General features: G+C 63.0%; 47 protein-coding genes and 2 tRNA genes (2 of these 49 running past the window's edge). 31 read left to right on the forward strand and 18 right to left on the reverse strand.

Annotated features, from left to right (window positions below; genetic code table 11):
* From MPZ60_RS01815 to recD, 7 genes are all read left to right on the forward strand, one after another.
* Positions 1–2,103, forward strand: the 3' portion of a protein-coding gene (locus MPZ60_RS01815; RefSeq protein ID WP_012836793.1) for an ATP-binding protein. Its footprint begins 219 nt before the window's first position; only the last 2,103 of its 2,322 coding nucleotides appear in the window; its start codon lies off the left edge, out of view; it ends in the stop codon at positions 2,101–2,103.
* Between the two features lie 39 nt (positions 2,104–2,142).
* Complete coding sequence (locus MPZ60_RS01820; protein ID WP_034359627.1) at positions 2,143–2,808, forward strand: response regulator; 666 nt, start codon at positions 2,143–2,145, stop codon at positions 2,806–2,808.
* An 84-nt stretch (positions 2,809–2,892) separates the two neighbouring features.
* Positions 2,893–2,968, forward strand: a tRNA-Phe gene (locus MPZ60_RS01825).
* Between the two features lie 176 nt (positions 2,969–3,144).
* Positions 3,145–3,220, forward strand: a tRNA-Phe gene (locus tag MPZ60_RS01830).
* Positions 3,221–3,460: 240 nt separating this feature from the next.
* Positions 3,461–7,048 carry an exodeoxyribonuclease V subunit gamma gene (gene recC / locus MPZ60_RS01835; protein WP_034352950.1) on the forward strand — a complete coding sequence of 1,196 codons (3,588 nt, stop codon included), beginning with the start codon at positions 3,461–3,463 and terminating at the stop codon, positions 7,046–7,048.
* Entirely contained in the window at positions 7,045–10,854 is a 3,810-nt protein-coding gene (gene recB / locus MPZ60_RS01840) for an exodeoxyribonuclease V subunit beta (protein ID WP_034352954.1), read from the forward strand. Before recC ends, recB begins: the two co-directional genes overlap by 4 nt.
* A complete protein-coding gene (gene recD / locus MPZ60_RS01845) occupies positions 10,851–12,941 on the forward strand; it encodes an exodeoxyribonuclease V subunit alpha (RefSeq protein WP_034352957.1) in 2,091 nt (696 codons plus the stop codon). Before recB ends, recD begins: the two co-directional genes overlap by 4 nt.
* Before the next feature lie 220 nt (positions 12,942–13,161).
* Here the strand turns inward: recD and MPZ60_RS01850 are convergent, their stop codons facing one another.
* Entirely contained in the window at positions 13,162–13,575 is a 414-nt protein-coding gene (locus MPZ60_RS01850) for a VOC family protein (protein ID WP_034352961.1), read from the reverse strand.
* A 44-nt stretch (positions 13,576–13,619) separates the two neighbouring features.
* Positions 13,620–14,279, reverse strand: a complete 660-nt coding sequence (locus MPZ60_RS01855) for a glutathione S-transferase (RefSeq protein WP_034352964.1) — start codon at positions 14,277–14,279, stop codon at positions 13,620–13,622.
* 115 nt (positions 14,280–14,394) lie between these two features.
* On the opposite strand from MPZ60_RS01855, the gene MPZ60_RS01860 reads away from it, so the two are divergent.
* From MPZ60_RS01860 to MPZ60_RS01875, 4 genes are all read left to right on the forward strand, one after another.
* Positions 14,395–14,796, forward strand: a complete 402-nt coding sequence (locus MPZ60_RS01860) for a hypothetical protein (RefSeq protein ID WP_034352967.1) — start codon at positions 14,395–14,397, stop codon at positions 14,794–14,796.
* Positions 14,797–14,935: 139 nt separating this feature from the next.
* Positions 14,936–15,451, forward strand: coding sequence for a copper chaperone PCu(A)C (locus MPZ60_RS01865; protein WP_034352970.1), 516 nt, complete (start codon positions 14,936–14,938; stop codon positions 15,449–15,451).
* A gap of 127 nt (positions 15,452–15,578) precedes the next feature.
* Positions 15,579–16,451 carry a PhaM family polyhydroxyalkanoate granule multifunctional regulatory protein gene (locus tag MPZ60_RS01870; protein WP_034352973.1) on the forward strand — a complete coding sequence of 291 codons (873 nt, stop codon included), beginning with the start codon at positions 15,579–15,581 and terminating at the stop codon, positions 16,449–16,451.
* Between the two features lie 72 nt (positions 16,452–16,523).
* A complete protein-coding gene (locus tag MPZ60_RS01875) occupies positions 16,524–17,774 on the forward strand; it encodes an FIST N-terminal domain-containing protein (RefSeq protein ID WP_034352976.1) in 1,251 nt (416 codons plus the stop codon).
* Positions 17,775–18,015: 241 nt separating this feature from the next.
* Here MPZ60_RS01875 and MPZ60_RS01880 read toward each other — a convergent pair whose 3' ends face one another.
* The 5 genes from MPZ60_RS01880 to MPZ60_RS01900 all read right to left on the reverse strand — a co-directional run bounded on the left by MPZ60_RS01880 (position 18,016) and on the right by MPZ60_RS01900 (position 23,404).
* Positions 18,016–19,170, reverse strand: coding sequence for a peroxidase-related enzyme (locus MPZ60_RS01880; protein ID WP_080746086.1), 1,155 nt, complete (start codon positions 19,168–19,170; stop codon positions 18,016–18,018).
* 15 nt (positions 19,171–19,185) lie between these two features.
* Positions 19,186–20,649 carry an NAD(P)-binding domain-containing protein gene (locus MPZ60_RS01885; RefSeq protein WP_034352979.1) on the reverse strand — a complete coding sequence of 488 codons (1,464 nt, stop codon included), beginning with the start codon at positions 20,647–20,649 and terminating at the stop codon, positions 19,186–19,188.
* A 197-nt stretch (positions 20,650–20,846) separates the two neighbouring features.
* Positions 20,847–21,857, reverse strand: a complete 1,011-nt coding sequence (locus MPZ60_RS01890) for a tripartite tricarboxylate transporter substrate binding protein (RefSeq protein WP_034352982.1) — start codon at positions 21,855–21,857, stop codon at positions 20,847–20,849.
* A 210-nt stretch (positions 21,858–22,067) separates the two neighbouring features.
* Positions 22,068–22,472 (reverse strand): YXWGXW repeat-containing protein, encoded by a 405-nt coding sequence (locus tag MPZ60_RS01895; protein WP_034352986.1) that lies wholly within the window; start codon positions 22,470–22,472, stop codon positions 22,068–22,070.
* 200 nt (positions 22,473–22,672) lie between these two features.
* On the reverse strand, positions 22,673–23,404 hold the full coding sequence (locus tag MPZ60_RS01900; RefSeq protein ID WP_003065639.1) for a helix-turn-helix transcriptional regulator: 732 nt from the start codon (positions 23,402–23,404) through the stop codon (positions 22,673–22,675).
* Between the two features lie 110 nt (positions 23,405–23,514).
* On the opposite strand from MPZ60_RS01900, the gene MPZ60_RS01905 reads away from it, so the two are divergent.
* The gene (locus tag MPZ60_RS01905; RefSeq protein ID WP_034352990.1) at positions 23,515–24,315 is read left to right on the forward strand and encodes a hypothetical protein; all 801 of its coding nucleotides are present in this window, start codon (positions 23,515–23,517) and stop codon (positions 24,313–24,315) included.
* Positions 24,316–24,420: 105 nt separating this feature from the next.
* Complete coding sequence (locus tag MPZ60_RS01910) at positions 24,421–26,373, forward strand: MFS transporter (protein WP_034352993.1); 1,953 nt, start codon at positions 24,421–24,423, stop codon at positions 26,371–26,373.
* Between the two features lie 10 nt (positions 26,374–26,383).
* On the opposite strand, the gene MPZ60_RS01915 is transcribed toward MPZ60_RS01910, so the two are convergent.
* Positions 26,384–27,076: a DUF3047 domain-containing protein gene (locus tag MPZ60_RS01915; protein WP_187771838.1), complete on the reverse strand. Its 693-nt coding sequence runs from the start codon at positions 27,074–27,076 to the stop codon at positions 26,384–26,386.
* A 269-nt stretch (positions 27,077–27,345) separates the two neighbouring features.
* On the opposite strand from MPZ60_RS01915, the gene MPZ60_RS01920 reads away from it, so the two are divergent.
* From MPZ60_RS01920 to MPZ60_RS01930, 3 genes are all read left to right on the forward strand, one after another.
* Complete coding sequence (locus MPZ60_RS01920; RefSeq protein ID WP_045840195.1) at positions 27,346–27,852, forward strand: hypothetical protein; 507 nt, start codon at positions 27,346–27,348, stop codon at positions 27,850–27,852.
* Positions 27,853–27,873: 21 nt separating this feature from the next.
* Entirely contained in the window at positions 27,874–28,731 is an 858-nt protein-coding gene (locus tag MPZ60_RS01925; RefSeq protein ID WP_034352999.1) for a DUF2145 domain-containing protein, read from the forward strand.
* A gap of 70 nt (positions 28,732–28,801) precedes the next feature.
* Positions 28,802–29,902 (forward strand): zinc ribbon domain-containing protein, encoded by a 1,101-nt coding sequence (locus MPZ60_RS01930; protein ID WP_034353002.1) that lies wholly within the window; start codon positions 28,802–28,804, stop codon positions 29,900–29,902.
* A 29-nt stretch (positions 29,903–29,931) separates the two neighbouring features.
* Here MPZ60_RS01930 and MPZ60_RS01935 read toward each other — a convergent pair whose 3' ends face one another.
* On the reverse strand, positions 29,932–31,353 hold the full coding sequence (locus tag MPZ60_RS01935) for a GGDEF domain-containing protein (RefSeq protein ID WP_034353006.1): 1,422 nt from the start codon (positions 31,351–31,353) through the stop codon (positions 29,932–29,934).
* Positions 31,354–31,622: 269 nt separating this feature from the next.
* Entirely contained in the window at positions 31,623–32,795 is a 1,173-nt protein-coding gene (gene tgt / locus MPZ60_RS01940) for a tRNA guanosine(34) transglycosylase Tgt (RefSeq protein ID WP_034353010.1), read from the reverse strand.
* A gap of 121 nt (positions 32,796–32,916) precedes the next feature.
* On the opposite strand from tgt, the gene MPZ60_RS01945 reads away from it, so the two are divergent.
* Positions 32,917–33,390, forward strand: coding sequence for a universal stress protein (locus tag MPZ60_RS01945; RefSeq protein ID WP_012836812.1), 474 nt, complete (start codon positions 32,917–32,919; stop codon positions 33,388–33,390).
* Between the two features lie 55 nt (positions 33,391–33,445).
* On the opposite strand, the gene MPZ60_RS01950 is transcribed toward MPZ60_RS01945, so the two are convergent.
* Both MPZ60_RS01950 and MPZ60_RS01955 read right to left on the reverse strand, forming a co-directional pair.
* Positions 33,446–33,868, reverse strand: coding sequence for a hypothetical protein (locus tag MPZ60_RS01950; protein WP_046461468.1), 423 nt, complete (start codon positions 33,866–33,868; stop codon positions 33,446–33,448).
* Between the two features lie 94 nt (positions 33,869–33,962).
* Positions 33,963–34,487 (reverse strand): MarR family winged helix-turn-helix transcriptional regulator, encoded by a 525-nt coding sequence (locus tag MPZ60_RS01955; RefSeq protein WP_012836814.1) that lies wholly within the window; start codon positions 34,485–34,487, stop codon positions 33,963–33,965.
* 116 nt (positions 34,488–34,603) lie between these two features.
* Here MPZ60_RS01955 and MPZ60_RS01960 point away from each other — a divergent pair, with 116 nt between their 5' ends.
* The 8 genes from MPZ60_RS01960 (at position 34,604) to MPZ60_RS01995 (ending at position 43,328) form a co-directional block, all read left to right on the forward strand.
* Entirely contained in the window at positions 34,604–36,916 is a 2,313-nt protein-coding gene (locus MPZ60_RS01960; RefSeq protein ID WP_034353014.1) for a bifunctional salicylyl-CoA 5-hydroxylase/oxidoreductase, read from the forward strand.
* Positions 36,917–37,061: 145 nt separating this feature from the next.
* A complete protein-coding gene (locus tag MPZ60_RS01965) occupies positions 37,062–37,838 on the forward strand; it encodes an SDR family NAD(P)-dependent oxidoreductase (RefSeq protein ID WP_034353017.1) in 777 nt (258 codons plus the stop codon).
* Between the two features lie 21 nt (positions 37,839–37,859).
* Positions 37,860–38,714 (forward strand): enoyl-CoA hydratase family protein, encoded by an 855-nt coding sequence (locus tag MPZ60_RS01970; protein WP_034353019.1) that lies wholly within the window; start codon positions 37,860–37,862, stop codon positions 38,712–38,714.
* Position 38,715: 1 nt separating this feature from the next.
* Positions 38,716–39,879, forward strand: coding sequence for an acyl-CoA dehydrogenase family protein (locus MPZ60_RS01975; protein ID WP_034353022.1), 1,164 nt, complete (start codon positions 38,716–38,718; stop codon positions 39,877–39,879).
* Positions 39,880–39,932: 53 nt separating this feature from the next.
* Complete coding sequence (locus MPZ60_RS01980; protein WP_034353026.1) at positions 39,933–41,543, forward strand: benzoate-CoA ligase family protein; 1,611 nt, start codon at positions 39,933–39,935, stop codon at positions 41,541–41,543.
* Between the two features lie 77 nt (positions 41,544–41,620).
* Complete coding sequence (locus tag MPZ60_RS01985) at positions 41,621–42,082, forward strand: thioesterase family protein (RefSeq protein WP_003065610.1); 462 nt, start codon at positions 41,621–41,623, stop codon at positions 42,080–42,082.
* Positions 42,083–42,084: 2 nt separating this feature from the next.
* Positions 42,085–42,477, forward strand: a complete 393-nt coding sequence (locus MPZ60_RS01990; protein WP_012836821.1) for a RidA family protein — start codon at positions 42,085–42,087, stop codon at positions 42,475–42,477.
* 179 nt (positions 42,478–42,656) lie between these two features.
* Positions 42,657–43,328 (forward strand): GDSL-type esterase/lipase family protein, encoded by a 672-nt coding sequence (locus tag MPZ60_RS01995; protein WP_080746087.1) that lies wholly within the window; start codon positions 42,657–42,659, stop codon positions 43,326–43,328.
* A gap of 38 nt (positions 43,329–43,366) precedes the next feature.
* Here the strand turns inward: MPZ60_RS01995 and MPZ60_RS02000 are convergent, their stop codons facing one another.
* The 3 genes from MPZ60_RS02000 to MPZ60_RS02010 are packed head-to-tail and all read right to left on the reverse strand — an operon-like array spanning position 43,367 to position 47,139.
* Complete coding sequence (locus tag MPZ60_RS02000) at positions 43,367–44,569, reverse strand: phospholipase A (protein ID WP_034353033.1); 1,203 nt, start codon at positions 44,567–44,569, stop codon at positions 43,367–43,369.
* 50 nt (positions 44,570–44,619) lie between these two features.
* Complete coding sequence (locus MPZ60_RS02005) at positions 44,620–45,048, reverse strand: hypothetical protein (RefSeq protein ID WP_034353035.1); 429 nt, start codon at positions 45,046–45,048, stop codon at positions 44,620–44,622.
* A 9-nt stretch (positions 45,049–45,057) separates the two neighbouring features.
* On the reverse strand, positions 45,058–47,139 hold the full coding sequence (locus MPZ60_RS02010) for an ATP-dependent helicase (RefSeq protein ID WP_034353039.1): 2,082 nt from the start codon (positions 47,137–47,139) through the stop codon (positions 45,058–45,060).
* Between the two features lie 229 nt (positions 47,140–47,368).
* Here MPZ60_RS02010 and MPZ60_RS02015 point away from each other — a divergent pair, with 229 nt between their 5' ends.
* The 5 genes from MPZ60_RS02015 (at position 47,369) to MPZ60_RS02035 (ending at position 50,640) form a co-directional block, all read left to right on the forward strand.
* Complete coding sequence (locus MPZ60_RS02015; RefSeq protein WP_187771844.1) at positions 47,369–48,157, forward strand: hypothetical protein; 789 nt, start codon at positions 47,369–47,371, stop codon at positions 48,155–48,157.
* Entirely contained in the window at positions 48,154–48,720 is a 567-nt protein-coding gene (locus tag MPZ60_RS02020) for an ATP/GTP-binding protein (protein ID WP_034353045.1), read from the forward strand. The genes MPZ60_RS02015 and MPZ60_RS02020 overlap by 4 nt, the downstream gene beginning before the upstream one ends.
* A complete protein-coding gene (locus MPZ60_RS02025) occupies positions 48,717–49,118 on the forward strand; it encodes a roadblock/LC7 domain-containing protein (RefSeq protein ID WP_034353049.1) in 402 nt (133 codons plus the stop codon). Before MPZ60_RS02020 ends, MPZ60_RS02025 begins: the two co-directional genes overlap by 4 nt.
* Positions 49,119–49,202: 84 nt before the next feature.
* Complete coding sequence (locus MPZ60_RS02030; protein ID WP_003065585.1) at positions 49,203–49,562, forward strand: hypothetical protein; 360 nt, start codon at positions 49,203–49,205, stop codon at positions 49,560–49,562.
* Positions 49,563–49,689: 127 nt separating this feature from the next.
* On the forward strand, positions 49,690–50,640 hold the full coding sequence (locus MPZ60_RS02035; RefSeq protein ID WP_034353185.1) for an AEC family transporter: 951 nt from the start codon (positions 49,690–49,692) through the stop codon (positions 50,638–50,640).
* Positions 50,641–50,830: 190 nt separating this feature from the next.
* Here the strand turns inward: MPZ60_RS02035 and MPZ60_RS02040 are convergent, their stop codons facing one another.
* From MPZ60_RS02040 to hemE, 3 genes are all read right to left on the reverse strand, one after another.
* On the reverse strand, positions 50,831–51,952 hold the full coding sequence (locus MPZ60_RS02040; RefSeq protein ID WP_045840183.1) for an asparaginase: 1,122 nt from the start codon (positions 51,950–51,952) through the stop codon (positions 50,831–50,833).
* A 195-nt stretch (positions 51,953–52,147) separates the two neighbouring features.
* Positions 52,148–54,349, reverse strand: coding sequence for a primosomal protein N' (gene priA, locus MPZ60_RS02045; RefSeq protein ID WP_034353052.1), 2,202 nt, complete (start codon positions 54,347–54,349; stop codon positions 52,148–52,150).
* Positions 54,350–55,008: 659 nt separating this feature from the next.
* Positions 55,009–56,124 (reverse strand): uroporphyrinogen decarboxylase, encoded by a 1,116-nt coding sequence (gene hemE / locus MPZ60_RS02050; RefSeq protein WP_034353190.1) that lies wholly within the window; start codon positions 56,122–56,124, stop codon positions 55,009–55,011.
* A gap of 216 nt (positions 56,125–56,340) precedes the next feature.
* On the opposite strand from hemE, the gene MPZ60_RS02055 reads away from it, so the two are divergent.
* On the forward strand, positions 56,341–57,072 hold the 5' portion of the coding sequence (locus tag MPZ60_RS02055; protein ID WP_052057580.1) for a GNAT family N-acetyltransferase. 135 nt of this gene lie beyond the right edge of the window; 732 of the gene's 867 nt are visible here — the first part of the coding sequence; its start codon is at positions 56,341–56,343; its stop codon lies beyond the right edge, outside the window.

Genomic DNA, 57,072 nt, shown 5'->3' on the forward strand with positions numbered 1-57,072 from the left:
CTGCTGGTGCTGTTCTGGGGCGGCTTGCGCCTGGCTCTGCGGCTCAGGCGCGGGCGTTTTGGCAGCAAGCTGTTGCTCAAGCTGGCGGGCATCTTCACCTTGGTGGGCTTGCTGCCGGGCTTGTTGATCTATGTGGTGTCCTACCAGTTCGTCTCACGCTCCATCGAGAGCTGGTTCGACGTCAAGGTCGAAGGGGCGCTGTCCGCCGGCGTGAGCCTGGCCAGTGCCACGCTGGATACCGTGGCCAATGACATGGCCAACAACACGCGCACGGCAGGCCTTCAGCTGTCTCAGACTTCGGATGCAGGGGCGGCACTGATGCTGGAGCGCATCCGAGATCAGATCGGAGCCTCCGATGTGGTGCTCTGGAATGCATCAGGCAAGGCCATTGCCAGTGCCGGTCAGTCTCAGTTCAGCCTAGCACCTGAGCGGCCCAACACCCAGCTGCTGCGCAGCTTGAGGGAGCAGGGCGGTCAGCGTGCCGTGGCCAGCATCGAAGGCCTGGATGATGCCGGCGACGTGCCTGCCGATCAGGCCGCGGCCAACGCCAAGGTGCGCACACTGGCGCTGGTGCCCAGCTCGGCGGTGAATCTGTTGGAGGAGGCTCGTTATCTGCAGGCCACGATTCCCCTGCCGCAAGCCCTGGTCAGCAATGCCCTGGCCGTGCAGGAGGCCAATCGCGAGTATCAGGAGCGAGCACTTGCTCGTGGTGGATTGCAGCGCATGTATATCGGTACTCTGACGCTGGCACTCTTTCTGGCCGTGTTTGGGGCCGTGGTGCTGGCCGTGGTGCTGGGCAACCAACTGGCCAAGCCCTTGTTGTTGCTGGCCCAGGGCATGCGCGATGTGGCGCGTGGAGATCTGCGCCCCAAGCCTGCGCTGCAGAGCAAGGACGAGATTGGCGGGCTGACGCGATCCTTTGCCGTCATGACCCAGCAACTGGCCGACGCACGCTCCGACGCCAACCGCAACCTGCTGCAGCTCGATGCGGCGCGCAGCAATCTGCAGACCATTCTGGACAACCTTACTTCGGGCGTCATCGTGCTCGATCGCTCCGGGCGCATCGTCCTCAGCAACCCTGGTGCAACACGCATTCTGCGTGCGCCCATGGCGGTGTTCCAGGGCAAGCGCCTGCGCGATGTCTCTGGCTTGCAGGACTTTGCGCGCGTGGTGCAGGAGCAGTTCGAGATCTTTCTCGGCGATGCTTCGGCCGAGCAGGGGAGGGACCGCTGGCAGCAGGTCTATGAGCTGGACGCGGGCAACGGCAACGGCGATGTGGTGCACAACACCACCAGCCTGGTCATGCGCGGCGCGGAGCTGCCCGACGACCAGCGTCTGCTGGTGTTTGACGACATCTCGGAGATCGTCTCTGCCCAGCGCGCACAGGCCTGGGGTGAGGTGGCGCGCCGCGTGGCGCATGAGATCAAGAATCCGCTGACGCCGATTCAGCTGTCTGCCGAGCGTCTGGCGATGAAGCTGACCGACAAGCTGCAGCCTGCGGAGCAGGCGCTGCTGGCCAAATCCGTGAAGACCATCGTCGATCAGGTGGGGGCCATGAAGCGTCTGGTCGATGAGTTTCGCGAGTACGCACGTCTGCCGGCTGCCAATCTGCAAGCGCTGGATTTGAATGCACTGGTCGCGGAGGTGCTGCAGCTCTATGGCGAAGAGAATGCGGCGGTGCGAGTGGAGGCATCGCTCGACGAAGCCTGTCCGCTGATTCAGGGCGATAGCCAGCAATTGCGTCAGGTCATCCACAATCTTTTGCAAAATGCGCAAGATTCCACCGCGCAAAGAGCGCAGGAAACAGGGCAGACTCCAGGATCCGTCACCATCGAAACCCGCTGGATGGACACGGCCCAGCGTGTGCGCCTGAGCATCAGCGACAGTGGCACAGGTTTTGCTCCCAATATTCTTCAAAGAGCCTTCGAGCCCTATGTGACCACCAAGTCTCGCGGCACAGGTCTGGGCTTGGCAGTGGTCAAAAAAATCGCCGATGAACATGGCGCAAGAGTGGACCTGGGTAATCGAGAGGAAGACGGGGTAGTGCAAGGCGCGCGAGTGTCGCTATCATTTGTACCTAACGACCGTGCGGGGGCGGCTTGATCCCGCTTCGCACAAGGCATAGCAACAGGCTTTAGACACATGGCAAACATACTAGTGGTCGACGACGAACTGGGGATCCGGGATTTGTTGTCGGAAATCCTCAACGACGAAGGTCATAGTGTGGACGTGGCGGAGAACGCCACGCAGGCACGCGTATCCAGGGCAACCCACAACTACGATCTGGTGCTGCTGGACATCTGGATGCCGGACACCGACGGCGTCACCCTGCTCAAGGAATGGGCCACGGCCGGTCAGCTCACCATGCCCGTCATCATGATGAGCGGTCATGCGACCATCGAAACGGCCGTCGAGGCAACGCGCATCGGTGCACTGTCATTCCTCGAAAAGCCCATCACCATGCAGAAGCTGCTCAAGGCGGTGGAGCAGGGGCTGGCGCGCAGCACGGCCAGCCAGGGCCCGGAAACTACAGCGCATGCCAGCAACGGCACGGCGCCATCGGCCGTGGTCAGCATCACGGCCCAGGCGGCGGAAGACAATCTGCCCAACTCGCACCAAGGATTCGATCTCGACCGCCCCTTGCGCGAGGCGCGCGACGGCTTTGAAAAAGCCTATTTCGAATTCCACCTGGCACGCGAAGGCGGCTCCATGACGCGCGTGGCCGAGAAGACCGGCCTGGAGCGCACCCACCTGTATCGCAAGCTGCGTCAACTGGGCGTGGACCTCGGGCGCAATCGCCGCGGATAATTTCCAAAAAAATCGCAGTTTTCGATTTGGGGTCGAAAAGTGTGCCTATAATCGTGGCTTCGGTGCTCAAGGGTGCTGATAAATGGCCCGGTAGCTCAGTCGGTAGAGCAGAGGATTGAAAATCCTTGTGTCGGCGGTTCGATTCCGTCCCAGGCCACCAGATTCTAAGCCCTGGATCAGCAATGATCCAGGGCTTTTCTGCATACGGACCTGCTCTTTTCGGCTGCATTGCAGACCGGCGAATGCATTCGGGCTGGAATGCCCAGGCGGGGCAGGAAGCGGAAAAAATATGCCTATAATTGCAGCTTCAGCAAATTCAAGTTGCTGAACAGCAAAGGCCCGGTAGCTCAGTCGGTAGAGCAGAGGATTGAAAATCCTTGTGTCGGCGGTTCGATTCCGTCCCAGGCCACCAGATTCAAAGCCCCAGATCAGCAATGATCTGGGGCTTTTCTCATTGCAGTCTCGGAATGTCCGCAATGGGCTTTGGGTAATAAAAAGCAGAGCGGATTGCGCTTGTCTTTGCTTGATTTCAAGGCATTTCAGTTCCAGTTTGCTTTGTTGGTATGCGCAACCAGCTTTTCATTTGATAGCGCTTGCATGCTGCCGTTAAGCTTGCAGCTTTCATCGTGCACAGACAGGCACAGGAGCGCGTGTGACAGCAGAGCAGCAATCAAGGGCGTCGCAACCGGCAGCTAACTGGCAGCCGGGCCTGATCGCCATTCACGGCAACCAGACCGAGGCGCTGGCCGATACCGTGCTGGCCTGGCTGGCGGCGCATCCCTTGCAGGCGCTGGAGCCCGAGATCGTGCTGGTGCAAAGCAACGGCATGGCCGAGTGGTTCAAGATGCGCATGGCCGAACAGCAGGGCGTGTGCGCCGCTGCACAGGTCGAATTGCCGGCGCGCTTTGTCTGGCGCAGCTACCGGCAGATTCTGGGCAGGCATGAGGTGCCGCGTGAATCGCCGCTGGACAAGACGCCCATGATCTGGCGCCTGATGCGTCTGCTGCCGCAATGCCTGGGCGAGCCTGCGTTCGCACCGATTGCCAACTTTCTGCGCCCTGGCGAGCCGCAGCGCCTGCTGCAGCTGGCCGAAAAGCTGGCCGACCTGTTCGACCAGTACCAGATCTACCGCGCCGACTGGCTGGCCGCCTGGGAGAAGGGCGAGGATGTGCTGCGTACAGCGGGCCGCCCCGATGCGCCCGTTCCCGAAGGGCAGCTCTGGCAGCCCCAGCTGTGGCGCAAGGTACTGGACGAACTCGATGAGCAGGAGCGTGCCGCCACCCGCCCGGTCCTGCTGGCGCGGATTCTGGACGCGCTGCAAAGCGGCCAGCCGCCCGTTACGCCGCTGGCGCGCCGCGTGGTGGTGTTCGGCATGAGCCAGATGCCGCTGTCTTTGATGCAGTTTTTGAGCGGCATTGCCCAGCACAGCCAGGTGCTGATTGCCGTGCCCAACCCCTGCCGCTTTCACTGGGCCGATGCCATCGACGGGCGCGAGCTGCTGCGCCAGCAGCGCCGCCGTCATGCCGACAAGGGCGGCAAGGACCTGGCGCAGATTCCGCTGGCGGCCATGCACGCCCATGCCCATCCGCTGCTGGCGGCATGGGGGCGGCAGAGCCGCGACTATGTGCGCCAGCTCGATGCCTTCGACACCACGGGGGACACGGCCGTGCAATGGGGCTGGCCGCGTGTGGATGTGTATGACGAGGCCGACGCGAGCGAGCTGATCGACGCACCGCTGCTGACCCAGGTGCAGCAGCGCATTCGCGATCTGGTGCCCATGTCGGAGCACCCTGTGGTCGAGATCGCAGCGGCCGACCAGTCCATCGTCTTTCACAAGGCCCATGGCCTGGTGCGCGAGCTCGAAGTGCTGCACGACCAGCTGCTGCAATGGCTGGCCGAGCCTGCCGCGGCAGGCCACGCAGCGCTGGCGCCGCGCGAGGTAGTGGTCATGCTGCCGTCGATCGAAGAGGCTGCACCCGCCATCCGCGCCGTGTTCGGCCAGTACGGCCGCCACGATGCGCGCCATATTCCGTTTGATATCGCCGACGTGGGCGCGCGTGCCAGCAGTCCGCTGGTGACGGCGCTGCAATGGCTGCTCAAGCTGCCGCAGCAGCGCTGCCGTCTGAGCGAGTTGTGCGATCTGCTCGATGTCCCCGCCGTGGCGGCGCGCGTGGGTCTGGCGGCCGACGATCTGCCTCAGCTCACGCACTGGATGGCCGGGGCGGGCATTCGCTGGGGGCTCAACCATGCGCAGCGCGCACAGTTGGGCCTGGCGGCCTGCGGTGATCCCAACAGCGCCTGGTTCGGCCTGCGCCGCATGCTGCTGGGCTATGCCAGCGGGCCGGCGCTGGAGGCCGCCTTCGACGAGGCACAGGTGTTTGCCGGCATGGAGCCCTATGACGAAGTGGGCGGCCTGACGGCCGAGCTGGCCGGATCGCTGGCCAGCTTGCTGGGGCGCATGCTGCAATGGTGGCAAACCGCCGGCGAGGCGGCTGCCCCCCAGGCCTGGGCGCAGCGCTTTCGTGCACTGCTCGATGATTTCTTTGTCGCGCAGGGCGATGAAGACCAGGCCTTGTGCGCCGCACTCGACACGGCCCTGGTCGGCTGGCAGGCTGCCTGCGAGCAAGCGGGTTTTGAGGCCCTCATTCCGCTGGAAGTGGCACAGGAAGCCTGGCTGCAGGCCCTGTCCGAGCCCGCGCTCAACCAGCGCTTTCGCGCCGGCGGCGTGACTTTTTGCACGCTGATGCCGATGCGCGCCATTCCCTTCGACGTGGTGTGTCTGCTGGGCATGAACGATGGAGACTACCCGCGCCGTGCCACGCGCGTGGATTTCGATCTGATGGCTTTGCCCGGGCAGCAGCGTCCCGGCGACCGCGCGCGCCGCGACGATGACCGCCAGCTGATGCTGGATGCCTTGCTGTCGGCCCGCAGCAAGCTCTATATCAGCTGGGCCGGTCGCCATGTGCGCGACAACAGCGAGCAGCCCCCCTCGGTGCTGGTCTCGCAGTTGCGCGACTATCTGAGCCAGGGCTGGCAGGGCGAAGGCAGCGCAGGACTTTCCGCCAGGGAGCGAGGGGGTCTGCTGCTGGCCCAGCGTACCCGGCAGCATCCTTTGCAACCCTTCAGCCGCCGCTATTTTGAGCAGGCTTCGGGGCTTTCGACCTTCGCGCGCGAATGGTATGGCGCGCATGAAGAGTGGGACGCGCAGGTGCTGCCTGTTGTGGCTGCCTTCGAGCCCGATCCCGAAGTGCCGCTGACGCTGGCGCGCCTGACGGAATTTCTGCGCCATCCCGCACGCAGCTTTCTGCGCAACCGCCTGCAGGTGCGCTTTGAGCAGGACGAGGAGCTGTTGGAGGACGACGAGCTTTTCAGCGTCGATGGCCTGACCGCCTACGGCCTGATTCAGCAGCTGCAGCAAGGCGTGCGCACGCAGCTGGCGCATGATGCCGCGTTGGACGTGGGCCTGCAGGTGCAACGTCAGGTGCAGCGCCTGGGGCGTGCCGGCGTGTTGCCGCTGGCAGGGCTTGGCAGGCGCGAGGCCGAGGCCTTGCAGGCCCAGGCCACGCCGTCGTTGCTGGCCTGGCAGCAGCAGATGCGGCTATGGCCCCATGCGGCGCCGCGCGAGCGTTTGCTGCTGCACTCCGATGCGGTCACGCTGGATGACTGGATGGATGGCTTGCAGGAGCGTGAAGAGCCGTCTTCGGATGCGGGCCACAGCCGTTGCTGGTTCGCGCTGGAGCCGCGCACGCTGCTGAACAAGAAAGGCGAGCTTCAGGCCCACAAGCTGCTGCCCATTTATGTGCGCAGTCTGGCGCTTTCAAGCAGGGGCAGCGACACGCTGATGGGCGTGATCGCACGCGACACCCTGGTCTGGGTGCAGCCGCTGGAGCCGGAGGCGGCCACGCAGCGCCTGCAAGCCTTGATGCAGCTGTGGCTGGCGGGCCAGAACGAGCCCTTGCCGCTGCCTCTCAGAAGCGCCATCGCAGCCGGTCGTGACGATCCGAGCGCCGCCGCACAGGCCTACGAGGGCGGCTACATGCTGGGCGGCGAATGCGAAGACCCCAGCTGGGCGCGCTGCTACCCAGACTGGGAGGCGCTGACGGCTGATCTGCGCTTTCATACCCTGGCCAAGCAGGTCTATGGCCCGCTGCATGACTGGCTGGCCGCGCAGGTGCAGACGGAGGATCTGCCCTTGATGCAGTGCGCAGAACAGAACGAACAACCAGGAGAGCCGGCATGAGCGCGCCCGCCAACCCGATGAAGCCCGGCAGCCAGGCGCTGCAGCCCCTGCATTTCCCGCTCTGGGGTTCGCGCCTGATCGAAGCCAGCGCGGGTACAGGCAAGACCTGGACCATTGCCGCGCTCTATCTGCGGCTGGTATTGGGCCATGGCGTCGAGAACGGTTTTGCCAGGCCCTTGATGCCGCCCGACATTCTGGTGATGACCTTCACGCGGGCCGCCACGCGCGAGCTGTCGGACCGCATTCGCGCACGCCTGATCGAGGCCGTGCAATGCTTTCGCGGCGAGGCCGAACCGGCGGCGCACGACAGCTTCCTGCGCGATCTGCGCGACTCCTATGCCGAAGGCGAGCAGCGTGACACCGCTGCCTGGCGGCTGGACATGGCTGCGCAGTGCATGGACGATGCAGCCATCCACACCATAGATGCCTGGTGCCAGCGCATGCTGCGCGAGCATGCTTTCGACAGCGGCAATCTGTTTGATGAAACGCTGGAGGCCGATGAAAGCCAGCGTCAGACCGAGGCTGCCCAGGATTACTGGCGCCAGCAGTGCTACCCGCTGTCGGGCGAGATGCTGGAGACGGCACTGCAGGTCTGGCCCGATGTGCAGGCCCTGGTCAAGGATATGCAGTCGCTGCTGCGTGAAAACATAGCCGCCACGGCGGGCGCCGGTACGCTGGGAGACTGCATTGCGCAGACGCAGGCGCAGCGTGAGCAGCAACTGCGAATGCTCAGTGATGGCTGGGAGCAAAAAGCACAGCAATTGGAAGACTGGCTGGACGGCCAGTTGGCCACCAACAAAAGTGCTTGGAATGGTTTGAAGCTCAAGCCTGCCAACTACAAGAACTGGCTGAAAGCTTTGCGGGAGTGGGCTGCCGCGCCGCACGATGGGCTGGCGGCGGCGATGAAGACGGGGGCCACCCGTTTGGTTCCTGCCGGGCTGGATGAAGCGCGCAAGGGTGATGCGCCGGTGGAGCTGCCCCCCGCATCTGCCGAGCTGGAGCAGCTGCTGCAAGCCCTGGCGCAGCTGCCTTCCCTCCATGTAGCGCTGCGCCTTCATGCGGCAGTCCACGTGCAGCAGCGCCTGCTGTGGCTCAAGCGCCAGGCCGGCACTTTCGGTTTTGCCGATATGTTGCAGCGCCTGGATGCGGCTCTGGCTGGCGACAACGGCCCCGCGCTGCAAGCCGGCATCCTGGCCCAGTACCCGGTGGCGCTGATTGACGAGTTTCAGGATACCTCGCCGCTGCAATACCGGCTGTTCGACCAGATCTATCGCACGGCAGACAACAGCGCGGACAGCGCACTGCTGCTGATCGGCGACCCCAAGCAGTCCATCTACGGCTTTCGTGGTGCGGACATCTACAGCTATCTGCAGGCCAGGCAGGCGACCGAGGGCCGCCACTATGTGCTGGACACCAACTTCCGCTCCACCGAGGCGTTGGTCGATGCGGTCAACCAGTGGTTTGTGCAGGCTGAAGTGCGCGAAGGCGAGGGTGCGTTCATGTTCCGCGCCGGGCAGAGCAATCCGCTGCCGTTCGAGAGCGTCAAGGCCAATGGCCGCAAGGAGCGGCTGATGCAGGGCAGCCAGCGCATGGCAGCGTTGACCATTGCCTGGGATGGCAGCAGCGATGAGCCGCTGAGCAATGACGACATTCGCCGCCGTGGGGCGGAGTTCTGCGCCAGCCAGATCGTGCAGTGGCTGATGGACGGTGCCACGGGCTTTGCCGAGGCCGGCCAGCCGCTGCAGCGCCTGCGCCCGGCCGATGTCGCGGTGCTGGTGCGCACGGGCAAGGAGGCCACTGCCGTGCGCCGTGCGCTGGCGCGGCGCAATGTGGCGTCGGTCTACCTGTCCGATCAGGACTCGGTCTTCGCCAGCGGCGAGGCACAGGATCTGCTGCTGTGGCTGCGTGCCGTGGCAGCGCCTCTGGACGGACTGGCCGTGCGTGCCGGTCTGGCCACGCCCATGATGGGGCTGTCGTTTGACGAGCTCGCATGGCTGGCCAGCGATGACGAGGCCTTCGATGCGCGCAGCGAGCTGCTCAAGGAGCTGCACAGCCTCTGGCTGCGCCTGGGCGTGCTGGCCATGCTGCGCCAGACGCTGTACCGCTTTGAATTGCCGGCGCGCTGGCTGAAGGACATGGGCGGCGAGCGCCGTCTGACCAACTATCTGCACCTGGCCGAGCTGCTGCAAGGCGTCAGTGCCCAGCTGGAGGGCGAGCAGGCGCTGATCCGCTGGCTGGCCACCCAGATCGAGAGCCCGGGCGCGGCCGGCGATGCTCAGATCGTGCGGCTGGAATCGGATGCCGATCTGGTCAAGGTCGTCACCGTGCACAAGAGCAAGGGGCTGGAGTACCCGCTGGTCTGCCTGCCGTTTGGCGGCAGCTTCCGGCCTGTGGACGGCAAGGCAGCCTATCTTTCGCTGCCCGTGCAGATCGATGGCGCACCCGCGCGCGAGCTGGTGCTGGACTATGACGATGCACAGCTGGCGCAGGCCGACAAGGAACGTCTGCGCGAGGATCTGCGCCTGCTGTATGTGGCGCTGACCCGCCCGCGCCATGCGCTGTGGATGGGGCTGGCCCCCATGAAGCGCGGCAACAGCAAAAACTGTGCGAACGAACAGGGTGCGGCAGGCTATCTGCTGGCCGGAGATGTTTCGCAGGCCGCAGCCAGCTGGCGCGCCAGCATCCAGGCCCTGAGCGAGCGTTGCACGCAGATCGCCGTCGTGGATCTGCCGGCCGAACTGCCCGTGCCCACGCGCTATGTTGCCGCGCAGGCCTTGCCCGCCCTGGCCGCCGCGCCCGTGTACGAGGCGCAGTTCGACCGCCGCTGGGGCATTGGCAGCTTTTCGTCGCTGACCCGCGCCATGGCCGCACCCAGCCTGCCGGTCCTGCCGGTGGCCGCACAAAGTCCCGCCGAGGACGAGTGTGCGCTGCAGGCCCTGGAGGCGGGTGAAGCTGCGCTGGACCCGGGCGTCATCAACGAGGTCATGACCGCCCTGCCCAACTTGACCGGATTCGCCGCCGGTGCGCGCAGCGATGCTGCGGTGTGGCACCGCTTCATGCGCGGCCCGGTGGTGGGCAATTTCTTGCACGACCAGCTGGAATGGCTGGCCGCTGAGGACTTTGCGCTGCAGCCCGAGGATGATCCCGACAACAGTGAACCCCTGGCGGCCCGCCTGCTGCGCCGCTGCGAGCGCGCGGGCCGCAAGGAGCAGGCCGCCGATGTGCTGCAGTGGCTGCGCGCAGTGGTGCATCAGCCGTTGGCGCCGCTCGGCGTCTCGCTGGCGCAGCTGGGCGAAGGTGATGCGCTATTGCCCGAGATGGAGTTCTGGCTGCCGGCGCGGCGCCTGTCGGCACCGCGTATCGACGCGCTGTGCCGCCGGCACATCCTTGCCGGCCAGCCGCGCCCGGTGCTGCCCGAGCGCGAGCTGCACGGCATGCTGATGGGCTTTGCCGATCTGGTGTTTCACCATGGCGGTCGTTACTGGGTGCTGGACTACAAGACCAACCACCTGGGCCAGGACGGCGCGGCCTACGCCCCTCAGGCGCTGGAGCAGGCCATGCTCGAGCACCGCTATGACGTGCAGGCTGCGCTGTATCTGCTGGCTCTGCACCGCCTGCTGCAAAGTCGGCTGGGCGCGGCTTACGACCCCCGCGAACAACTGGGCGGCGCGCTCTACTTCTTCCTGCGCGGTCTTGATGGCGAGGCCGCCGGCATGCATGTGCTGAAGCCGCCGCTGGCGCTGCTGGACGGGCTTGAGGCGCTGCTTGGCGACTGCGAGAAAGAATCGAAGGAGGTGCAGCCATGAAGGGCCGCCGCAAAGCCGATCTGCAGACGCTGGACCTGTTTGCAGCTCCCGCGGATGGCGACACGATTGCACTAGGCACGACGGACTGGCTGGCCGCGCTGGAGCGACTGGCCGATGCGGGTCTGCTGCGCCGCCTGGACAGCGCCCTGGCGGCCTTTGTCGCCGCGCAGGACGCAGAGGCCGGGCCTGCGCTGCTGGTGGCCACCGCCGTGCTGGCGCAGATGGAGGGGCGCGGACACAGCTGCCTGCCCCTCCAGGCGCTGGCAGGCGATCCCAATCAGATTCTTGCCTGGCCCAAGGAGGCAGAGCGCCTGCAGCAATCGCTATGGGAGCAATTGCCCGGCCGGTTGGCTGACTGGCTGCAGGCCCTGCGTCGCAGCCCCGTGGTGCGTGTCGTGCAGCCGGGAACGGTAGCGGCAGACCGAGGTCAGCCGCTGGTGCTGTTGGACGGCGCTGCGCCCTTGCTGTATCTGCGCCGCTACTGGGACTATGAGCGCAGCGTGGCCGCCCATATGGCGCAGCGTACGGCGGCCGATGCTGTGGCGCTTGACGAGCCCAGGGTGCGCGACTGGCTGGGGCGGCTTTTCAGCTCGTCCGCAGCTGCCGCAAATGCGGTGGACTGGCAAAAGCTGGCTTGCGCGCTGGCGCTGCGGGGGCGCATGTCCGTCATCACCGGCGGGCCGGGCACGGGCAAGACCTATACCGCTGCCCGCCTGCTGGCGCTGCTGTTTGCCACGGCGCCGGATGCCGCGCAGCTGCGCGTCGCGCTGGCTGCGCCAACCGGCAAGGCGGCGGCGCGGCTCAAGCAGTCCATCGATAGCTCGCTGCTGGAGCTGAAGGAGGCCGTGGGCCGAGAGCTGGATCTGGAAGCGCTGGTCAAGCGCATGGGGGCGGCACGCACCCTGCATTCGCTGCTGGGGGCCAGGCCTGACACGCGGCGCTTTGCCCACCATGCAGGCAATCCGCTGGATGTGGATGTGCTCATTGTCGATGAGGCCTCCATGATCCACCTCGAGATGATGGCCGCGCTGCTGCAGGCCCTGCCGCCCACGGCGCGCCTGATTCTGCTGGGCGACAAGGATCAGCTCGCTTCGGTGGAGGCCGGTGCCGTGCTGGGCGATCTGTGCCGCGATGCGCAGCGGGGCAATTACGCGCCGGACACCGCGGCCTATGTCGAGCGCGTGACGGGCCAGTCTCTGCTTGCGCAGTACCTGGCGCCGGCCAGGGCCTTGCCGCTGGCCCAGCACACTGTCATGCTGCGCGAGAGCCGCCGCTTTGGCGGCCCTATCGGTCAGCTGGCACAGGCCGTGAATGCCGGCGATGCACCGGCTGCCATGGCGCTGCTGCGCACGCAAACCCAGGCTGGTCAGCATGCCGAACTCTGGGCACGTGAAGGCGGTGAGGTCGATGCCGTGGTGCGCAGCGCCGTGCAAGGCCGTGGCGGCATGGCCAGCTATGCCGCTTATGCCGAGGTGCTGGAAAGACATGGGCAGGGCAAGGGGCGCGGCTTTGCCACCGAGGCCGAGCACCGGCAATGGGTGAGGGAGGTGCTGGCCGCCTTCGACCGCTACCGCCTGCTGTGCGCCGTGCGCGATGGCAGCTGGGGAGTGGCGGGCCTGAACCGCGCGGTGGAGCAGGCCTTGCAGGCCATGGGCGTCATTCGCAAGGAGGGCGAGTGGTATATGGGCCGTCCGGTGATGGTCACACGCAACGATGCGCAGCTGGGCGTGTTCAATGGGGACATCGGCATGGTCCTGCCCAGCTTTGCCGACCCGGCGCGGCTGCGCGTGTACTTCATGCAGGGCGAACATCTGCACCATGTCAGCACGGCGCGCCTGGCCCATGTGGAGACCGCATTTGCCATGACGGTGCACAAGAGCCAGGGTTCGGAGTTCGAGCACACGGCTTTGGTGCTGGCCGCGCAGGGCGGCAACGTGCTCAGCCGCGAGCTGGTCTATACCGGCATCACGCGGGCGCGCAAGGCGTTCTCGCTGTGGGCGGAAGCTCCCGGCCTGCTGGCGTCGGCGATGGGCAGTCCCACGCAGCGCAGCAGCGGTTTGCTGGGATTCATGGAGAGTGCTCGGTAGCTTGTAGGTGAGATTCTGATTTGATGGCTGCTGCCGCAATCCAGGTAAGCGCTGGAGTGCTGATTCCGCTCAATCTATACAGGCTCCCCATCTGGCCTTGCTCGAAGTGATGGGTCTGTGGCACTGGCGCAGTCCAGGCGCGAGACGGCCAGCAAGTGCCGCCCCGCAGCCAAGGTCGTCGTCCCCCTTTGGGGAAAGACGCGAAGCGGCTCAGGGGAGATCAGTGCTCGTAAACCGCTTCCCAGTTGGCAAATCCCTTGACCTCGATGGGATTGCCGCAGGGGTCGGTGAAGAACATGGTCCACTGCTCACCGGGCTCGCCTTCGAAGCGCACCTGAGGCTCCAGAATGAAGGCCGTTCCAGCGGCTTTGAGGCGTTCGGCCAGGGCCAGCCAGTCGGGCTTGAGCAGGATCACGCCCAGGTGGGGCATGGGCACCATGTGGTTGCCGACCTTGCCGGTATTGCTCACGGCAAAGGGTTGGCCCAGGTGCAGGGAGATCTGGTGGCCGAAGAAGTCGAAATCGACCCAGGTGTCGGTACTGCGGCCTTCGCGGCAGCCGAGGACGCCGCCGTAGAAACGGCGGGCCTGGTCGAGATCGGTGACGTGGTAGGCAAGATGAAAAGCGCTTTGCATGATGGGGCCGAGCGTAGCATCACCGGGCCCGTACCCGGCACGCTTCAGCGCGCAGCCTTGGCCTGCATGCGTGCCATCAGCTCCTCGGTGTTGCTCTTGCGGTCGGCGTTGACCTTTTGCACCGTGGGGCGTTCGCTCATGCGGGCCAGATAGTCGCGCACCGGCAGTTCGGCCAGCAAATCGCTGCCGCCCACGATCTTGCAGGCGCTGCTGACCAGCGGCAGATGCACGATGGCGCTGCAGTCGGCCAGCGTGAAGCTGTCGCCCGCGATGAACGGGGTATCGAAGCGGGCCAGCTTGGCAAAGGCTGCGATGTTCTTTTTCAACTGCTCCAGCGTCTTGTCGCGTGTGCCGTCACTGATCTTGCCGCCGAAGAAGGCCTGGGGATAGAGGTTGCGCGCCACCAGCTCCAGGTGCAGATTCAGATAGACGCAGAGTTCGCGGACCTTGGTTGCGGCAAAGGGGTCTGCGGGCAGCAGCGGCACCTTGCTGGACAGTGTTTCCACATATTCGATGATGGCGTCGGACTCGCTGATGGCGCCATGCTGGGTGCGCAGATACGGCACCTTGCCCAGCGGAGATTCCTCGGGGTTGGTGCTGCCAAGCCAGGCCAGTTCCTCGGCGAAGGGAATCTGCTTTTCCATCAAGGCCAGCTTGACCTTGTTGTAGTAGTTGCTGGCTGAAAATCCGCACAAAGTCAGCATGCTTGTCTCCTGATCGGTGGTTGTGAATAGGTATACGTGGCCAGTTATCGTAGAGGCAAGTGGCGCAAGCCCTGCGTCGCCAACCGGATAGCGGGCCGGCTTCTACAATCGCTCCATGCATTGGCGCGCGCTCCCTCCTCGGCACAAACCGGCAGCCCTTCTGGCTCGCTGGGTGCTGGGTGCGTGGTTCTGCGTGCTGCTGGTCAGCATGCTCACGCCCTGGGCGCGCGCCACGCCGCCTGCCGGCTGGGAGCCTGTGTGCACGGCCAGCGGCAGCACACACTGGGTGCCCAGCCCTGCCAGCGACGATGCCGCCACCCCGCATGGACTGGATTGCGCGCTGTGCCTGCCGCTGCTGGCGCCGCCGCCAGCGCAGCAGGCAGATCCTGGCAGTCACCGCGCCGTTGTCGATGCCCGGCCCTGGGCCGATGTCGCTCACAGAGCTTTTGTCTCCACCCTGCCGCCCGTACGTGCGCCGCCCTTTGAAACCCTGAAAAACATAGCTGAGGGCGCTTGATGGTCAAGCGTCTCAGATCGATTTGAGATTGACACGACTTATGCAAATCGGGCTTAAGCAAGGGCTTGGTTTCAAGGGGACCATCTTGATGCACCCTTGTTTGCGTAAGTCCAGACTGAATTTGAATGGAGATGGTTTCATGAATACGCGTCGTTTTACCGTGATGGCCCTGGGTTCGCTGGTCGCTTCGCTGCTGGTTTCGGGGGCCGCCTGGGCCCATGCCGATGCGGCCCATGTCAAGGTCGAGAACGCCTGGGCCCGCGCCAGCGTGGCGGGTCAGCAGGCTTCGGGGGCCTTTATGCGCCTGACGGCCCAGGAGCCGCTCAAGCTCGTCGGTGTGGAAACCACGGCCGCCGCCGTGGCCGAGGTGCACGAGATGAAGATGGAGGGCGACGTGATGCGCATGCGCGCCATCGAGGCCCTGGATCTGCCCCAGGGCGTGGCCGTGGATCTCAAGCCCGGCGGCTATCACCTGATGCTGCAGCAGCTCAAGGCCCCGCTGGTCAAGGACAGCCAGGTGCCCGTGACCCTGGTGTTCAAGGATGCCAAGGGCGCAGTGTCGCGCCTGAGCCTGCAGCTGCCGGTGCGCGTGGCTGCCCCTGCGGCGGCTGGTGCCGGGCACCAGCACATGGGTCATGGTGGTCATCAGCATTGATGACTTGAGCCAGGCGCGCGACCTGCTCCCTTGTTTGCAGCAAACATCGCAAGTGCAGTAAGCTAGTTCCGTGTCCGGTCCCGTCCGGATGCGGATTCTGGTATCCATCCCTGCAGTGGAGAGCACTATGAGCGGCGACGCATCGGCATTTGGTTTCGGCAAGTTCATTCCCGGCTTTGATTTTCTGCAGGGGCTGGCGCAAAGCGCTGGCGCTGCAGCCAATCCCATGGGCCGCGTGCCGCAATGGGTGGCTCCCACCGTAAGCGTGGAAGAGGTTGACAAGCGCATCGCCGAGCTGAAAGCCGTGCAGTTCTGGCTGGAACAAAACAGCCGCGCCCTGACTGCCACCATCCAGGCGCTGGAAGTGCAGCGCATGACGCTGTCCACGCTCAAGGACATGAATGTCAGCATGAGTGAGCTGGCCAAGTCCTTTCCTTTCCCCGGTGCAGCGCCGGCAGAGCCCGCTGCGACCGGCAATACCGGCTGGCCCATGGGGGCCGCCACGGCCGCGCCAGCCGCCGAGCCTGCGGCAGAGCCGGAGCCTGAAGCAGAGCCCGCAGCGGCCGAGGCCGACAGCCGGACCCAGGCGGGCCCCTCTTCTCAGGCCGCCCTGAGCCAGGCCATGCAATGGTGGGGAGCGCTGACCCAGCAGTTTCAGCAGATCGCGGCCAAGGCCATGGCCGAGCCCGTGCCGCCCGAGACGCTGGCGGCCGCCCAGCGCGCCACCGAGATGGCCAGCGGTTTTGCCAAGTCCACCATGGAAAAGGTGATGGCGCAGGCTGGCGGCTTTGGCACTGCAGCTGCGGCGAAAACTGCGGAAAAGAATGCGGCAAAGAGCGCCGCGACAGCTGAACCCAAGCCTGCACGCAAGGCTGCGGCCAAGACCGGTCAACCCAAAACGGCAGCGAGCAAGACCGCAGCCGCTAAAAAAACTGCTGCCAAGCAGCCTGCCGCCAAAAAGACTACAGCCAAAACCTCTGCTACCTCGCGCAAGCCCTGAGCAATCCCTTCCCGCTAAGGTGGAAAATCGTGGTTGCAAGGCATCCACGCTCCAGCAAGAACAGGAGGGCTTATGTCACTGTTTCCCGTCGCTCATGCCAGCCATGAAGACTGGCGCGCTGCGACTGAGCAAGTCGTGCTGCAGCTGCGTGGGCAGTTGCTGCGCCAGTCACTGCAGCCGCATCGGCTGGGTCTGGTCTATATCGCGCAGGGGCTGGTGCCTCATGCGCAGCCCTTGCTGGCGCTGTTGGCGCGCGAGTTGCCCCAGGTTACCGACTGGGTGGGCAGCTCCGGTCACGCCGTACTGGCCATGGAGCATGAGTATTCCGAAAGCTCCTCGCTGGCGGTCATGCTGCTGGACCTGCCCGCAGCCCATTACCGCGTCTATTCCGGCGTGGCACCGCTGGCGCAAAGTGGCGCCGAAGCCGGATTCGAGGCGCATTCGGCCCTGGTGCACTCCAGCATCGATCAGCCTGATCTCGCTGAGCTGCTGCTGGAGCTTTCCGAGCGCATCAGCTCTGGAAATCTGTTCGGGGCGCTCAGCAGCGAGCAGGGCGTGCAGTTTGCCTGCCGCACCGAAGATCTGCCCCGCTTGCGTGCCCAGGCCAGCGTCGGCATCTTTCATGCCGGCTTTTCCGGCGTGGCCTTCGATGCTGACGTAGCCTGTATTTCAAGACTGGCCCAGGGCTGCGCGCCTTTGGGCGCGGGGCTCGAAATTACCGAGGCCAGAGGCCCGGTGGTGCTGGAGCTCGAAGGCGAGCCCGCCTTGCCCCGACTGCTGCAGATGCTGGATGTGGAAGCCAGCCCCAGCGCCGGAGGCGGCTGGCAGGCTGCGTTGTCGCAGCTGCGCAAGACCCAGGCCGCGATTGCCCCGCTGGGCCGGGGTCTGGAGCGCGGGGCGCTCACCGACGAGGCCCAGGTGCTGCATATTGTGGGGCTGGATCCGGTGCGCCAGGGCGTTGCGCTGTCGTCGCCCGTGGAGGCCGAGCATACGGTGATCTTCTGCCAGCGCCAGAGCAGCGCGGCCCGTCATGAGCTGATGCAGATGGGCGCGGCCCTCAAAGACGCGCTGCAGCCCGACTTTGCCGATGCCGGCCCCGAGACCATGGCCGAGGCGGCCCAGCCCCAGCATATACGCGGTGCCATCTATGTGAGCAGCAAGGGACGGGGCAGCGAGCTTTTTGGCGGCGCCGATGCCGAGCTCAAGCTGCTGCGCCATGCGCTGGGGCCGGTGCCTCTGATCGGCCTGGTGGCCGAGGCACAGCTGATGGATGCGCATGTGCATCAGCTGGCCGGCGTGCTGACGGTGTTCACCGGCAAATAGCCTGAGATTTGATAGCTGCTAGCGCTTGATTCAAATAGGTTTTAGGAGATATTTGTTCTGAGATTACGGTTTTAATTGCGCAAGCTGCTATCAAAAAAGAAAAGCTGTGCCAAAAACCGGCACGGCCTGAAACCAGTGACAGCAAGCAAGCGCCGCCGCGCAGCGACGCTGTCGTCCCCCTCCCGTAGCGCGCAGCGCGTAGAGAGAGGGGGAAGGCGCTGGGCCGCCTAGGCAAAGCGACTCAGGGGGTGGCGTAAATTTCCACGCCCAGATTCAGCATCAGGCGGTTCGCCCAGCCGAACAGTGCGGCCGAGTGCAGCATGTCCAGAATTTCCAGATCGGTCAGACCTGCATCGCGCAGCGGTTGCAGATCCTGCGGGCCAAAGCTGCCCGGCGCACGCGTCAGTGTCAGCGAAGCCTGGATGATGGCGCGCTCGCGGGCATTGGTGCCGGCGGTCTCGGGCTCGTCAAACAGCTGGGCCATCACATCGTTGCGCTTGGCCAGCTGCTCGAAGCGCTGAGCGTGCACCGATGCGCAGTACACGCAGCCGTTGGAGCGCGAGACGGCAGTGGCCGCCACTTCGCGCTCGGCGCGGGAAAGGCCGCCGGGTGCATACATGATGGCGTTGAAGGCCTGGGAGCGCTCCAGCAGCACCTGGGGCTGACGCGCCAGCAGCAGATAGAAGTCCATGCTCTTGGCCTTGGGGTGGCTGACTTCCAGCACCTGCTGCTGCTCGGGCGTTGCGGTGTCGGGGTCCAGCACCTGCAGCCAGGCCTTCCAGTCCAGCGTCTCGCTGGTAAAGCCGTTGCGGCGCAGCGGCTCGCCGGGCGGCGGCAGATTGGCGGGGTGGACAAAGGGCGCGGCATCGGCAGGCTGGGGGGCCGGCGCTTCGGTCGCGCCGCCCAGCTCTCCCATGGCCTTCACACCCGCCAGCAGGCGGGCCTGATACGAGACAAAGCCGATCAGCTGGGCCAGCAGCACGGTGTCGTTGAGCGACAGGCCGGCGGCCGGAATGGCCAGCAGCGCGGCCTGATCGCTCTGGGCCGGGTTCAGGGCCAGCGTGCGCACAAAGTGCAGCATGGCGTCCAGGCGCGCATTGCCGGTCTGGGCACCGGGCTGATCGAGGATGGAGCGAAGCTCGGGCGTGATAGCGTCGCCCAGGGTCTCGGCGCGCGCACGGTATTCGGCTTCCAGCATGCTCACGCCGCTGACGCGGGCCTGCTCGGCAGCCAGCACCAGGCGCTCGGCCTGGGTCAGATCGCTGTCCAGCTGATTGCCCAGCAGCAGGTCTTCGCAGGCCTGGGTGGCCAGAGCGACTTTTTCGCGCTCGTGGCGAGTGGTGAATGTGGGGCTGCCCTGTTCGAGGCCGGCCAGTCGGTCTATGGTGTCTGTCATGCGAAGTCTCTTGATTTAGGGTTGCAGCTGCCGGATGCGCGCAGCGCTGTCGGCTGCGGTCCATTCCGTGCCATCCAGTTCGGGCTCGGCATAGGCCTTGAGCTTGTCGAAGTGCTGCTCGATATCGTCCAGATAGAACAGCGAGGCCAGGCCCTGGGCCAGCTTGCGCGCCCCGTCGCTGATGGCGGGAATATCGCCCGACACCGTGCCGTGCGAGAGCGCAGCGGGGTAGCAGAAGCAGTGAATCCGGTCGAGACCGGGAAGGTCGCCCTGGAACTCGAACAGCGGGCCCAGATCTGGCGATGCCGACAGCTCGGCATCCTCATCGCCGGTCTCGGGCGTGAAGCGGCTGTTCCACAGCTTTACATGGGCAGCGATGTCCGCAAATTCGGGACGCAGGCTCCAGTCGATGGCAAAGCCTGTGGAGACGATGAGAAAGTCCAGCACGAACACGCCGGCCGAGGTCTGCACTTGCAGCTTGTTGCCTGCTTTTTCCACGCTCTGCACCGCGCAGCCCAGGTTGAAGAAGGCGTTGTCATGGCGCGAGACACGCAGCGTGCTGCCGTGCGGCGGCGGCACTTGCTGGGCGTTGATGTAGTGGCGGATGCGCCATTTCCATGCATCGGGCAGCAGATACTGACCGTGGGTCAGACCGGGCACGCCCGAGCCCTTGGACTTGTTGATCAGCGGCAGCTGCTGGCGGCGGATCAGCATGTCCACGCTGGCCGCGCCGTTTTCGAGAGCCGTCGCGGCGCTGTCCATGGCCGAAGCCCCGGCACCGACCACGCCCACATGCTTGCCCGCCAGCGTGGCGTAGTCCATGGCGTCGGAGGAATGGGCCCAGAACTTCCTGTCCACGCCCCGCATGAAGGCGGGAACCGTGGCGCCGCCCAGGCCGTCGCGGCCTGTGGCCAGCACCAGGCGGCGGGTTTGCCAGGTGGCGGTCACGCCATTGGCCCTGACATCGACTTCCACCACGCCATCGGCCTGCGGGCGCACGGCAATGACTTCATGGCCGTTGCGCACATCGGCGTTGGTCACGCGGCGGTACCAGCGCAGATAGTCCATCCACTGCAGGCGCGGGATCTTGTCCAGCGCCGTCCAGGCATCCAGACCGAACTGGGCGATGAACCAGGCGCGAAAGGACAGAGCTGCAACCCCCATGGCAGGGCCGGTCAGCTCCTTGGGCGAGCGCAGGGTTTCCATGCGCGCCGTGGTGGCCCATGGGCCTTCGAAGTCTGGCGCGGACTTGTCCAGCAGCACAGGCTTGATGCCGACCTGCTGCAGCGCCATGTTGAGCGCGAGACCGGCCTGGCCGGCGCCGATGACGAGCACGTCATGCACCGGCAGTCCCTTGCGCGTGGAGGGAGGAATCCAGGCCTTGGCAGGCCAGCCCAGAGTGACGAAGTCGTCACGCAGGCGCTCTTCCAGCACTGCAAGCCCCGTGGCGGCGCCTGCCGTAGAAGTTGAATAAGACATAGCTAAAACCCAAAAGCGCCTGAGGCTTGAGCCGCAGACGCATCAAACAAACACCGATAACTTAACACTGCTTGAACCGAAGCAGGACCAAGTGAGAGACACCGAGGAAGGGCCGCCCCGCACCGAGGGTGTCGTTCCTCTCCCTTGGCGCGCAGCGCGTAGAGGGAGGGGGGAGCGGCAGGGCCGCTCAGGGGGTGTTAGTCAATACTTATCTTGGCATCCTTGACCACCTTGGCCCATTTGATGCGATCTTCATGCACGGTCTTCTTGAACTGCTCGGGTGTCTCTTCGCGGATGGTGTTGCCCTGGGAGACAAAGCGCTCGCGCACCTCGGGCTGCTTGAGCACGTCGTTGACGGCCAGGTTGAGCTTTTTGACGATGACCGGGTCCGTGCCCTTGGGCGCGAAGATGCCGAACCAGATGGAGCTGTTGAAGCCCTTGGTGCCCGGCAGGCCGCTGGCGGCAATGGTGGGTACTTCCTTGACGGCTTCCACGGGCTTGGCCGTGGTCACGCCCAGCAGGCGCACCTTGCCGGCCTTGTAGTGGCTCAGAACGGTCTGCACCTGGTTCATGATGCAGCAGGTCTCGCCGCGCAGCACCGAGGTGATGGCTTCGGGGCCGCCCTTGTAGGGCACATGCACCATGTCCAGGCCCAGACGCGAGTTGAACTCGGCGAATGCCATATGGGTGCCTGCGCCATTGCCGGTGGAGGCGTAGTTGTACTTGCCGGGATGGGCCTTGACCTCGTCGACGAACTCCTTGAGGTTCTTGACGTTGATCACATTGGGATTGATGGTCAGCACATTGGCCACGTCCACCAGCGGTGCGACGGGCACAAAGTCGGCCTCCACGTCGAACGGCAGCTTCTTGTACAGCGCGGCATTGCTACCGTGGGTGGCGGCGGTGCCGAAGTAGATGGTGTAGCCATCGGGCTTGGCGCGGGCCACGAACTCGCTGCCGATATTGCCGGCGGCGCCGCTCTTGTAGTCAATGATGACGGGCTGGCCCAGAATCTTGCCCAGCGGCTCCTGCGCCACGCGGCCGATCACGTCCACACCCGAGCCTGCGTTGAAGCCCATGATCATGGTGATGGGCTGATGCGGATAGCTGGCAGCGCCGGGGTCGGCCGCCTGGCTGGCCAGGGGAAGCAGGGCGGCGGCCGCCGTTGTGGCAACAAGACCGGAGATGAAACGGGGCAGCAAACGCATGATGGGACTTGTCCAGAGGAACCTTGAATGCTGTGAATTGTGTCCGTAATTTAATGATTTGCTTCTATATGCTTATGCAGCATTAAGCTTGTGGGGTTAATGCAAAAAAAGCCCAGATCTCTTGCGAGATATGGGCTGAAATCCGCTGGAAAGTGATGACTCGGAGGGCCAGCGGAGGGAGCGATCAGGGCTTAAAGCTTCAACAGGCTTTTAGCGGCGATAGGGGTTGTGGGGGTTGCGGTCATGGCGGTTGGGCACGCCGTCGCCATCCCTGTCCCAGCGGCTGGCGCGGTAGTCCCAGCGGTTGCCGTGCTGCACCCAGGTGGGCTGGCGGTACACATAGCCGGGGCGGTTCTGCACCCAGTGGCCGGCGCGCCAGACATGGCGGTGGCCGCGCGGCTCCCAGTAACCAGGAGCCCAGACATAGCCACGGCGCGGAGCGGGCACGGCTTCATAGCGGACCGGGGGCGGTGCGTTGAACTGCACGTTCACATAGGCACCCTGGCTGGCACCCGCCCAGTAAGCGCTTTGGGCCTGTGCACTACCGGCAAAGCCCAGCAAGGCGAGTGCGCCTGCGGCAGCGACGGTGTGGATGGTGTTGCGGATTGTCAGCATATACGCCTCCTTCATGGGTAGCGGGCTGTCTGTGGGTCCAGGCATCCCTTGGGCTCCATGTTGGAAGGCCAGCGTCAACCGCGGGTTGCCGCTGTGCGAAGTCTTGCAATCTTGTGTGTCTGTTTGGTGAAGAATGTATAAAACAGGCGGCTGATGCAGATACAGCAAGCGCATTTAGCTACATATTTGGGAGTGAAGGTCTACCGGCGCAAGGCCGCAAAGGCGGGCAGCTCCCATTTGCGCATGCCCAGCACCAGGGTGTAGCCCTCGATCTTGTTGGGGCCCAGGCGCTGATCCTGCAGATGCTGCTGTGAAAAGTCCTGACCGATGCGCTGAATGCGCTCCACGAAGCTGGGCGCCAGGCTGGGGGCGATGGAGCCATGCACCAGCAGCATGGTCTCGTCCTCGCCGGCAAAAGTGCCGCCAAAATAGTCCAGCACGGCGTTCTCACGGAAGAAGTCCATCACCGGGCCGTTGGTCTGCCAGCGGAAGGTCTTGGCCAGGCGCAGCTTGTAGCGGTTGCCAGGACGCAGCTCGATGATGCCGATGCGGTCCAGCTGCGCCAGATAGCCTATGCCCTCGGGCTCGCTGATGCGGTAGGTGGCGACGATCTGCTCCAGCGTCCACTGGCTGAGCACGCAGATGGCCGTGAGCAGCAGCTTGCGGTCGGCAACCACGGCAATCTCTTGCTCGCGTGTGATCTGCTGCAGCAGCGGCCGGCTGTCGGCCACATTGCGCGCCAGATCGGCAAAGTCCAGGTGCAGGGCGCGGCAGATCTCGTCGATGCGCGACAGCGGCATGTCGCCCTTGGCCAGCATGCGCTTGACGCTGGATTCGGCCATGCCTATGGCCTGGGCCAGGTCGGCATAGGTCATCTGCGCGGCCTTGAGTTCTTTCTTGATGGCGGTGACGAGATCGGCAGTCGTGCTCATGGTATCGATTGGTAGTACTGGCAGTGCAGCGATATGGCGCAAGTTTAGAAGATTGATGCCGCTGCTTCGGCGGATTTCCATACTGCGCGGCATTCACACAAGGAAGCGCCATGCAACTGCATACCTCATCGATCACGACTGTGGAAATGACGAACCCCGAGACCTCGGGCACGCTGGAGCAGCGCTTTGCCTTGTTCGGGAGCATGGCCTTGCTGTTCACGCTGGCGCTGCTGATGCCTGGCATGGCTCAGCCCGAGCACTACCACGCCTTTGCCGACCGGCGCGGCTGGCTGGGCTTGCCGCATGCGGCCGATGTGTTGAGCAATCTGGGGTTTGTGCTGGCGGGACTGGCGGGCTGGGTCGCACTGGCCCGTGCCGACTACCAGAAGCTCAACGGCACGGCGCGTGCCCTGTGCGCCCTGTTCTTCACGGGCCTGCTGTGCTCGGGGGCAGGGTCTGCGTACTATCACTGGGCACCGCAGGATTCGAGCCTGGTCTGGGATCGGCTGGGCATGGGCCTGGCTTTCGCCGGCTTGCTGGGCCTGGCGGTACAGACGCGCATTGACGACATCAGCGCCCGCATCACTGCCGGAGTATTGCTGGTGGCCGCACCTGCCAGCGTGGCGGTCTGGGTGCAGACCAGCAATGTGCTGCCCTGGGTGCTGGTGCAAGGCGGCGGCATGCTGATTCTCCTGTGGCTGGCCTTTGTGGCGCCGCGTCGTCACGCGCTGCCCGTGGAGCTGGGCTGGGTGATCGGTCTGTACCTCGTTGCCAAGCTGCTGGAGCTGTCGGACGGCGATGTGTTCGATGTGACCACGCAGGCAGTCTCCGGCCACAGCCTCAAGCACTGGATGGCCGCGGCCGCCGCGTGGCCTGTGCTGCGTGCCTTGAAGCAGTGGCGTGAGTCGTAATATTCATAGCGGCGGGCGCATGTTCATCAAGCATCAGCGGCATAAAACCTACAAAAAGATCCGGGCAAGTTGGCACAATGCCTGCAGCGCCACAGGGAGAGATCCATGAATTCCACGCCGACCGTGCATACGGCCGCCGCTGCACCGCAGCATGCCCACCCCAACCAGTTCGCCCTGCTGGGCCAGCGCCGCTTTGCGCCGTTTTTCTGGACGCAGTTTGCCGGTGCGGGCAATGACAATCTCTTCAAGTTCGCCTTCACGGTGATGGTCACTTATCAGCTCAGCGTCTCCTGGCTGCCGCCTTCCATGGCCGGCCTGGTGATCGGTGCGCTGTTCACCCTGCCTTATCTGCTGTTTTCGGCCACTTCGGGTCAGCTGACCGACAAGTGGGACAAGACCCGCATGTTCCGTCTGGTCAAGAACCTCGAGATCGCCATCATGCTGATTGCGGCCTGGGGCTTTGTGCAGGCCAATGTGCCGGTGCTGCTGCTGTGCGTGTTCCTCATGGGGCTGCACTCCACGCTGTTCGGCCCCGTCAAGTTCGCCTATCTGCCCCAGGTGCTCAACGACCGCGAACTCACGGGCGGCAACGGCATGGTGGAGATGGGCACTTTTGTCGCCATTCTGCTCGGTCAGGTCGCTGGCGGTCTCTTGATTGCTGTGCCCGAGGTCGGTCATATGCAGGTCGCCATGGCCTGCGTGGCCGTCGCGGTCGTGGGCCGCATCTGCGCGCAGTTCATCCCTCATGCGCCCGCGACCGATCCGGGCCTGGTCATCAACTGGAACCCGTTCACCGAAACCTGGCGCAACCTCCAGCTGGCACGCCAGCAGCCCGTGGTGTTCCGCTCGCTGCTGGGCATCAGCTGGATGTGGTTCTTCGGCGCGGTGTTTCTCTCGCAGTTTCCCAGTTTTGCCAAGGAGGTGCTGCATGGCGACGAGCATGTGGCATCGCTGCTGCTGGTGATCTTCTCGGTGGGCATAGGCATTGGCTCGCTGCTGTGCGAAGTGTTCAGCCGCCGCCAGGTGGAGATCGGCCTGGTGCCGCTGGGCGCGATAGGCATGAGCGTGTTTGCGATTGATCTGTTCTTTGCCACGCGCGCGCTGCCGCCGTCCGAGCTGATGGGTGTGAGCGCCTTTTTTGGCGAGGCCAAACACTGGCGCGTGATGCTGGATCTGGGCCTGCTGGCGCTGTCGGCGGGCATCTACAGCGTGCCCATGTATGCGCTGATCCAGATGCGCAGCCAGCCCACGCACCGCGCGCGCATCATCGCGGCCAACAATATCCTCAACGCGCTGTTCATGATCGCCTCGGCCGTGCTGGCCGGTGCCTTGCTGGCCGCAGGTTGCAGCATTCCCCAGGTGTTTCTGATCACCGGCATTGCCAACGCCATCGTGGCGCTCTATGTGTTCCTGCTGGTGCCCGAATATCTGCTGCGCTTTGTGGCCTGGGTCATCACCCACTTTGTCTACCGCTTCAAGGTGCGTGGCGACGAGCATATTCCGCGCGATGGCGCGGCCGTGCTGGTCTGCAACCATGTGAGCTTTGTCGACGCCATCTTGCTCATGGCGGCCAGCCCGCGCCCCATTCACTTCGTGATGGATCACCGCATCTTCCAGACGCCGGTGCTGGGCTGGCTGTTCAAGCTGGCCAAGGCGATCCCGATCGCGCCGCACAAGGAGGACCCTGCAACCTATGAAGCCGCGTTCGCGCGGGCCGCGGAGGTGCTGCGCGAGGGCGACCTGCTGGCCATCTTCCCCGAGGGCGGCATCACCTCTGACGGCCAGCTGCAGCCGTTCAAGGGCGGCATCATGAAGATTCTCGACCACGCGCGAGACGACGGCCTGCAGGTTCCCGTCATTCCCATGGCGCTGACCAATCTCTGGGGCTCCTACTTCAGCCGCATCGAGTCGCGCGGCGGCAGAAATGTGGCCATGGTCAAGCCGCTGCGCCGCGGCCTGTTCAATCGTGTGGGGCTGGAAGTGGGCGAGCCCGTGGCGGCTGCCTCTGTCACGCCGGCCCTGCTGCAGCAGAACGTGGCGGATTTGCTCCGGCGTTGAGGCTGGATGATCAGGGCAGGAGCCGGATATCACCCATGTAGGCCAGTCCTTCGCCATGGGTGTTGTCCGAGTCCGCCGAGACGGTGACGCCGATGATGGTGGGCATGGCCTGGGACTCGTCGCCAAACGCGTGCAGATAGTCGGACGTCAGATTGCGCTGTTCCGTCACCCACTGGCCTTTGTGCGTGCTGCCGCTTTGCAGCACGATATAGCGCATGCGATGCGTGAACGCATTGTGCAGAATCGAGCCCACGGGCTGCTTGTTGTCCCAGACATAGCACAGCGTCTCGGCCGGAATATCCTCTCCGGTGCTGATTCTGCCCAGGCGCAGCTTGGCCCGTTCACCAAAGCTCAGCTGCGATTTGTCAAAGTCGAAGGACATGCAGAGCTTGAGCGCAGCATCGTCGCCGGCTCTGGTTTTGATGTCGGCCTTGTCGATCAGCTGATCCACGCGCCAGTGCCACTGCAGTTGCAGATCGGGCGAAGCAGTCAGGTGCAGCGTGTGAACCATATTGCCGTAGGCGTCCTGTGTGCTCACGCGCAACACATGCCCGCCATCCTGGTCCACCACATTGAATGCCGTCGGGTTCTTGTTGGGCAGGGTGGCAAAGTGCCAGGGCCCTCCCAGAGGGCCCTGCGGCATCTGCGAAAAAGCGGGAATGCTGCTGCCCTGCGCCAGTGCAGAGAGAGCTAGCGTGGACATGGCCGTGGCGAGCGCTGCAGCAAGCCGGCTTTGCCGGCGTGAAGGTTTGTGCAGGGCGAAGGTCCGAGAGTGAAGCCGCATGGATTGCCTGATGATTTTTGAAAGTTGTGGGCGCGGGAGTGGGGCAAGATGTGCAAGCTGCAACTGGTTTGAGCGCTGGCAGCAGGCGGGGAGTATCACTTTGCGATACTGTGAGACCTGCCGCTTGCTGATTTTGACAAAACACAGGGCCGAAGTTTCGGGCGCATGGATGATTCGTTCGTCGCCGCATGCAAATCGCGGCCCATTTCAATAACCACTGGGAGCCATTTGTGATCAACGTCCTGACCTTTATCCGTCCTCTTCGCAACAGCCTGTGCGCCCTGGGCGCGGCCTTTGCATTGCTGGGCGGCAGTGCGGTCCACGCCCAGAGCGAAGCCTCTCTGGTGTTGTCGGCCCTGCCTGTGGCATCGGTGGTTGCAGCGGCATCGGGTGGCGCTTCGGAGGAAGTCGTGGCAATACCCCTGTTTCTGTCGGCGGCAGGTGCATCCGTGATCGTTGAGGCCGTGGAAAGCAGTGCCACAGGCGTGACCTATGTGCTCAAGAATGTGGCCGACGGCACTTCGGCCGTGGTCAAGGTCTCTGGCCAGGCTGCAGGAGCCCTGTCGGTCGGCGTGGGCACGGTGGTGCAGACCAGCGCCACGGCGGCCGGCGTGATTCTGTCCACGGCAGGCAAGGTGCTGGCCTTCATCCCCAACGAAATCGGCAAGGCGCTGATGCACAACGAGCGTCTGTAATTCAAGAAACTGGAGGCTCGCATGATCAAGGAAGCGACAAGCGTGGTACAAGCCATGGCGCCCGCTCGACGCGCCGGCATGCCCATCCCCGGCCCTGTGGCGCTGGCGCTGGGCGCTGCGTTGATTGCCTGGGCAGGCTCGGCAGAGGCTGGCCGCAGCTGTGAAGACCGTCCGCTGACCGCCGATGTGATGGCCAAGGGGCTGAATCTGGCCGCGCGCACCGCCAAGGCGCTGGATGCCGAGTTTCAGAAGAACGGTACCCAGGTCGTGCTGCTGGCTCGGCAAGGGCAGGACTTGAGCAAATACGATCTCAAGTACTCGCACTATGGCTGGGCCTACAGAACGCCCGCCGGCCCCTGGCGCGTGGCCCACAAGCTCAACGAGTGCGGCACTGCCTCCGGCCATATCTATCGCCAGGGCCTGGGCGAGTTCTTTCTTGACGATATGTGGCGCTATGAAGCCGCCATCCAGATCCCGACACCAGCGGTGCAGCAGGCCCTGCTCAAGTTCTTGAGCGCTCCCACGGTGCTGCGCCTGCAAAACGAGCCCTACAGCATGGTCAGCTATGTCTGGAGCAGCAAATACCAGCAGTCGAACCAATGGGCGACCGAGACGCTGGCAGCCGCCATGGAGCCGGCGGCGATTCAGAACCGCGCACAGGCTCAGGCCTGGTTGCAGTCCAAGGGCTATGAGCCCAGCGCGCTCATCATCCGGGCGTTCTCGCGACTGGGCGGGCGCATGACGGCTGCCAATATCGCGTTTGACGATCATCCGAATGAAAAGCGCTTTGCCAGCCGCATCGAGACGGTGACGGTGGACTCCGTGACCCAGTGGTTGCAGCGCACGCAACTGGCATCGGCCGTGCGTACCGTGCAGTGAGTTTGAGCCTTTTTGGCTTCAAGGCCTTGCTGAGTATGCGCATGGCGCTACGTTTTTGGAGTAATTGAAAATGAGCAAGTCTCTGCGTTTGCCCGAGAAATGGTTTCGCCGCGGCCTCTGGCTGGTGGCGCTGGTGTTTGCCTTCTTCCTGATCGGTCTGGGTGGGCTGGTGGTGGGCAATCTGCCGCAGCCTGATCGCTCGCTGGAGGTGGAGTCCTTTATTCCGCAGGCCGATGCACAACGTGTGCGGGCCGAAATCGACAAGGCCCAGAAGACGGCCGGCGTGACCCAGAAGGCACTGGACAGGGCTCAGCTCAAGTTCGACGCCGAGCGTGCGCGCTACCAGTCGGCGCGCGACACCTTTGACAACTGGGTGGCGACCCGCCGTGCGACAGAGCGCCCCGAGCAGGACGCCGAGTTGGTCGCACGCAGCAAGGCGCTGGACGAGCTCAAGCAGGCTGAGGACAAGGCCCGCCAGGAGCGCGAGAAAGAGGCCCAGACCCATCTGGAGGCCAATCAGGCAGTCTCCAACGCCGAGGCGGAGATGAGCAATCTGCGCGAGCAGGCCTATCCTCAGTACGAAGCCGCCATGCGAGCCAGCGAGCTGCGCGTGTTTCTGTTCCGCCTGGCCATCACCTTGCCCCTGCTGGGCGTGGCGGGCTGGCTGTTCGCCAAGAAGCGCAAGAGCACCTGGTGGCCATTTGTTTGGGGCTTTATCTTTTTTGCGCTGTTCGCCTTCTTTGTCGAGCTGGTGCCTTATCTGCCCGACTACGGCGGCTATGTGCGCTATATCGTAGGCATTTTGGTGACGGTATTGCTGGGGCGCTATGCCATTCTGGCGCTCAACCGCTATCTGGAAAAACAGAAGCTGCAGGAGTCCTTGCCCGAAGAGCAGCGCCGTGAGGAGCTGAGCTATGACGTGGCGCTGGAGCGTCTGTCCAAGAATGTGTGCCCGGGCTGCGAGCGCCCAGTGGATCTCAAGAACACCGAGATCGACTTCTGCCCCCATTGCGGTATCGGTCTGTTCGACCATTGCGGCAGCTGCAATACCCGCAAGAGCGCGTTCTCACGCTTTTGTCATAGCTGCGGCACTGCGGCCGGCAAGATGCTGCCGCGTCCCGATGCGGCGGAGGCAGCACCGCTCGCCTCCGGGTCCGGCGAGCCCGGATGACCTTGGGCCGGGCTATCGGCGTGTCGCGCTCAGCAAAGCTGTGAACTGACGCGATCGCGCCCGGCGGCCTTGGCCTCATACAAAGCCTGGTCTGCCTGCTGCAGCAGCAGGTCCAGGCTTTGATGCGCTTGCAGGCTTGCGGTATGGACCAGGCCAATGCTGACCGTGGCACTCATCGTCTTGTCATTCATGGGCACGCGCAGCTCCCGGATGGCGCGGTTGATGCGCTTGGCGATCTCCTGCGCAGCGCTTGCGTCCACCTTGGGCAGGGCCACGGCGAATTCCTCGCCTCCCATGCGGCCCACGATGTCCTGAGCGCGCAGCACCTGACTCAGGGTCTGGCTGAAGCTGCGCAGCAATTGGTCGCCTCCCGCATGGCCGAAGCTGTCGTTGATCTGTTTGAAATGGTCGAGATCCAGCATCAGAATGGCGAAGGGCTGGCCATCCTGGCGGCAACGCTCCAGTATTCTTTGCCCCTGCTTCATGAAGGCGCCGCGTGCCAGCATATCGGTCAGAAAGTCGTGGTTGACGGCATGGCTGAGCTTTTGCATCAGCTCGTTGCGAGCCATATGCGATCCGGCCACCGCCAGCGGGCCCAGCACCAGCATGCATAGCCCCACGCGAAATGACAGCGTTTCGAGAAAATGAGCGGGTGTGAATTCAAGCGTGCCAAGCGAAATGAAGATGATGCTGCTCAGGCAAAGTGCTGCCGTGATCAGTGTCAGACTGAAGATGCGATAGCTCAGCGCGCACCATATGAGGGCCGGCAGCGAGAACGCCAGCGAGCCGGGACCTTTGATCCAGTAGCTGATGGCCTCCAGCGCAATGACAGACAGCAAAGGCAGGACGCGGCGCATGGGGGAGGGCTCGGTCCAGTTCGGTGCAGGCTGCTTGCGTGTCGGCCAGGCCAGAACAATGGGTAAAAATGTCATGTAGTTCAGCCACTCGCTGCTCAACCACATGGAGAAAGCCTGCCAGTGCGGTGTTCCGAACACGGCAGTCACCACCGGCCCGCCCAGTATTGCTGCAGCCAGTGCGCCCATGCCGCTGCCGACAAAGAGCAGCAAGGCGGAAGACTGGCGTTGCATGAACAAGGTGGCACGGCTTTGCCTGTGCATCAGCGCCCAGGCCATTCCGACGCCCGCCATATTGGCCATGCTCAGCAGGATCGCCACATCGAGCCGGCTGCCTGTCAGCAGATCCGCAGCGATATAGCCTGCCGAGACCGCCAGGATCGAGCCAGGACGCAGCCAGCCAGGCTTGTGCAGAAGCACCCCCAGCAGGAGCGCGTTGGCTGGCCAGATCGCCGAGAAAAACCCCAAAGGACGTCCCAGGATACCGAGTAAGGCTGCCACGAACACCATGCATCCCAGGGCGAGCGCGACCGTCCATGCCTGGGTGGCGGTGGTCTGTAGCGAAGGCGTTTGCTTGGGTGAGGAAGCTTCGGTCATGGAGGGGGATGCCGCGAGCGTTTCGTGTCGTGCTTTTCAGTGGCTGTTGGTGGATTTCGATGCCAATCGCCAAAGATGCCGGTTGTTGTCGCTCAATGTGCTGATGTTTTAACAAAAACATACAGAAAATCGGCCTCTTGCGCTGCATTGCAGTGGGCAATTGACGAAATTTTTCAATTGAAGGTTTCAATGGTGAAATCTGAAAGCAAAAAAGCCAGAGACTGGCTCTGGCTTTTTTGTGTTCTGCTGCAGCAGATGGAGTCGAAGGCTTAGACCCCGCGTGCGCGATCGGCCTTGAACTGGGTGCGAAACTGGGCAAAGCTGCCTGCGTCCAGCGCGTTGCGGATTTCCTGCATCAGGTTCAGGTAATAGTGCAGATTGTGGATGGTGGTGAGCATGGGGCCCAGCATCTCGCCGCAGCGGTCCAGATGGTGCAGATAGGCGCGGCTGAAGCCTTCGCGGCCGCCATCGTCCCAGCTCACGCCGCTCTTGCCCGCGCAGGCATGGCAGGTGCAGGTGGTGTCTATGGGCTGGTGATCCACCTTGTGACGAGCGTTGCGGATCTTCAGATCGCCGTAGCGCGTGAAGATGGTGCCGTTGCGTGCATTGCGGGTAGGCATCACGCAGTCAAACATGTCCACGCCATCGGCCACGCCTTGCACCAGGTCTTCGGGTGTGCCAACGCCCATCAGGTAGCGCGGCTTGTTGGCGGGCAGCAGATGCGGCGTGTGGGCCATGATCTCCAGCATTTCGTCCTTGGGCTCGCCCACGGAGACACCACCCACGGCATAGCCGGGGAAATCGATTTCCAGCAGACCCTGCAGCGATTCCTCGCGCAGATTGGTGTACATGCCGCCCTGCACGATGCCGAACAAGGCATTGGGGTTTTCCAGGCGCTGGAACTCCTCCTTGGAGCGCTTGGCCCAGCGACGGCTCATCTCCATGGACTTGCGCGCTTCGGCTTCGGTGGTCTTCTTGCCGTTGGTTTCGTAGGGCGTGCACTCGTCGAGCTGCATGACGATGTCCGAATTCAGAATCGTCTGGATCTGCATGCTGACCTCGGGCGACATGAACAGCTTGTCTCCGTTCACGGGGCTCTGGAAATGCACGCCTTCTTCAGTGATCTTGCGCATAGCACCCAGCGACCAGACCTGGAAGCCCCCCGAGTCGGTCAGTATGGGCTTGTCCCACTTCTCGAAGTCGTGCAGACCGCCGAAGGACTTCATGATGTCCAGGCCTGGACGCATCCACAGATGGAAGGTGTTGCCCAGGATGATCTGTGCGCCCATTTCTTCGAGGCTGCGCGGCATCACGCCCTTGACGGTGCCATAGGTGCCCACGGGCATGAAGATGGGGGTCTGGACCTTGCCGTGATTAAGCGTCAAGGTGCCACGGCGCGCGTGGCTGGTCGGGTCGGTCTTGAGAAGGTCAAACTGCAGCATAGCCTGCTATTTTCCCAGATGCCCGCAAGCACTGCTGCAATAGCCGGTGCTTGCCCCAGATTCGCAACCCGTCTTTGCAGCCTGGGCCTACACTGGTGCGCAAGACGAACAGGAGGTTGCCATGCTCAAGATCATGATTGCGGTGGATGGATCGGATGTCGCACTTGAGGCCGTACGCCACGGCATCAAGCTTTTGCAGAGCGGACTGGATGCTCACTTTGTGATAGCTCATGTGCAGAAGGAAGCCACGCTGCTGGAGCTTGCAACCACAGATTCAGATCTGATCGCCAACGCCAGCATTGAAGCCGGCATGGATCTGGTGGCGCCTGCACAGGATCTTCTCAAGGAAGCCGGGGCCTCCTATGAAGTGGAGATCAGCCTGGGCGAAGAGGCCAATACCCTGATCGATATTGCCGAGAGCAATGAATGCGATCAGATCATCATCGGTGCCACGGGCCAGAGCGGCCTGGGCAGCATTCTGATCGGCTCGGTCTCACGCGAGGTGGCCAGACACAGTCGGCTGCCGGTGACGATTGTGAAAATGCCCGAAGTGGCCGAGGCGGATGACAATTCCGCTGAAGATGCTGATTCCTGATTTGATAGCGCTATGTGATTGATCAATAAGCGCTGGAAGGAAATTTGATTGGAGGTCAGGCCGCACGGCGCTGCTGGCCGGATTCACGTCTTTGCCAGCTGCTGCGGCTGCCTGCACGATGGGCTGCAAATTTGCCATGCGGCATGCTGGCCAGACGCATCAGCATCCAGCGGCAATAGCCTTGCACGCTCAGGCATTTGTTGATTTCTTCTTCGGGTAGCGGGCCGGAGACCACGACCAGCCGGTTTGCGCCTTCCCAGTCTCCTGCCATGCGCAGACGGCGTTGCGCGCCCATGGCCCAGGAGTGAATGCGGGTGGGGTGACCATGCTGGTGCACGCGGCCTGTGATTCGGTCAAACGCGATGGCGACCAGCTCGGTCTTGAGGCGATAGGGGCGCTCTCCCGTGATGGCGTTGGGCGCATCACGCATGTCGTAGAGATAGTAGAACCCGGACTTGAGCCGATATCGCAGATGCAGTAAATCCATGAACCATGCCCCCAAGCCTGTGTCACGCAGGACTGCGTGCAGGACATTTTCCATGAAATTGTCACAAAACGGTGTTTTTTCGGGCTCAGGCACTTTCTGGCGAGCTCAACACCTGTCTGAGCTTGCCCAGTTGTTCATACAGATCGCTGGCGTTTTTGCTGCCCAGTGGAGTCAGCAACTGCTCAAGCCATAGCTCATGCGCGGCAGCCATGGCCTTGAACTGCTTTTTGCCCGAGCGGGTCAGGCGCACGATCATGGAGCGGCGGTCTTCCTCGTCAGCCACGCGTTCCACCCAGCCTTCGGCCACCAGTTGATCGGTCAGTCCGGTCACATTGCCGCCGGTCACCATCAGATATTCCGACAGGGTCTTCATGCGCAGACCTTTGGGAAAACGGCTGAGTTGTGCCAGGTAGTCAAAACGAGGCAAGGTCGTGCCGAACTCTGTGCGTAGCTGGCTGCGAATGACTTGCTCGATCTGTGTGCTGCAGGTCAGAAGGCGAAGCCACAGGCGCACGGCCTGATGGTCGGAGTGGGACAGGCCAGCCTCGCGTCCCGGGGCTTCGGGCATGTCGATGGAGAAATCCGGATTGTGTTGGGCCATGGTTGGCATGGTGCGCAAACTAGCGTGCTTTGGGTTCAGGGTTTGGCCGGATTCTAGTGAAAATTTCATGCATTAATAATTTAGATATAAAGTAATTTTTCAAAAGCCAGGAACGGATCACTGTCATGAAAATTGTCTGCATAGGTGGTGGCCCCGCCGGCTTGTACTTCGCTTTGCTGATGAAGCAGATGAGCCCTGCGCATGAGGTGACGGTGGTGGAGCGCAACAAGCCCTACGACACCTTTGGCTGGGGCGTGGTTTTCTCCGATGCCACCATGGACAATATGCGCGACTGGGACCCGGTGACAGCCGCGCAGATCGAGCAGGCTTTCAACCATTGGGACGATATCGAGTTGCTGTTCAAAGGGCGCAAGATTCGCTCCGGAGGACATGGTTTTGTGGGGATTGGCCGCAAGCATCTGCTCAATATCCTGCAAGCACGATGCGAACAGCTGGGTGTGAACCTGGTGTTCGAGACCGATGTGCAAAGCGACGAGGACTATCCGGATGCCGACCTTGTGATTGCCTGCGATGGCGTGAACTCGCGCATCCGCAGCAAGTACGCCGACATCTTCAAGCCCGATATCGTCACCCGCCCCAATCGCTATATCTGGCTGGGGACGAAAAAGGTCTACGAGGCATTCACCTTTGATTTCGTGCGCACGCCACATGGCTGGTTTCAGGCGCATATCTACAAGTTCGACGACAAGACCTCGACCTTCATCGTGGAGACCACGGAGGAATGCTGGAAAGCCAGCGGTCTCGACACCGCCGATCAAGAGCAGTCCATTGCCTTCTGTGAAAAGTTGTTCGCGGACAATCTTCAGGGCGAGAAACTGATGACCAATGCCCGCCATCTGCGCGGCTCGGCCTGGATCAACTTTCAGCGCGTGGTCTGCGATCAGTGGTGGTTGAAAAACCGCAAGGGCAGCCATGTGGTGCTGATGGGCGATGCCGTGCATACGGCACATTTCGCCATTGGCTCAGGAACCAAGCTGGCGATCGAGGATGCGATCGAGCTGGCACGCCAGTTCAAGCAGCGGGGTGATGCGGCTGCGCATATTCCCGAGGTGCTGGCGGCCTATCAGGAAGCGCGTCGCGTTGAGACGCTGCGCATTCAGAATGCGGCCTGGAATGCGATGGAGTGGTTCGAGGTCTGCGGCCAGCGCTATTGCGACCAGCTGGAGCCCGAGCAGTTCATGTATTCCATGCTCACGCGCAGTCAGCGCATCAGCCATGAAAACCTGCGCCTGCGTGATGCGCAGTGGCTTGGTGGTTATGAGAAATGGCTGGCCGAAAGAAACGGTGTCGCGGTCGATGCCAAGGCGCCGCCGCCCATGTTCCTGCCCTATACCCTGCGCGGCATCACGCTGAAGAACCGTATCGTGGTCTCTCCCATGGCGCAGTACTCTGCGGTTGATGGCGTGCCTGGTGAGTTTCACCTCGTTCACCTGGGGGCGCGTGCGCTTGGTGGCGCCGGTCTGGTGTTTGCCGAGATGGCCTGTGTCAGCCCCGAGGGGCGCATCACGCCTGGCTGCCCGGGTACTTATAGCGCTGAGCAAAAGCAGGCCTGGAAACGCATCAGCGACTGGATTCACACCAACACCGATGCCAAGTTCGCCATGCAGATCGGCCATGCGGGTGCCAAGGCCTCGACGCGGCTGGCCTGGGAAGGTACGGATCTGCCGCTGGAGCAGGGCAACTGGCCCGTCATGGCAGCGTCGGAGCAGCAATATCTGCAGGGAGTGAGCCAGATCTCCAGGGCCATGACACGCGCCGACATGGATGAGGTGCTGCAGCAGTTTGTGCATGCTGCGCAAATGGCGGCCAACATAGGCGTGGACTGGCTGGAGCTGCACTGTGCGCACGGCTATCTGCTGTCGGGCTTTATCTCGCCGCTGACCAATCAGCGCAGCGATGAATATGGCGGCAGCCTGGAAAACCGCTTGCGCTACCCGCTGGAAGTGTTCAAGGCCATGCGCGCCGTTTGGCCGCAGGACAAGCCCATGTCCGTGCGTATCTCGGCTCATGACTGGGTGCCTGGCGGCATCACGCCCGAAGATGCGGTACAGATTGCCAAGGCCTTCAAGGCCGCAGGTGCCGATCTGATCGACTGCTCATCGGGGCAGGTCAGCAAGCTCGAAAAGCCGGTGTTTGGCCGCATGTATCAAACCCCGTTTGCAGACCGCATCCGACAAGAGGCCGGTATTGCGACCATGGCCGTGGGCGCGATCAGCGAGGCCGACCATGCCAACAGCATCATTGCTGCAGGACGTGCCGATCTGTGTGCGATTGCCAGACCGCATCTGGCCAATCCGGCCTGGACGCTGACCGAGGCCGCCAAGATAGGCTACACGCCTATCGTCTGGCCCAAACAATACTTCCAAGGCAAGCGCCAGATGGAAGCCCTGTTCGAGCGCGAAAAGGCCTTGAAATGAAGCGCCCCCTGAGTCGCTGCGCGCCTTCCCCCCACTCTCCACACGCTGCGCGCTATGGGAGGGTGCGACATCCGTGGCGTGGGGCGGCTTTTCCTTGGTGTCCGAGGGGCGGTTCGCGCCAGTTTCGTGAGCGATGGAGAACTCAATGACAGGCGATCGGAACGATCAACATCAACATGCGCTGGTGACGGGCGCGGGCCAAGGCATTGGCGAGGCGATTGCACGCCAGTTGCTGGCGCAGGGCGCTCGCGTCACGGTGCTGGGGCGTCGCGCCGAGCCGCTGCAAAAACTGGTGGAAGAACATCCCGGTCAATGCCGGATGGTGCTGGCCGATGTGGCGGATGAAGCACAGGTGAAAACGGCGTTTGAAAAGGCAGTGGCTGCGCAAGGTGCCATCAGTATCCTGATCAACAACGCAGGTCAGGCCGGCAGTGCACCGTTCATGAAGATGGATGCCGCGCATTGGCAGCAGATGCTGGCCGTCAACCTGAGTGGCACCATGCACTGCATCCAGCAAGTGCTGCCGGCCATGTCCGCTACGGGCTGGGGACGCATCGTCAATGTGGCCAGCACGGCTGGTTTGGTGGGCTATGCCTATGTCGCAGCCTATGTGGCGGCCAAGCATGGCGTGGTGGGCCTGACACGAGCCCTGGCGCTGGAGTATGCCAAGACCGGGATCACCGTCAACGCCGTCTGCCCCGGCTATACCGAAACAGAGATTGTCAAAACCAGCATTGACCGCGTCGTAGCCAAGACCGGCCGCACACCAGAGCAGGCAATGGCCGAGTTCGTCAAATCCAACCCTCAAGGCCGCCTGGTACAGCCGCACGAGGTGGCGGACGCCGTGCTGTGGCTATGTGGGCGAGGCGCATCAAGTATTACCGGGCAAGCCATAGCCGTCGCTGGTGGCGAAGTCATGTGAACCGGATCTTTGGAGGCAGACATGAGCGAATATGCAATCGATCCAGCGCTGCAAGCTGGCAATCACAAGCAGCTGGCGGGCTATAGGGCCACGCATTTCCAGTGGCAGGTGCAGGCTGGCGTGGCAACCATCACTCTCAATCGTCCGGAGCGCAAGAATCCGCTGACGTTTGATTCCTACGCCGAGCTGCGCGACCTGTTTCACCAGCTCAAGTGGGCGCAGGATGTAAAGGCCGTGGTGCTGGTCGGCGCGGGCGGCAACTTCTGCTCGGGCGGTGATGTGCACGAAATCATCGGTCCGCTGGTCGCGCTCAAGGCCCCCGAGCTTTTGATGTTCACCCGCATGACGGGCGAACTGGTCAAGACCATGCGAGCCTGTCCGCAGCCTATCATTGCGGCAGTCGATGGCGTGTGCGCGGGGGCTGGGGCCATCATGGCCATGGCCTCGGACATGCGCCTTGGCACTGCGCGCAGCAAGACCGCGTTCCTGTTCAACCGCGTGGGGCTGGCGGGCTGCGACATGGGGGCCTGCGCCATGCTGCCGCGCATCATTGGTCAGGGCCGTGCGAGTGAGTTGCTCTATACGGGACGCAGCCTGGGCGGCGAGGAGGGTGAACGCTGGGGCTTCCTCAACCGTCTGTGTGAACCCGAGAGCTTGCTGGCCGATGCGCAGAAGCTGGCCGCCGATCTGGCCGCCGGGCCCAGCTTTGCCAACGGCATCACAAAGACCATGCTGCACCAGGAATGGGCCATGACGATTGAGCAGGCCATCGAAGCCGAAGCCCAGGCCCAGGCACTGTGCATGCTGACCGAGGATTTCTCGCGTGCCTATCACGCGTTCGTGGCCAAGCAAAAGCCAGTCTTTCAAGGAAACTGATATGGCAGACACCAGCTATCTGAAGTGGCCTTTTTTTGAAGCCCATCACGCTCGTCTGGCCCAGTCGCTGGATGCCTGGGCCAGGCAGAACATTGCGCATTCCCATGGCCCCGATGTGGATGCCGAATGCCGGCAACTGGTCAAGGCCCTGGGCGAAGCCGGCTGGCTGCGGCATGCGGTTGCGGGTACGGCCTACGGCGGCGCAGGAGAGCAGATCGACACCAGAGCCATCTGCCTGATCCGGGAGACGCTGGCGCGTCATAGCGGGCTGGCCGACTTTGCGTTTGCCATGCAGGGCCTGGGCTCGGGGGCGATCTCTTTGGCGGGCAGCGAAGAGCAGAAAAAACGCTATCTGAGCCTGGTGGCCAGGGGCGATGCGATCTCAGCCTTTGCGCTGTCAGAGCCCGACGCCGGCTCGGACGTGGCGGCCATGGCCTGCGAGGCCAGGCTGGAAGGTGATCACTATGTCATCAACGGCGAGAAGACCTGGATTTCCAACGGAGGCATTGCCGACTTCTATGTCGTTTTTGTGCGTACCGGCGAGGCTGCGGGTTCGCGTGGTCTGTCGGCACTGATTGTGGAGGCCGGCACCCCGGGCTTTGAGATTGCCGAGCGTATCAACGTTATCGCGCCACACCCGCTGGCGCGTTTGAAGTTTTCGAACTGCCGCGTGCCTGCCGCCCAGCTCGTGGGCGCGGCCGGCGAGGGCTTCAAGGTGGCGATGCGCACGCTCGATGTGTTCCGCACCTCGGTGGCCGCCGCATCGTTGGGCTTTGCGCGTCGTGCCATGGATGAGGCATTGCAGCGCGCGACCAGCCGCAAGATGTTCGGTGGCGTGCTGGCTGATTTTCAGCTCACCCAGGCCAAGCTGGCGCAGATGGCCACGCAGATCGACAGTGCGGCGCTGCTGACCTATCGCGCAGCCTGGTTGCGTGACCAGGGCGAGAACGTGACACGGGAGGCCGCCATGGCCAAGATGACGGCGACGGAAAACGCCCAGCAGGTGATCGATGCCGCCGTGCAGATCTGGGGCGGCCTGGGCGTGGTCAGCGAGCAGCCTGTGGAGCGCCTTTACCGGGAGATTCGCGCCCTGCGCATCTACGAAGGCGCGACCGAGGTGCAGCAGCTCATCATTGGGCGTGACCTTATCAAAAGTCATAGCTGATGGCGCTTTTGTATCAAGCGTTTGATCCTGTTTTCGCCTGAAAGATCGGAATCATGTCTTACACCGCGCATATCGATACCTTTGCTGCCGACAACCTGCCACCGCCCGAGCAGCAGCCCGAGTTCATTTTCGAGCTGCCCGAGCTGAGGTTCCCCGAGCGCCTGAACTGTGCCGTGGAGCTGCTGGATAGACATGTGAGCGAGGGGCGCGGCGACCGTTTGTGCATTCAGGCCGAAGGCCTGCGCTGGAGCTATGCGGATCTGCAGCTCAAGGCCAATCGCATCGCCAATGTGCTGACGCAGGAGCTGGGACTGCAGCCAGGTAACCGCGTGTTGCTGTGCGCACCCAACAATCCCATGATGGTGGCCTGCTGGTTTGGCGTCATCAAGGCCGGGGGCATTGCCGTGGCCGCCATGCCGCTGTTGCGGGCCAAGGAGCTGTCCACCATCATCGACATAGCGCAGATCAGCCATGCGCTGTGCGATGCGGCGCTGCGCACCGAGGTGCAGGGTGCGCAGGAAAAAACCAGCACGCTCAAGGCCGTGCGCTATTTCAACAGTGTGGAAGCCGATGCACTGGAGCGCCTGATGGAGCAGGTGGGCGATGACTTCCAGGCCGTGGAAACTGCAGCGACCGATACCTGCCTGCTGGGCTTCACCTCGGGCACCACGGGCGTGCCCAAGGCCACCATGCATTTTCATCGCGATGTGATGGCGGTCTGCGCCTGCTGGCCCGTGCATACGCTGCGTGCCAATGCCGACGATGTGTTCATAGGCAGTCCTCCGCTGGCATTCACTTTCGGGCTGGGTGGGCAGGTGCTGTTCCCTATGTCCATCGGGGCCAGCATGGCCTTGCTGGAGAAAGCCGGCCCCGTGCAATTGGTCGATGGCATTGAGCGATTTGGTGCCAGTGTGGTGTTCACGGCGCCCACGTCCTACCGTGTGATGGCCCAGCAGGGCGAACGCATCCGCCGCACCCGGCTGCGCAAATGCGTGTCGGCGGGCGAGGCCTTGACCGCCTCCACACGCGCGCTGTGGAAGGAGGCGACCGGTATTGAAATCATTGACGGCATCGGTTCTACCGAGATGCTGCACATCTTCATCTCGCACCGCGAAGAGGAGGCTCGTCCCGGTGCCACCGGCAAGGCCGTGCCCGGCTATCGTGCCAAGGTGGTGGATGATGCGGGGGTCGAGGTACCGCCCGGCACCGTGGGCAGGCTGGCCGTGCAGGGACCAACGGGATGCCGCTATCTCAACGACAGTCGTCAGACCAAGTATGTGAGCCGGGGCTGGAATCTGACGGGCGATGCCTATCTGATGGATGTCGACGGCTACTTCGTTTATCAGGCACGCACCGACGACATGATCATCTCGGCCGGATACAACATCGCTGCACCCGAAGTCGAAGAGGCCCTGATGCAGCACGGTTCTGTGGCTGAATGCGCGGTGATTGGCGTGGCCGACAGCGAGCGAGGCCAGATCGTCAAGGCCTTTGTGGTGCTGCGTGCCGGCCATGTGGCCAGCGATGCCATGGTCATGGAGCTGCAGGATTTTGTGAAGAGCCGGGTCGCTCCCTACAAATATCCACGGGCCGTACAGTTCGTCGATCAGCTGCCGCGCACGGCCACGGGCAAGTTGCAGCGCTTTCGCCTGCATCAAACCTGATTGCTATGTTTTTAAAAGCTGCATGCGCCTGATTGAAAAGCGCTGCAGGCAGATTTTGCTGAAGGAATTGTTTGGGTATGAATGAAGTGGCAATGGCTTCAAAACGCTTTGTGACGCAGGTGCCGATTCGTTTTGCGCACTGCGATCCGGCGGGCATCATCTTCTTTCCCCAATATCTGGTGCTGTTCAATGGGCTGGTCGAAGACTGGTTCAACCAGGCGCTGGGCCTGAGCTATGCGGACATGCTGCACAAGGACAAGGTGGGCCTGCCCATCGTGCATCTGGAGTGCGACTTTCGTGCCATCACCCGCATGGGTGAAACCGTGAGTCTGGGCCTGTCGGTTGCCAAGCTGGGCAATCGTTCGCTGACGCTCGATGTGGATTGCACAGGTCCTGAGGGACAGCTGCGCGTGACGGCGCAGAAAGTGCTGGTCTTCACCAGTCTTCAAACCCATCAGGCCATCACTGCGCCGCAACATATCCGCCACGCAATCGAGCGTTGGCAAAGTTCATCCAATCCAACAGAAAACAGGAGCTGAACATGCAAGTACTGCTGCCTCCGGGCTGGCCCCGGCCCAAGGGATATGCGAATGGCGTGGCCGTCAGCGGCCGCCAGATCTATGTGGCCGGCATGATAGGCTGGGACGCCGAAGGCCGGTTTCATACTGACGACCTCGCGGCGCAGGCCAGACAGGCCCTGCACAATATCGTCGAGGTGCTGCAGGCCGGTGGAGCCAGGCCCGAGCATATCGTGCGCATGACCTGGTATATCACCGACAAGAAGGAGTATCTGGCGCAGCAGGCCGAGATCGGCAAGGCCTATCGCGAGCTGATTGGTTCATTCAGCGTGGCCATGACGGCCGTGCAGGTGGCCGCCTTGATCGAGGACCGGGCCAAGGTGGAGATCGAGGTGACTGCAGTCGTGCCCGACTGATTGGCAATCTGGGCACGCATAGCCGCTGGGCCTTGGGCGCAGCGGTTTTTTTACGGCTGCTGCTTTGCAGTTTTACCGTTGTGCAGCGCGGTTTGCATTGGGGCAGCGGAGGCCGAGCTATCCTCGCGCCCAAGGAGCTACCCTCCAGCCGTTGCAAGCCCGCTGTTTTGTGAGATGCCATGAAGCCGATATTTGACCCGTACCGACGCCATGTTCTTCAAGGCATGCGTGCCGCAGCATTGCTGACGGGGGGCGTCATGCTGCTAAGTGCCTGTGGCAAGAAGACACCCAAGGCCGCTGCCGTTCCTGCCGGGGCTACCGTATTGGCGCTTGGAGACTCCTTGACGCAAGGTGTTGGCGCCAATGCAGATGCCAGCTACCCCACCCTGCTGGCTGAGCGCACGGGTTGGAAGGTGGTGAATGCCGGTGTTTCGGGCGAGACCAGCAAGCAGATTGCGGACCGTCTGCCGGGGCTGCTCGATGAGCACGGGCCATCGCTGGCGATTCTGTGCGCCGGTGGCAACGACTGGCTGCAGCGCAGGAGCGAGCAAGTTGTGCAAGGCGAGATCACGCGTATGCTGCAGCTGTGCAAAGCCAGGGCGACGCCCGTGCTGCTGGTGGCCGTGCCGGAGCTGAGCCTGAGTGCAGCGTTGACGGGGCGCATGAAGGATCACTCCATCTACCAAACCTTGGCCAAGGACAACCGGGTGGCATTGTTGGCCGATGCCTGGAGCGAGGTGCTGGGCAATAGTGCCTTGCGCGCCGATCAGGTACATGCCAATGCCGCAGGCTATGCGCGGTTTACCGAGTTGCTGGTGGCTCAGGCCCGGGCTTCTGGCTTTCTGGCGTAAATCACGGCTCGGCCCAGCGGCTGCGGACCAGGCAGGTTTCAGAAGTCCAGCAGGCTCAGGCCCACGCTGAGTACTGTGCGCTTGTTGTTGTAGTCGATCAGACTGTCGCCATAGCCGCTGAACAGCTGAACATGCAGGCGCAGATTGCTCTTGCCGCCGTTCCAGCCTTCGCCCAGGGTGCGCAGCCACTCGATACGACCGGATCCCTTGCCCTGGCCCAGCGAGCCGCGTGCAGTCAGGCCCAGATAGTTCTGCTCGTTGACGTTCCAGCCCAGCTTGACTTCACCACGACCGATGTAGTCCTGGATATGGGGGTTGTCGTCCTCAAGCGCGCTCTCCTTCATGCGCTGCCAGGCTTTCAGATGCAGCTGCCAGCGGTTGCCCAGCTCGGCCCCGGTCATCAGATACCAGCGGTTCCAGCTGCGCGACAGTGGGTTGCTCTGGCCGTTCGACTGATGAGCTATGCCTATGCCCGAGTAGCGCCAGCGCCAGCCCAGCGGCAGCTGGGCGTCCGTCGGGTAGACATAGAACACCTCGGGCTCGTGGTCGGTGGTGCGGAAGGGCCGCGAGATATCGCCGTTGAACAACTGCCAGTAGGACTGCTGGGTATAGCCGAACCACAGCGAATCCTTGCCCGTTGAGGTGGGGCCGGTCAGCAGGCCGGAAGCAATCTTGGTGCGGGCCGAGAGCTGCAGGCGCATTTCGTGCTTCTGGTATGGCTGCTCGGTCGTCAGGCCGCGACTGGGCGAATAGGGTTGCTGATTGACCTCGTCGCCCACGACCACGGAAACGGACATGGGGCGGTAGCCGCGGAAGTTGAAGGTGCCGCAGTCCGTGCCGGGCTCCAGTTCGTAGTAGCGCGAGACCTCGGTGTAGCGAGGATCGCGACAGCCGCCGTTGGTAGGCGAGAGACCCAGGCCGCTGTCGGCGCCGGCTGTGCTCGCCGTCGCTGAGCTGGCTGGCGTGGCGTGGTTTGCCGAGGCAGGATCCGGTGCTGCTTGTGCGCTGGCCGCTGGGGCACTCCAGCTGGTAGCGGGTGGCGCAACAGCCGGGCTTTGCTTGACTGCCCAGGCGTCGAAACATGCCAGGCGGTCGGTGTTGCTGGTGGTGGCTGCGCATTGCTGCCAGCTTTCGGGGGAGGGTAGTTCTGCGCTGTTGGCGGTAACTGGGATCAAGCCGCCGACCAGCGCCAGGCCGATGCTCAGGGTCAGGGGGTGCGGGGTGAAAAAGCGAATACTCATGGGATCAATCAATGCACAGGCCGGTTGCGGTTGGCAACACCCAGCCCTGCTCAGGGTTGGGCCTTGCGCATGATGAACGCACGTGGTGGAACATTTTCTCCCTCCTGGTAACTGCCGTGAATTTCTGTACCGCAGCTGCCCTTGACCACCTCGCCCAGCCAGGTGCCGGTGATGCGTGAGCCGTCTGCGCTTTCTTCAAGCGTGACCGTGCCCTCGTTCACATCGCCCACCATGGGATGGTTGCTGCCCAGGCGGCTGACGCTGCCTTTGACATTGCCTTGCCATTCGGGATGCGGGCCCAGCACCATGAGGGCGGTTTCCTCACTGCCGGCGACGGAACCCATCCATTCCCCTTGCAACTGCTTGTCGCTCATCTGCCAGTCTCGCGCGCAAGTGCTGACAGGCTTGGAGTCAAACTGAGCGCAAGCGTTGATGGAAAAAGCGCTGGCAGCTATGAAAATAAGAGTTCTCAAGGTCATCTCGGCTCTTCAGTTGGCGGCGCCCGGCGCCGCCTGGTCCGCCTGGTTCTTGCGCGCGGCAAATTCTTCGCGCAGCTTGCGCAGCTTCTCGCGCGGGTCTTCCTTGGCCGTGGCCGCATCGAGGCCCATCTCCTTGATGAAGCGGCTGGGTTGGCAGGCCACCATCTCACGGCCCTTTTTGCGGCGCTTGGTCCAGCTCACGGCCAGCGTGCGCTGGGCGCGGGTGATGCCCACATACATCAGGCGGCGCTCTTCCTGCAGCCGTGCTGCCGTTTCATCGCTGACCTGCTGCTGCTTGCCGTCGTCATCGTCCAGCTTGAATGGCAGCATGCCCTCGGTCACGCCGACCTGCATGACATGGGGCCATTCCAGACCCTTGGAAGCGTGGAGGGTGGAGAGCACGACCATGTCCTGCTCCTTCTCGCGTTCGCTGATGGTGGAGAGCAGGGCGATGTTCTGCGAGACCTCCAGCAGGCTCTTGACCTCGGTCTGGGTGCTGGTGCCTGCAGCATCTTCTATCTGGCCGCCAGCACGCTGGGCCATCCAGTCGCAGAACTCCAGCACATTGCTCCAGCGCGCGGCAGCGACAGACTCGCTGTCTTCGCTGTCATACAGATACTGTTCGTAGCCAATTTCCTTGAGCCAGTCGATCAGAAAGCCGCGTGAGGCCTCAAACCCCAGGGTGTGGCGGGCGCGGTATTCCAGGTCGTTGATATAGCGGCCGAATTCCAGCAGGCTCTCGAAGGCCTTGCGCGGCAGCGCCTCCTCCAGCATGGCATTGAACAGCGAGCCGAACATGCTGAGCTTGTGCGCGGCAGAGAATTCCCCGAGTTTGCCCAGCGTGGTGTGGCCGATGCCGCGTTTGGGTGTACCTATGGAGCGCAGAAACGCCGGGTCGTCGTCGTTGTTGATCCAGAGGCGGAACCAGGCGCACAGGTCCTTGATCTCGGCGCGGTCGAAAAAGCTGGTGCCGCCCGAAACCTTGTAGGGGATATTGGCCTTGCGCAGCGCCTTCTCGAAGGGCTTGGCCTGGTGGTTGGCGCGGTAGAGGATGGCGAAGTCCTTCCACGCGGGCTGCGGGTTCATATTGGCGCGCAGGCCCTGAATGCGGGCCACGGCGCGCTCGGCCTCATGCTCTTCGGTGTCGCAGTCGACAATGCGCACGGGTTCGCCCTCGCCGAGTTCCGAAAACAGTGTCTTGGGAAACAGCTTGGGGTTGGGGCCGATCACATTGTTGGCCGCTCGCAAAATGGCGCTGGTGGAGCGGTAGTTCTGCTCCAGCTTGATGACCTTGAGCTGCGGAAAGTCCACGGGCAGCTTCTTGAGGTTGTCCAGCGTGGCGCCGCGCCAGCCGTAGATCGACTGATCGTCGTCGCCCACCGCCGTGAAGTGGGCGCGCTCGCCCACCAGGAATTTGAGCAGCTCGTACTGCGTGGCATTGGTGTCCTGGTACTCGTCCACCAGCACATGGCCCAGCAGGCGTTGCCATTTCTCGCGCACCTCGGGGTGGCCGCGCAGCAGTCGCATGGGCATGCCGATCAGGTCGTCGAAGTCCACGCTCTGGTAGGCGGTCAGGCGCTCTTCATAGCGCTGCATGATGAGAGCGGTGCTGCGTTCGTTGTCGTCCTGGGCCATGGCCAGGGCCTTGCGGCTGTCCCAGCCCTGATTCTTCCAGCCGCTGATGGTCCACTGCCACTGGCGAGCCGTCGCCACATCGGTGGTGCCGCCCGCGCAGTCCTTGAGGATGCCGGTGACATCGTCGGTGTCCAGAATGCTGAACTGGGGCTTGAGACCGAGAATGTGGCCGTCCTCGCGCACCATGCGCACGCCCAGCGAGTGGAAAGTGCAGATCAGCACCTCCTTGGCCTGGCGGCCGATCAGACCGGCGGCGCGTTCGCGCATTTCGGCGGCGGCCTTGTTGGTAAAAGTGATAGCGGCAATGCGGCGCGGCGCCAGACCGGTTTCGATCAGACGGCCTATCTTGTGCGTAATCACACGGGTCTTGCCCGAGCCGGCGCCTGCCAGAACAAGGCATGGACCTTCGGTGTAATGCACGGCCTGGAGCTGAGCGAGGTTGAGACCAGCAGACATGAAGCAGAGTGACCCATCATCAAAAACAAGGACTGGGAGCATACCGCTTCGCTGTGAAGAGCCCTGATGACAGCGCTCACAACTGACAAAAATCAGGGACTCAGCGAGCGTTTCACCTACACGTGCGCCCCCGTGTTACTTGAATAATTGTTGTAATAAGGTGTTAGTTGTGTAGCGTGAAGATTGCATCGTGTCCGGCCTTGATCCCGACAGCGCCAGCGAATTTTCGATGGTTGAGGGATTCATTGCCTTTTCCTCAACCCTCAGGGTGTTGTGCATGGCGAGAACCATCGGTGAAGTGAGCTTGGCCGCAGAACTTTGGACGCCTGCCGTGCAGCAGCGCTTTGAAGCGCTGTTCGCCGTGGCCGCGCGCAAGTCGCTTTCCGGCTGGCGTCAGGTTCCGCGCCATGCGGCAGAAGTGCTGGTGATCGAAGGACTGGAGAGCCTGCTGGCCAGGGCCGAGGCGAGAGCTCCTTGCGTGGTCTATCTCGGCGGCGAGCCGGCCATGCAGCCGCTGGGGCGTTCTTCCCAGGGCTGGGCAGTACATCTTGATGTGGACTTCACGTTGTCCGACCTGATCGACATGCTCGACCGTGCCGCGGTTTTCCTCATGGACTGGAGAGCTCGGCACAGGGCAGGTGAGCCCTTGTCGCTGCTGCGTGCCTTGCAAGAGCTTCAGTCGCAGGGAGTCGACTGTACGCATTGGTTTCAAATCAAATCCTGGGTTGCTTTGCCTGGCAGCGCCAACAGCGCGCAGAACATGCGTGCGCTGGCGCTGCTCGCGCGTGGGCCTATCAATGCCAGATCGCTGGCCGAGCACGCCGGCATTGAGATGTCGCAACTATCGACCCTGCTGTCCCTGCCTCAGATTCAGGCAGTCCTGAGCTGTAGTCTGCGCGGCTCCGGGGATCCCTCCGCTGCGCAGAAATCAATTACCCAGAAGCAGCCAGCCGCATCCGTGACGCGTCAATGGCTCAGCAAGCTGACGGGCTGGATTACCCGTGGAGGACGTACATGACATCTTTCATGCCCATGCAGCCCGGCCAGGGCCTGCTGCGGGTGAGTCTGCTGGGGCCCATGGGCGTGGGCAAGACCACGGCGCTGCGCAGCCTGTGCGGGGAATTCATGGCAGGCAGCGATGTGCGCAACCTGGACAAGGCGACGCACAGCAAGGAGTTCACCACGGTAGGGGCGGAGTTTGGCGAGATCGACCTGGGCTCTGGCGAGCGACTGCAGCTGGTAGGCAGCCCCGGTCAGGATCGATTCGATTTCGTGCGCCGCTGGGTGCTTTCTGCATCGGTGGGAGCGCTGCTGATGGTGGACGTCAACGATGCGGGCGCGGTGGACTACGCCTGCGAGATGCTGACGGGGATCGCAGAGCTGGACCAGGCACCTTTGATGGTCATTCTCAGTTGCCGTCCCGCCAGCGGAGCAAGGCTGGAGGCATTCAGCTCCGCCCTGGTCGCCAAAGGCCATGACCTCACCCCGCTTGTTGAGGCTGATCCACGTGATCGCCAGCAGATGCTGGATGCCCTGAGCGTGCTGGCATCGCTGCTGTCCTTGCAAAGTCAGACTCTATGAAGACCCATAACTCCCTCGTGATTCCGCCACATGCCGTGGAGGCAGGTCAGGAAATCCTGGCGCGCGTGGTTTCCCCGGTGGCGGGCGTCCACATCGCCTTGCTCTGTACCCCTGACGGTTTCGAGATTTCAGCGCTGCGCATTCGCAGCGATCTGCCGACCGAACGACTGTCGGCCATGGCAGGCTCGCTCATGGCCATGGCCAAGGCTGTGGCCAATGAGATCGGACACAGGGATTGCAAGCGCCTGACCTTCGAGACGGAGTCGGGCACGGTGGTCTTCCAGGCGGTGAACGGCTCCTTCCCGGCCGTTCTCTGTCTGGTGGTGGATCAGAACGCCTTGTTGGGTCGCGCGCTCTGGGCGGCCGGTGAGGTTGCCACAGGGTACCTGCCCTCTTGATCACAGGTTCACTGGAGTTCTGAGTCTGAGTGGGTGCGCATCCGTCGCACGAGTTCCTTGTCTTGCTTTTCAAAAGGTGGATTTATGGCCTCTATCCAGGATTCTCTGAACGCTCTGATGACCGCAGACGGTGCTGTCTGTGGCGCTCTCGTGGACAGCGCAAGCGGCATGCTGATGGGCAGCGTCGGCGGCGGCGTGGACATGGAGCTGGCCGCGGCCGGCAACACCGAGGTCGTGCGTGCCAAGATCAAGACCATGCGCATGCTCAATCTCAACGACCAGATCGACGACATATTGATCACTCTGGGCAAGCAATATCACATCATTCGTCCCGTGGCCGCCAATGACGGCGTGTTCTTTTATCTGGTGCTGGACAAGGCTCGTGCCAACCTGGCGCTGGCGCGCCGCAAGACTGCAGATGTGGAAAAGGAACTCAAGCTCTGATGTGCTGTCCTTGTATCCGTCACGGCAGCCTGCCTTGCGCAGGCTTTGTTTTTGGGTAGGTCTGCACTGAAAAATTTTCATCGCAGGCCGTGAGGGGGTTGGAGTCGGGCGCTGTCACAATTTGTGCGTGTTGTCCGTTCTACTCATCACCTTTCCCTTCTTTGCCCTGGTGGCTTGCGGCTTTGCCGCCACATGGCGCGGCATCCTGCCCCAGGCAGCGATCCCCGGCCTCAATGCCTTTGTGCTGTACTTCGCGCTGCCCTGCATGCTGTACCGCTTTGGTGCGCAAACACCGATTCATCAGCTGCTCGACATCAACGTCACCCTGGTCTATCTGCTCTGTGCGGCGCTGATGGTGGGCACGACCGTGCTGCTGACACGCGCACGCCTGGGCTGGAACGATGCCGCATTCGGTGCACTGGTCGCTGCTTTCCCCAACACCGGCTTCATGGGCGTTCCCATGCTGGCGGCGCTGCTGGGCGCGCAGAGCGCGGGGCCGGTGATCGTGACCATGGCCATCGACATGGTCATCACCACCTCGGCCTGCATTGCGCTGTCGCGGCTCGATCTGGCGGGAGGGCAAGGAATCTGGCTGGCAGTGCGCAATTCGCTCAAGGGCATGGCGTCCAATCCCATGCCCTGGTCGATTCTGCTGGGCGGCCTGGCCTCTGCCATGGGTTGGGTATTGCCCGGCCCGGTGGACAAGACCGTGGCCATGCTGGCCGCAGCGGCTTCGCCGGTGGCTTTGTTCACCATAGGCGCCGTGTTGGCCCGCTCGCAGATGAACAGCCACGAACGCGTCGCCGTGCGCGACTATGTGCCGATCGCACTGGCCAAGCTTGTCGTCCATCCCTTGCTGGTCTGGGCCGTCGGACAGGCCGCGATCTCCATGGGACTGGGGCTTCAGCACGAAACCCTGGTGGTGCTGGTGCTGCTGGCAGCCCTGCCGTCCGCCAGCAATGTGTCGCTGCTGACCGAGCGCTACGGCGCCCACGGCGGCCGCGTGGCGCGCATCATCCTGGTATCGACCAGCCTGGCCTTCCTCAGCTTCTCCGCCGCCGTGGCGCTAATGACCTGATCAAAAACAAGAGCGGCTTGCGCAAGACCAGCCTGCGCAAACCGCTGTTTTGGCTAAAAACCGCAAACAAGCACACCCCAACAAAGAGACACCGAGGAAGGGCCTAGGCGGCCCCGCCGCCCCGCACCGAAGGTGTCGTCCCCCTCCCGAAGAGAGAGGGGGAAGGCGCGAAGCGCCTCAGGGGGAGTGTTCAATACTCCCAGAACATCCGCTGCAGTTCCTTGGTGTTGGCGCCCTTGGTCAGCGCCAGCATGGTCAGCAGGCGTGCTTTTTCGGGGCGCATGTCGTGGGCGACCACCCAGTCGTACTTGTCGTCGGGCTGTTCGGCATTGCGCAGCACAAAGCCGTAGGGCACGCGTGCCGAACGCACGATGAGCACGCCCTTGCCGCGTGCATCCTGCAGCGGCTTGACCATGCGGTCGGCCACCGAGCCATTGCCGGTGCCGGCATGGACGATGGCCTTGGCGCCGGCATCGACCAGGGCATTTACGGCCGTGGGCTGAACGCTGCCGTAGGCATAGACGATGTCCACCTGAGGCAGCTTGTCGATGTTGTCGATATTGAACTCGGAGTTCATGGTGTGGCGCTTGACGGGCGCGCGGAACCAGTAGTTCTTGCCCTCGACCACCATGCCCAGCGGACCCCACTGGCTCTTGAAGGCACCAGTCTGGATGTTGATGTCCTTGTTCACATCGCGGGCGGTGTTGATCTCGTCATTCATGGTGACGAAGACGCCCTTGCCCCTGGCGTCCTTGGAGCCTGCCACGCTGACGGCATTGACCAGGTTCAGTGCGCCATCGGCGGACAGGGCCGTGCCCGGACGCATGCTGCCGACCACGGCAATGGGCTTGTCGGTGTGCACGGTCAGGCTCAGGAAGTAGGCCGTCTCGGCCAGCGTGTCCGTGCCGTGGGTGATGACGATGCCGTCCACATCTGACTGCTTGGCCAGTTGCGAGACGCGCTTGGCCAGGGTCAGCAGATTGTCGTTGGTGAAGCTCTCGGAAGCGATCTGGAACACCTGCTCGCCGCGCACATTGGCGATCTGGGCCAGCTCGGGCAGGCCGGCCAGCAACTTGTCCACAGGTACCTTGGCGGCCGTGTAGGTGGCGCTGTTGACGGTCGAGGCACCGGCACCCGCAATCGTGCCGCCCGTGGCCAGCACCACCACATTGGGCTTGGCTGTCTGCGCCTTGGCCGCCTGCGCGGCCGCAGGCGATGCATCCTGAGCCAGAGCTGCGCCGGGGACGGACAGAATGCCCAGAACGGCGATGGTGGCGGCCAGCAAGCTCTGGCGGAAGACTTGTTTTTGCATGAAGTAGTGCTCCGTGATTGAATGAAACGGCCTCTTGTGGAGCCGAGCCTCACACCATGCAATAGCCATGCCGGCTTGCCCATTCGCGCAAATCCCGATGGATTTGCCAAGCGCCTGCGGTTTATATAAATTGATAGCTGTCAGCGCTTATGGGTAAAGGGCTAAAGAGCTAAAAACCTTAAATTTCAGACGACTTTAGATGCTGAGCGGATCCACATCCACCAGCCAGCGCACCAGCGGCCTGTGCTCGGGCAGCGTGCGCAGCCAGTGCAGATACTGCTGCCAGGCATTGAGAAAGCGCAGCAGGGCGCTGCGGTTGCCGGCTTCCAGCAGCATCTGGGCGCGCTCCACATTGGCCACGCGCTGCACCGCCATGGGGATGGGCGGGTAGATGAACACTTCGTCCAGATAAGGCAGCTTGGCCTCTCTGGCGACCTGGGTGGCGGCATTCAGAAAAGCCTGGGCAGCTTCCTGGGTGCGTGCATCGGCCCGGACTATGGCCTGAAAGGCATAGGGCGGCATGCCGGCATCCAGCCGTTCCTTGAGTTGCTGCCTGGCGAACGCCGGGTAGTCATGCTTGCGCAGTGCGGTGTAGACGGCGTTTTGCGGGTCGTGGCTCTGGATCCACATCTCTGGATGGCTGCCCTGTGCCTGCACATATTGCGCGTCGCGCCCGGCACGCCCGGCGGCCTGCATCAGCAGGCAGAACAGCCGCTCCGGGGCGCGATAGTCGCTGGAGTACAGCGCGCTGTCGGGTTGCACGGCCGCCACCAGCGTGATGCGCCGAAAGTCATGGCCCTTGGCCACCATCTGGGTGCCTACCAGCACATCCACATCGCCGGCATGAACCTGGGCCAACTGCTGCTCCAGGCTGCCCTTGGCCTTGGTGGTGTCGGCGTCGATGCGCGCCACGCGGGCCGGATTGCCGTCGGGGCGCTGCACATTGCGCAGCAGCCGCTCCAGCTCTTCCTGCAATTGCTCCGTGCCTTTGCCAAGCGGCAGGATGTCGGGGTTGCCGCAACTGGGGCAGGCAAACGGCACACGCTGGGTAAAGCCGCAGTGGTGGCAGCGCAGCGTGCGGTCGCCCTTGTGAAAGACCTGGTGAGCGCTGCAATGGGGGCAGTCACTCTTCCAGTTGCAGTCGGCGCAGAACAGCACGGGGGCAAAGCCGCGGCGGTTGAGCAGAATCAGGCTTTGCTCGCCGCGTTTGACGCGCTCGGTGATGGCCTCGATCAGCGGCGGCGAGAACACGGCGCGTTTGGGTTGCTGGCCCATGTCCACCATTCTCACCCTGGGAAGGCTGGCCGTGCCTGATCCGGGCGTGCCTGAGCCGGCCGCGCCGATACGGCTGGGCATATGCAGGCGCAGGTAGCGGCCGACATCGGGTTCCGAGGCATGCCAGCTCTCCAGCGACGGTGTGGCGCTGCCCAGAATGACCTTGGCGCCGGTATCGCGCCCGCGCCAGATGGCCAGATCGCGTGCCGAATAGCGTGCGCCCTCCTGCTGCTTGTAGCTGGCGTCATGTTCCTCGTCGACTACGATCAGCGCCAGTTGCGGCACGCTGGCAAAAATAGCCATGCGCGTACCCAGCACGATGCGGGCGCGGCCCGTGTGAGCGGCCAGCCAGCTTTTGAGACGCTGCGGGTTGGTCATGCCGCTGTGCATGCTGACTACGGCGTCCTTGCCGTACTGAGGCACGAAGCGGGCGACAAATCGCTCTTCCAGCTGAGGCGTGAGGTTGATCTCGGGCACCATCACCAGGGCTTGAGCCTCCGGGTTGGCATCCAGCACGGCTTGCACTGCACGCAGATAAACCTCGGTCTTGCCGCTGCCAGTGCTGCCGTGGAGCAGGAACGGGCCGGGGTTTTGCTCAATTTGCTCGAAGACCTCCGATTGTTCGGCACTGAGGGCGAGCAGAGGCGTTGCGCTGCTGGCGTCCGGTGTGTGAGCCATCGTCTCGGAGCTCGCTTGTGCTGCTTCAGCGGCTTGTACCTTCTTGCGCTTGCCGGCTGGCGGCTTGGCTGTCTTGGGCGGAGCCAGCCGCCGTGCCAGCTGTTCGGGCGACATATCGCGCAACTGAGGCGGCAAGGCGGTGACGGCGATCTCGCCCAAGCTGCGCTGGTAATAGTGCGCGGCAAAAGCCACCAGCCGTCGCCAGGCCTGGTTCAGCGGTTCTATGCCCTGCAGCAGGCCGGCAATGCTGCGCAGTTCCACCCCGTCTGGAATGGCTTCGGGGGCGGCGGGCGTATCCCAGACCACACCCAACAACTCTCTTTTTCCCAGAGGAACGCGCGCCAAGCTGCCGGGCTCCAGCCATGCATCGCTAACGTAGCTCAACAGATCACCTACGGCGCTGTGGGCAGGGGTCTGGACGGCAACGTAAACGATATGGGACATGGAGTTGGATCGGGGGAAGGCGCTGCAGAGGCCGCAGTTCCTCAGAGCTATAGCAGATTTTGAGGCCTGCAAAGGCTTTGCGTTCTGTGGATAACTTTGTGAGAAACAATGTGCGCGAAAGGCCTGAGCAAGTCCTGTTCGTGCTTGCAAGCCGGCAGGATGGCGGAGTGGTTGAATAATTAATTTATTTAAAACAAAGACTTATATGTGTTCATGAGGCGATGAGGAGCTTGCTTTGGCAGAGTGTTGGCAGGGAGTCTGCCTCGCCATATCTGTGCATAAATCAGGCGGCGAGTCACTGTCAACCGAGAAGCTCCCTAAACCTAAATGCTTCCAAACCGCTGTGCAAAGTCCTTAACTTCTCAAAAAATAGCACTAGAGCCAGCAGCCATGAGGTATGCAGTTATCTTGAAGCATCCATATGTGGATAACTTCCGTCAATCGATGCCAAGGTGGATGAAAAAATAAAAAAGCGCCAAGCACTGCTGGCGCCGAGTTTTTCAGGGTCTGAGATTTAGTGATTTGAAATCAATGATTTGCTGCCGCTTTGCTGCATCTCAGACCGGCAATTGTCGCTCAATAACCATTTGATTTTATCGGGTGATTGAGGCCCGTTGTTCTGCAACAAATGCCTGGGAAGGCACTTGTTGCAGGGGGAGTCAGTCCTTTGTGCGCAGCAGGCGCGAGTGGCTGTGCACAGCTTCGACCAGCGCGGCCACATGTTCGGGCGGGGTGAACTGGCTGATGCCGTGACCCAGATTGAAGATGTGGGTGGGGCCGGTGGTGCTCTTGTCGGTATGAGGCTTGCCAAAGCTGTCCAGCACGGCACGCGCCTGGGCGGCGACCTGCTCGGGTGCGGCAAACAGCACGTTCGGGTCGATATTGCCCTGCAGCGCCTTGCCGGGGCCGCCGACCTCGCCGCCCACAATGGCGCGCGCCTTGCCCAGATTGGCCGTCCAGTCCAGACCCAGCACTTCGCAGTCGATGTCCTTCATGTCGGGCAGCCAGATGCCACCGCCCTTGGTGAAGACGATGCGGGGCACATCGCTGCCGTCCACACCGGTGCGTTTGAGCTGAGCCAGCACGCGCTTGGTATAGGCCAGGCTGAATTCCTGGAAAGCACCGTCGGCCAGCACGCCGCCCCAGCTGTCAAAAATCATCACGGCCTGGGCGCCGGCATCGATCTGGGCGTTCAGGTAGGCAGCCACGCTGTCGGCGTTGACTTCCAGGATGCGGTGCATCAGGTCGGGGCGCGAGTACATCAGCGACTTGACGGTGCGGTAGTCATCGCTGCCCTTGCCCTCGGTCATATAGCAGGCCAGAGTCCAGGGGCTGCCCGAGAAGCCGATCAGCGGCACACGGCCATTGAGCACCTTGCGGATATTGGTGACGGCGTCAAACACATAGCGCAGCTTGTCCATGTCGGGCACGGCCAGCTCGGCCACGGCGGCCTCGTCGCGCACGACCTTGGCAAAGCGCGGACCTTCGCCTTCGGCGAACGACAGGCCCAGGCCCATGGCGTCGGGCACGGTCAGGATGTCGCTGAACAGAATGGCGGCGTCCAGCGGGAAGCGATCCAGCGGCTGCAGGGTCACCTCGGTGGCGTAGTCCACATTGGTGGCCAGGCCCATGAAGCTGCCGGCCTTGGCGCGGGTGGCCTTGTACTCGGGCAGGTAGCGTCCCGCCTGGCGCATCAGCCACAGGGGCGTGTAGTCAGTAGCCTGGCGACGGCATGCGCGCAGGAAGGTGTCATTGGTCAGGGGGGCGAAACTCATATGCCGATTGTCGCCCACTCCGGCTTTCCCATTCACCACAATCCCGAGCGGCAATTCAGCTCTCTGTGCAGGTATAGCTGTTGCAAGGCCTTGTCACGAAAACGTCATCCAAATGTCGCGCAGGCTTCATCTGCGTTTTCCACAATGGCGCCACGCAGACACACCGTGTGGCACAGGCAGGCCGCCAACTGCGTCCAACACCGGAGGAAAGCAGACATGAGGCATCCCGAGATTCTTGATGCGCTGAATGGCCAGAGCATCGCGACGACACAGTCATCGGCTCCCTCGCTTTCCCATCGTCCCGCTAGTCCCGCACACGCTGCAGCGCCCGCTTTGCGCCTGCAGGTGCGCTGGGCCCGGCATCTGGACGAGGTTCGCCAGGCCCAGCGCCTGCGCTACCAGATCTTTGCTGAAGAAATGGGTGCTGTGCTGCAGACGCCCGTGGCAGGTCATGACATCGATGTCTTTGACGATTTCTGCGAGCATCTGATGGTCTGCGATGAAGAGCAGAACAAGGTGATCGGCACCTACCGTCTGCTGACCCCCGCCCAGGCCCAGCGTGCAGGCGGTTTGTACAGCGATCAGGAGTTCGATCTCTCGCCCATCAACGCCTGGCGGGCGCAGATGGTCGAGCTGGGGCGCAGCTGCGTGCATGCGGAGCATCGCCAGGGCGGCGTGATTCTGGCGCTCTGGGGGGCGTTGGCCGAATTCATGCAGCGCAACCGGCTCGAGGCCATGGTGGGCTGCGCCAGCATTCCCATGCAGTACCCGGGCCTGGCCCATGGCGAAGGTCCGGCACGCATCTGGCAGCAACTGCGCCAGAGCCATCTGGCCGAGCCCGAGTTGCAGGTGCGCCCCCGAGTAGCCCTGCCCGAGGAGTTGGCGCATATCAGCAATGTCTCGGCAGATGCGTTGAAGGTCGAGCCGCCAGCGCTGATCCAGGGCTAT

Source organism: Comamonas sp. 7D-2, from assembly GCF_022749555.1.
Classification (GTDB): domain Bacteria; phylum Pseudomonadota; class Gammaproteobacteria; order Burkholderiales; family Burkholderiaceae_C; genus Comamonas; species Comamonas thiooxydans.

Bases quoted from the DNA above. Each gene is read 5' to 3' on its own strand.
- MPZ60_RS01895 (WP_034352986.1), bottom strand. From the start codon at position 22,472: ATGCTGACAATCCGCAACACCATCCACACCGTCGCTGCCGCAGGCGCA.
- recB (WP_034352954.1), top strand. From the start codon at position 7,045: ATGAGCGCGCCCGCCAACCCGATGAAGCCCGGCAGCCAGGCGCTGCAG.
- MPZ60_RS02010 (WP_034353039.1), bottom strand. From the start codon at position 47,139: ATGTCTGCTGGTCTCAACCTCGCTCAGCTCCAGGCCGTGCATTACACC.
- MPZ60_RS01910 (WP_034352993.1), top strand. From the start codon at position 24,421: ATGAATTCCACGCCGACCGTGCATACGGCCGCCGCTGCACCGCAGCAT.
- MPZ60_RS01870 (WP_034352973.1), top strand. From the start codon at position 15,579: ATGAGCGGCGACGCATCGGCATTTGGTTTCGGCAAGTTCATTCCCGGC.
- MPZ60_RS01945 (WP_012836812.1), top strand. From the start codon at position 32,917: ATGCTCAAGATCATGATTGCGGTGGATGGATCGGATGTCGCACTTGAG.
- MPZ60_RS01980 (WP_034353026.1), top strand. From the start codon at position 39,933: ATGTCTTACACCGCGCATATCGATACCTTTGCTGCCGACAACCTGCCA.
- MPZ60_RS02025 (WP_034353049.1), top strand. From the start codon at position 48,717: ATGAAGACCCATAACTCCCTCGTGATTCCGCCACATGCCGTGGAGGCA.
- MPZ60_RS02030 (WP_003065585.1), top strand. From the start codon at position 49,203: ATGGCCTCTATCCAGGATTCTCTGAACGCTCTGATGACCGCAGACGGT.
- MPZ60_RS01885 (WP_034352979.1), bottom strand. From the start codon at position 20,649: ATGTCTTATTCAACTTCTACGGCAGGCGCCGCCACGGGGCTTGCAGTG.
- MPZ60_RS01970 (WP_034353019.1), top strand. From the start codon at position 37,860: ATGAGCGAATATGCAATCGATCCAGCGCTGCAAGCTGGCAATCACAAG.
- MPZ60_RS01905 (WP_034352990.1), top strand. From the start codon at position 23,515: ATGCAACTGCATACCTCATCGATCACGACTGTGGAAATGACGAACCCC.
- MPZ60_RS01850 (WP_034352961.1), bottom strand. From the start codon at position 13,575: ATGCAAAGCGCTTTTCATCTTGCCTACCACGTCACCGATCTCGACCAG.
- MPZ60_RS01880 (WP_080746086.1), bottom strand. From the start codon at position 19,170: ATGACAGACACCATAGACCGACTGGCCGGCCTCGAACAGGGCAGCCCC.
- MPZ60_RS01875 (WP_034352976.1), top strand. From the start codon at position 16,524: ATGTCACTGTTTCCCGTCGCTCATGCCAGCCATGAAGACTGGCGCGCT.
- MPZ60_RS02000 (WP_034353033.1), bottom strand. From the start codon at position 44,569: ATGAGTATTCGCTTTTTCACCCCGCACCCCCTGACCCTGAGCATCGGC.
- MPZ60_RS01930 (WP_034353002.1), top strand. From the start codon at position 28,802: ATGAGCAAGTCTCTGCGTTTGCCCGAGAAATGGTTTCGCCGCGGCCTC.
- MPZ60_RS01935 (WP_034353006.1), bottom strand. From the start codon at position 31,353: ATGACCGAAGCTTCCTCACCCAAGCAAACGCCTTCGCTACAGACCACC.
- hemE (WP_034353190.1), bottom strand. From the start codon at position 56,124: ATGAGTTTCGCCCCCCTGACCAATGACACCTTCCTGCGCGCATGCCGT.
- MPZ60_RS01985 (WP_003065610.1), top strand. From the start codon at position 41,621: ATGAATGAAGTGGCAATGGCTTCAAAACGCTTTGTGACGCAGGTGCCG.
- MPZ60_RS02005 (WP_034353035.1), bottom strand. From the start codon at position 45,048: ATGACCTTGAGAACTCTTATTTTCATAGCTGCCAGCGCTTTTTCCATC.
- MPZ60_RS02015 (WP_187771844.1), top strand. From the start codon at position 47,369: ATGGTTGAGGGATTCATTGCCTTTTCCTCAACCCTCAGGGTGTTGTGC.
- MPZ60_RS01990 (WP_012836821.1), top strand. From the start codon at position 42,085: ATGCAAGTACTGCTGCCTCCGGGCTGGCCCCGGCCCAAGGGATATGCG.
- priA (WP_034353052.1), bottom strand. From the start codon at position 54,349: ATGTCCCATATCGTTTACGTTGCCGTCCAGACCCCTGCCCACAGCGCC.
- MPZ60_RS01855 (WP_034352964.1), bottom strand. From the start codon at position 14,279: ATGCTGACTTTGTGCGGATTTTCAGCCAGCAACTACTACAACAAGGTC.
- tgt (WP_034353010.1), bottom strand. From the start codon at position 32,795: ATGCTGCAGTTTGACCTTCTCAAGACCGACCCGACCAGCCACGCGCGC.
- MPZ60_RS01820 (WP_034359627.1), top strand. From the start codon at position 2,143: ATGGCAAACATACTAGTGGTCGACGACGAACTGGGGATCCGGGATTTG.
- MPZ60_RS02020 (WP_034353045.1), top strand. From the start codon at position 48,154: ATGACATCTTTCATGCCCATGCAGCCCGGCCAGGGCCTGCTGCGGGTG.
- recD (WP_034352957.1), top strand. From the start codon at position 10,851: ATGAAGGGCCGCCGCAAAGCCGATCTGCAGACGCTGGACCTGTTTGCA.
- MPZ60_RS01965 (WP_034353017.1), top strand. From the start codon at position 37,062: ATGACAGGCGATCGGAACGATCAACATCAACATGCGCTGGTGACGGGC.
- MPZ60_RS01975 (WP_034353022.1), top strand. From the start codon at position 38,716: ATGGCAGACACCAGCTATCTGAAGTGGCCTTTTTTTGAAGCCCATCAC.
- MPZ60_RS01960 (WP_034353014.1), top strand. From the start codon at position 34,604: ATGAAAATTGTCTGCATAGGTGGTGGCCCCGCCGGCTTGTACTTCGCT.
- MPZ60_RS01995 (WP_080746087.1), top strand. From the start codon at position 42,657: ATGAAGCCGATATTTGACCCGTACCGACGCCATGTTCTTCAAGGCATG.
- MPZ60_RS01955 (WP_012836814.1), bottom strand. From the start codon at position 34,487: ATGCCAACCATGGCCCAACACAATCCGGATTTCTCCATCGACATGCCC.
- MPZ60_RS01865 (WP_034352970.1), top strand. From the start codon at position 14,936: ATGAATACGCGTCGTTTTACCGTGATGGCCCTGGGTTCGCTGGTCGCT.
- MPZ60_RS01900 (WP_003065639.1), bottom strand. From the start codon at position 23,404: ATGAGCACGACTGCCGATCTCGTCACCGCCATCAAGAAAGAACTCAAG.
- MPZ60_RS01915 (WP_187771838.1), bottom strand. From the start codon at position 27,076: ATGTCCACGCTAGCTCTCTCTGCACTGGCGCAGGGCAGCAGCATTCCC.
- MPZ60_RS01920 (WP_045840195.1), top strand. From the start codon at position 27,346: ATGCAAATCGCGGCCCATTTCAATAACCACTGGGAGCCATTTGTGATC.
- MPZ60_RS02040 (WP_045840183.1), bottom strand. From the start codon at position 51,952: ATGCAAAAACAAGTCTTCCGCCAGAGCTTGCTGGCCGCCACCATCGCC.
- MPZ60_RS01925 (WP_034352999.1), top strand. From the start codon at position 27,874: ATGATCAAGGAAGCGACAAGCGTGGTACAAGCCATGGCGCCCGCTCGA.
- MPZ60_RS01890 (WP_034352982.1), bottom strand. From the start codon at position 21,857: ATGCGTTTGCTGCCCCGTTTCATCTCCGGTCTTGTTGCCACAACGGCG.
- MPZ60_RS01860 (WP_034352967.1), top strand. From the start codon at position 14,395: ATGCATTGGCGCGCGCTCCCTCCTCGGCACAAACCGGCAGCCCTTCTG.